This window comes from Microvirga arabica, from assembly GCF_016811235.1.
In the GTDB taxonomy this organism is placed as follows: Bacteria; Pseudomonadota; Alphaproteobacteria; order Rhizobiales; family Beijerinckiaceae; genus Microvirga; species Microvirga arabica.
Genome location: NZ_JAFBID010000015.1, coordinates 56,898 through 99,178 on the forward strand (window position 1 = coordinate 56,898; position 42,281 = coordinate 99,178).

The 42,281-nt window shown below is 62.2% G+C and carries 40 protein-coding genes, 1 tRNA gene and 1 pseudogene (1 of these 42 only partly in view); 34 read left to right on the forward strand and 8 right to left on the reverse strand.

Features of this window, described 5'->3' with window-relative positions; all coding sequences use genetic code 11:
- The 3 genes from thiL to JQC81_RS10365 all read left to right on the forward strand — a co-directional run.
- On the forward strand, positions 1 to 384 hold the end of the coding sequence (gene thiL / locus JQC81_RS10355; RefSeq protein WP_203271740.1) for a thiamine-phosphate kinase. Its footprint begins 606 nt before the window's first position; the window shows 384 of its 990 coding nt (coding positions 607-990); its start codon lies beyond the left edge, outside the window; it ends in the stop codon at positions 382 to 384.
- Entirely contained in the window at positions 359 to 1,597 is a 1,239-nt protein-coding gene (locus JQC81_RS10360; protein WP_203271741.1) for an MFS transporter, read from the forward strand. The genes thiL and JQC81_RS10360 overlap by 26 nt, the downstream gene beginning before the upstream one ends.
- Before the next feature lie 149 nt (positions 1,598 to 1,746).
- Positions 1,747 to 3,873: a sodium-translocating pyrophosphatase gene (locus tag JQC81_RS10365; protein WP_203271742.1), complete on the forward strand. Its 2,127-nt coding sequence runs from the start codon at positions 1,747 to 1,749 to the stop codon at positions 3,871 to 3,873.
- Positions 3,874 to 3,989: 116 nt separating this feature from the next.
- On the opposite strand, the gene JQC81_RS10370 is transcribed toward JQC81_RS10365, so the two are convergent.
- Entirely contained in the window at positions 3,990 to 4,445 is a 456-nt protein-coding gene (locus JQC81_RS10370; RefSeq protein ID WP_203271743.1) for an outer membrane protein assembly factor BamE, read from the reverse strand.
- A gap of 104 nt (positions 4,446 to 4,549) precedes the next feature.
- Here JQC81_RS10370 and JQC81_RS10375 point away from each other — a divergent pair, with 104 nt between their 5' ends.
- From JQC81_RS10375 to JQC81_RS10520, 30 genes and pseudogenes are all read left to right on the forward strand, one after another.
- Entirely contained in the window at positions 4,550 to 5,080 is a 531-nt protein-coding gene (locus JQC81_RS10375) for a ubiquinol-cytochrome C chaperone family protein (protein ID WP_203271744.1), read from the forward strand.
- Between the two features lie 12 nt (positions 5,081 to 5,092).
- Positions 5,093 to 5,608, forward strand: coding sequence for a YceD family protein (locus JQC81_RS10380; RefSeq protein WP_203271745.1), 516 nt, complete (start codon positions 5,093 to 5,095; stop codon positions 5,606 to 5,608).
- A 141-nt stretch (positions 5,609 to 5,749) separates the two neighbouring features.
- Positions 5,750 to 6,784: a phosphate acyltransferase PlsX gene (plsX, locus tag JQC81_RS10385; RefSeq protein WP_203271746.1), complete on the forward strand. Its 1,035-nt coding sequence runs from the start codon at positions 5,750 to 5,752 to the stop codon at positions 6,782 to 6,784.
- Between the two features lie 92 nt (positions 6,785 to 6,876).
- Positions 6,877 to 7,854, forward strand: coding sequence for a beta-ketoacyl-ACP synthase III (locus JQC81_RS10390; protein WP_203271747.1), 978 nt, complete (start codon positions 6,877 to 6,879; stop codon positions 7,852 to 7,854).
- Between the two features lie 126 nt (positions 7,855 to 7,980).
- Complete coding sequence (locus JQC81_RS10395) at positions 7,981 to 8,292, forward strand: integration host factor subunit alpha (protein ID WP_009491113.1); 312 nt, start codon at positions 7,981 to 7,983, stop codon at positions 8,290 to 8,292.
- A gap of 20 nt (positions 8,293 to 8,312) precedes the next feature.
- On the forward strand, positions 8,313 to 8,813 hold the full coding sequence (locus JQC81_RS10400) for a MerR family transcriptional regulator (protein WP_203271779.1): 501 nt from the start codon (positions 8,313 to 8,315) through the stop codon (positions 8,811 to 8,813).
- Between the two features lie 154 nt (positions 8,814 to 8,967).
- Positions 8,968 to 9,044 (forward strand) — tRNA-Asp (locus JQC81_RS10405).
- A 325-nt stretch (positions 9,045 to 9,369) separates the two neighbouring features.
- Positions 9,370 to 9,735 (forward strand): NADH-quinone oxidoreductase subunit A, encoded by a 366-nt coding sequence (locus JQC81_RS10410; protein WP_201860193.1) that lies wholly within the window; start codon positions 9,370 to 9,372, stop codon positions 9,733 to 9,735.
- Positions 9,726 to 10,310: a NuoB/complex I 20 kDa subunit family protein gene (locus JQC81_RS10415; protein ID WP_203271748.1), complete on the forward strand. Its 585-nt coding sequence runs from the start codon at positions 9,726 to 9,728 to the stop codon at positions 10,308 to 10,310. Before JQC81_RS10410 ends, JQC81_RS10415 begins: the two co-directional genes overlap by 10 nt.
- 14 nt (positions 10,311 to 10,324) lie before the next feature.
- Positions 10,325 to 10,927 (forward strand): NADH-quinone oxidoreductase subunit C, encoded by a 603-nt coding sequence (locus JQC81_RS10420; RefSeq protein ID WP_203271749.1) that lies wholly within the window; start codon positions 10,325 to 10,327, stop codon positions 10,925 to 10,927.
- Between the two features lie 20 nt (positions 10,928 to 10,947).
- Positions 10,948 to 12,138 (forward strand): NADH-quinone oxidoreductase subunit D, encoded by a 1,191-nt coding sequence (locus JQC81_RS10425; RefSeq protein ID WP_203271750.1) that lies wholly within the window; start codon positions 10,948 to 10,950, stop codon positions 12,136 to 12,138.
- 113 nt (positions 12,139 to 12,251) lie between these two features.
- Positions 12,252 to 13,310: an NADH-quinone oxidoreductase subunit NuoE gene (gene nuoE / locus JQC81_RS10430; protein WP_203271751.1), complete on the forward strand. Its 1,059-nt coding sequence runs from the start codon at positions 12,252 to 12,254 to the stop codon at positions 13,308 to 13,310.
- Between the two features lie 14 nt (positions 13,311 to 13,324).
- On the forward strand, positions 13,325 to 14,626 hold the full coding sequence (nuoF, locus tag JQC81_RS10435) for an NADH-quinone oxidoreductase subunit NuoF (RefSeq protein WP_203271752.1): 1,302 nt from the start codon (positions 13,325 to 13,327) through the stop codon (positions 14,624 to 14,626).
- Positions 14,627 to 14,634: 8 nt separating this feature from the next.
- A complete protein-coding gene (gene nuoG, locus JQC81_RS10440) occupies positions 14,635 to 16,713 on the forward strand; it encodes an NADH-quinone oxidoreductase subunit NuoG (RefSeq protein ID WP_203271753.1) in 2,079 nt (692 codons plus the stop codon).
- A 12-nt stretch (positions 16,714 to 16,725) separates the two neighbouring features.
- A complete protein-coding gene (nuoH, locus tag JQC81_RS10445; protein ID WP_203271754.1) occupies positions 16,726 to 17,751 on the forward strand; it encodes an NADH-quinone oxidoreductase subunit NuoH in 1,026 nt (341 codons plus the stop codon).
- A 12-nt stretch (positions 17,752 to 17,763) separates the two neighbouring features.
- Positions 17,764 to 18,252, forward strand: a complete 489-nt coding sequence (gene nuoI, locus JQC81_RS10450; RefSeq protein ID WP_203271755.1) for an NADH-quinone oxidoreductase subunit NuoI — start codon at positions 17,764 to 17,766, stop codon at positions 18,250 to 18,252.
- A gap of 138 nt (positions 18,253 to 18,390) precedes the next feature.
- The gene (locus JQC81_RS10455) at positions 18,391 to 19,005 is read left to right on the forward strand and encodes an NADH-quinone oxidoreductase subunit J (RefSeq protein ID WP_190846647.1); all 615 of its coding nucleotides are present in this window, start codon (positions 18,391 to 18,393) and stop codon (positions 19,003 to 19,005) included.
- Positions 19,006 to 19,016: 11 nt separating this feature from the next.
- Positions 19,017 to 19,325: an NADH-quinone oxidoreductase subunit NuoK gene (nuoK, locus tag JQC81_RS10460; RefSeq protein ID WP_036353841.1), complete on the forward strand. Its 309-nt coding sequence runs from the start codon at positions 19,017 to 19,019 to the stop codon at positions 19,323 to 19,325.
- A gap of 30 nt (positions 19,326 to 19,355) precedes the next feature.
- The gene (gene nuoL / locus JQC81_RS10465; RefSeq protein ID WP_203271756.1) at positions 19,356 to 21,398 is read left to right on the forward strand and encodes an NADH-quinone oxidoreductase subunit L; all 2,043 of its coding nucleotides are present in this window, start codon (positions 19,356 to 19,358) and stop codon (positions 21,396 to 21,398) included.
- Complete coding sequence (locus JQC81_RS10470; RefSeq protein ID WP_203271757.1) at positions 21,398 to 22,909, forward strand: NADH-quinone oxidoreductase subunit M; 1,512 nt, start codon at positions 21,398 to 21,400, stop codon at positions 22,907 to 22,909. Before nuoL ends, JQC81_RS10470 begins: the two co-directional genes overlap by 1 nt.
- 7 nt (positions 22,910 to 22,916) lie before the next feature.
- Positions 22,917 to 24,356 (forward strand): NADH-quinone oxidoreductase subunit NuoN, encoded by a 1,440-nt coding sequence (gene nuoN / locus JQC81_RS10475; protein ID WP_203271758.1) that lies wholly within the window; start codon positions 22,917 to 22,919, stop codon positions 24,354 to 24,356.
- Between the two features lie 2 nt (positions 24,357 to 24,358).
- Positions 24,359 to 25,189 carry a biotin--[acetyl-CoA-carboxylase] ligase gene (locus JQC81_RS10480; protein WP_312887499.1) on the forward strand — a complete coding sequence of 277 codons (831 nt, stop codon included), beginning with the start codon at positions 24,359 to 24,361 and terminating at the stop codon, positions 25,187 to 25,189.
- Entirely contained in the window at positions 25,189 to 26,862 is a 1,674-nt protein-coding gene (locus tag JQC81_RS10485) for a ribonuclease J (protein WP_203271759.1), read from the forward strand. Before JQC81_RS10480 ends, JQC81_RS10485 begins: the two co-directional genes overlap by 1 nt.
- A gap of 27 nt (positions 26,863 to 26,889) precedes the next feature.
- Positions 26,890 to 27,294, forward strand: a complete 405-nt coding sequence (mce, locus tag JQC81_RS10490; protein ID WP_203271760.1) for a methylmalonyl-CoA epimerase — start codon at positions 26,890 to 26,892, stop codon at positions 27,292 to 27,294.
- Between the two features lie 10 nt (positions 27,295 to 27,304).
- Positions 27,305 to 27,640: a DUF1467 family protein gene (locus tag JQC81_RS10495; protein WP_312887500.1), complete on the forward strand. Its 336-nt coding sequence runs from the start codon at positions 27,305 to 27,307 to the stop codon at positions 27,638 to 27,640.
- A 392-nt stretch (positions 27,641 to 28,032) separates the two neighbouring features.
- Complete coding sequence (gene proS / locus JQC81_RS10500; protein WP_203271762.1) at positions 28,033 to 29,361, forward strand: proline--tRNA ligase; 1,329 nt, start codon at positions 28,033 to 28,035, stop codon at positions 29,359 to 29,361.
- A 5-nt stretch (positions 29,362 to 29,366) separates the two neighbouring features.
- Complete coding sequence (locus JQC81_RS10505) at positions 29,367 to 30,656, forward strand: lipoprotein-releasing ABC transporter permease subunit (RefSeq protein ID WP_203271763.1); 1,290 nt, start codon at positions 29,367 to 29,369, stop codon at positions 30,654 to 30,656.
- A gap of 2 nt (positions 30,657 to 30,658) precedes the next feature.
- Positions 30,659 to 31,354 carry an ABC transporter ATP-binding protein gene (locus JQC81_RS10510; protein ID WP_203271764.1) on the forward strand — a complete coding sequence of 232 codons (696 nt, stop codon included), beginning with the start codon at positions 30,659 to 30,661 and terminating at the stop codon, positions 31,352 to 31,354.
- Between the two features lie 17 nt (positions 31,355 to 31,371).
- Positions 31,372 to 31,794: pseudogene (locus JQC81_RS10515) on the forward strand (ribonuclease D); the annotation flags it as partial.
- Positions 31,795 to 32,202: 408 nt separating this feature from the next.
- The gene (locus JQC81_RS10520) at positions 32,203 to 33,021 is read left to right on the forward strand and encodes a hypothetical protein (protein WP_203271765.1); all 819 of its coding nucleotides are present in this window, start codon (positions 32,203 to 32,205) and stop codon (positions 33,019 to 33,021) included.
- Here JQC81_RS10520 and JQC81_RS10525 read toward each other — a convergent pair whose 3' ends face one another.
- Together JQC81_RS10525 and JQC81_RS10530 are read right to left on the reverse strand one after the other, a co-directional pair.
- Complete coding sequence (locus JQC81_RS10525; protein WP_203271766.1) at positions 33,022 to 33,834, reverse strand: IS5 family transposase; 813 nt, start codon at positions 33,832 to 33,834, stop codon at positions 33,022 to 33,024. It lies immediately after the preceding gene.
- A 1,091-nt stretch (positions 33,835 to 34,925) separates the two neighbouring features.
- The gene (locus tag JQC81_RS10530) at positions 34,926 to 35,105 is read right to left on the reverse strand and encodes a hypothetical protein (protein ID WP_203271767.1); all 180 of its coding nucleotides are present in this window, start codon (positions 35,103 to 35,105) and stop codon (positions 34,926 to 34,928) included.
- 1,077 nt (positions 35,106 to 36,182) lie between these two features.
- Between JQC81_RS10530 and JQC81_RS10535 the strand changes: the two genes are divergently transcribed.
- Positions 36,183 to 36,398, forward strand: coding sequence for a hypothetical protein (locus tag JQC81_RS10535; RefSeq protein ID WP_203271768.1), 216 nt, complete (start codon positions 36,183 to 36,185; stop codon positions 36,396 to 36,398).
- A 2,470-nt stretch (positions 36,399 to 38,868) separates the two neighbouring features.
- Here the strand turns inward: JQC81_RS10535 and JQC81_RS10540 are convergent.
- The 5 genes from JQC81_RS10540 to JQC81_RS10560 all read right to left on the reverse strand — a co-directional run bounded on the left by JQC81_RS10540 (position 38,869) and on the right by JQC81_RS10560 (position 41,962).
- Entirely contained in the window at positions 38,869 to 39,258 is a 390-nt protein-coding gene (locus tag JQC81_RS10540) for a hypothetical protein (RefSeq protein WP_203271769.1), read from the reverse strand.
- Positions 39,259 to 39,755: 497 nt separating this feature from the next.
- Positions 39,756 to 40,073, reverse strand: coding sequence for a hypothetical protein (locus tag JQC81_RS10545; RefSeq protein ID WP_203271770.1), 318 nt, complete (start codon positions 40,071 to 40,073; stop codon positions 39,756 to 39,758).
- 170 nt (positions 40,074 to 40,243) lie between these two features.
- Positions 40,244 to 40,663 (reverse strand): hypothetical protein, encoded by a 420-nt coding sequence (locus JQC81_RS10550; RefSeq protein ID WP_203271771.1) that lies wholly within the window; start codon positions 40,661 to 40,663, stop codon positions 40,244 to 40,246.
- Positions 40,664 to 40,950: 287 nt separating this feature from the next.
- Positions 40,951 to 41,271: a hypothetical protein gene (locus tag JQC81_RS10555; protein WP_203271772.1), complete on the reverse strand. Its 321-nt coding sequence runs from the start codon at positions 41,269 to 41,271 to the stop codon at positions 40,951 to 40,953.
- 322 nt (positions 41,272 to 41,593) lie between these two features.
- A complete protein-coding gene (locus JQC81_RS10560; RefSeq protein ID WP_203271773.1) occupies positions 41,594 to 41,962 on the reverse strand; it encodes a hypothetical protein in 369 nt (122 codons plus the stop codon).
- Between the last annotated feature and the right edge of the window lie 319 nt (positions 41,963 to 42,281).

Sequence of the window (42,281 nt, forward strand, 5' to 3'; positions counted from 1 at the left end):
CACCAACTCGCCGCTGCCCTGCGTGATCACGCCAGCGCCGCCATGGACGTCTCGGACGGGCTCGCGGGCGACCTCGCCAAGATGATGCGGGCCAGCGGCGTCTCGGCCCTGGTCGAGGCGGATCGGGTGCCACTGTCACCGGCCGCCGCCAAAGCCGTCCAGTCGTCGCCGGACCTGCTGGACCTGGCCCTCACCGGGGGCGACGATTACGAGATTCTCTGCACTGTTCCACAAAAGTCTCTCGACAGCTTTCGCCAGGAGGCCGATAGCATCGGCATCCCCCTGTCCGTCATCGGCCGAGTCGTCCCAGGGTCCGATCGGCCGGTCTTTCGGATGAACGGTCGCGAAAGACACTATGATGTCGGCTCCTACCAGCATTTCTGATACCTCTTACAAAGCGCCTTCCAGTGATGCTGTTGCCAAGCACAATGCGCTGGTGCTGGCTGCCGCCATGGCGCTGGGCGGGTCGAGCCCGGCCGTCGTGGTCTCGCTTGGTGGCCTCGTGGGGCAGGCGCTTGCCTCGAACAAGGAACTGGCGACCCTCCCCGTGAGCCTGCTCAATCTCGGGCTGGCCCTCGGCACCATCCCGGCCGCCATGCTGATGCGCAAGGCGGGCCGCCGCATCGGCTATGTGGTCGGCGCTGGGATCGGCCTCGCCGGCGGCTGCCTCGCGGCCTTCGGCATCGCCTCCTACAGCTTCGTGCTCTTCTGCCTCGGCACCCTGATCATCGGCAGCTACGGCTCCTTCAACCAGAGCTACCGGTTCGCAGCGACCGATGCGGCCTCAGAGGCCTTCAAGCCGAGAGCGATCTCCTGGGTCATGACCGGAGGTCTGGTTGCCGGCGTGGTCGGGCCGCAGACCGTGATCTGGACCCGGGACGCCATGCCGGCCGCGCCCTTTGCCGGAGCTTTCCTGGGGCAGGCGGCCCTCGCTTTCCTGTCGATGATCGTCGTGTGGTTCCTGCGGCCGGCGCCGGTGAGCATCACCTCCACGACGGCAGGCGGCGGCAGGCCCTTGAGCGAGATCGTGCGCCAGCCCCGCTTTATTGTGGCGGCGGTCACGGGACTGGTGTCGTACAGCCTCATGACCTTCATGATGACGGCAGCCCCTTTGGCGATGATCGGCTGCGGCCACTCGGTCGGCGCCGCCGCGCTCGGCATCCAGTGGCATATCCTGGCCATGTTCGGCCCAAGCTTCTTCACCGGCCGCCTGATCTCCCGCTATGGCAAGGGGCCGGTGACGGCAGCAGGGCTCGTGCTGATCGCCGTCTCCGCTGTGATCGGGCTCTCGGGCATCACGGTCGCCCATTTCTGGATCACCTTGATCCTCCTCGGCCTTGGCTGGAACTTCGGCTTCATCGGAGCCACCGCCCTCGTGACCGACTGCTACCGTCCGGAAGAGCGAGCCAAGGTGCAGGCCGCTAATGACTTTCTGATCTTCGGCTCGGTGGCCCTGGCGTCGTTCTCGTCCGGCAAGCTCTTGAGCGCCGGCGGCTGGGAAAGCGTGAACTGGCTGGTCTTCCCGCCGGTCGCCATCGCCCTAGCTCTCCTGGCTTGGCAGCAGAAAGCCAAGCTGCTCGCACCCGCTAAAGTATAAAGGCTCTCCTGTGGGTTCTTTCCGCAGGATTGTTGCGAACTGCCTAGTTTTTTGCCACCAAATATAAAGTTCGCTGGGGGTAGGGGCCGCTCAAGGCCAGAAAACGAGCCTTGAGGAGCGGCTTTCTGCTTTCCCATAACAAGGATGGCATGATGGCACTCACCCTAATTATCTTGGGCGGGCTTCTCTCGATCGCGTATGGCTTCTGGGCCATCAGCGACGTGATGAAGCGGGACGCCGGTTCTCAGCGTATGCAGGAAATCGCCGGGGCGATTGCCGAGGGCGCGAAGGCTTACCTTCGCCGGCAATACGTCACCATCGCAATCGTCGGCGTCGTGCTGTTCGCCGTGATTGCCTATTTCCTCGGCATCCGGGTTGCCATCGGTTTCGCTATCGGCGCCATCCTGTCGGGTGCGGCCGGCTTCATCGGCATGAACGTCTCCGTCCGCGCCAACGTCCGCACCGCCCAAGCCGCGACTCAGTCCCTGGGCGGAGGCCTCGACGTGGCCTTCAAGGCGGGTGCCGTGACGGGCATGCTCGTCGCCGGACTCGCTCTTCTCGGTGTGGCTCTCTACTACGGCTATCTCACCCGGATCGACGGATTGGCTCCGTCCGACCGTGTGGTCATCGACAGCCTCGTGGCGCTGGGCTTCGGCGCCTCGCTGATCTCCATCTTCGCCCGTCTCGGCGGCGGCATCTTCACCAAGGGCGCCGACGTGGGCGGCGATCTCGTGGGCAAGGTCGAGGCCGGCATTCCGGAGGACGATCCGCGCAATCCCGCCACCATCGCCGACAACGTGGGCGACAATGTCGGCGACTGCGCCGGCATGGCCGCCGACCTGTTCGAGACCTATGCGGTCACCGTGGTGGCCACCATGGTTCTCGCGGCGATCTTCTTCGCCGGACAGGCGAATCTCGACACCATGCTGATGTATCCGCTCGGCATCGGCGCGGCCTGCATCGTCACCTCGATCCTCGGCACCTTCTTCGTTAAGCTTGGTCAGAACGAGTCCATCATGGGCGCGCTTTACAAGGGGCTGATCGTGACCGGTGTTCTGTCCGCCGTCGCCATTGGCCTCGTGACCTGGCAGATGATCGGCTTCGGCGCCATTGCGGGAGCGGAGTTTACCGGCCAGGACCTGTTCTGGTGCGCAGTCATCGGCCTTGCCGTGACGGCTCTCATCGTCGTCATCACCGAGTACTATACCGGCGTCGGCTTCCGCCCCGTACGGTCGATCGCTCAGTCCTCGGTCACCGGGCACGGCACGAACGTGATCCAGGGTCTTGCGGTCTCCCTCGAGTCCACCGCGCTGCCGACCATCGTCATCATCGCGGGCATCGTCGTGGCCTTCAAGCTGGCGGGCCTGTTCGGCATCGCCATCGCGGTGACGGCGATGTTGGGCGTCGCAGGCATGATCGTGGCTCTCGACGCCTTCGGTCCGGTGACGGACAACGCAGGCGGCATCGCCGAGATGGCCGGCCTGCCGAAGGAGGTCCGTAAGTCCACGGACGCTCTCGACGCCGTCGGCAACACCACGAAGGCGGTGACGAAGGGCTATGCCATCGGCTCCGCGGGCCTCGGTGCCCTGGTGTTGTTTGCGGCCTACACCTCGGACCTGAACTACTTCACCCAGAACGCGGCGCAGTATCCGTACTTCCAGGGTGTGGCTCCGAACTTCTCCCTGACCAATCCCTATGTGGTGGTGGGTCTTCTGTTCGGCGGTCTGATCCCGTTCCTCTTCGGCGGCATCGCCATGACGGCCGTGGGCCGGGCAGCCGGTGCGGTGGTTGAGGAAGTGCGCCGTCAGTTCCGGGAGAAGCCGGGCATCATGGCCGGCACCGACCGTCCCGATTACGGCCGCGCCGTCGACATGCTGACCCGGGCGGCGATCAAGGAGATGATCGTGCCGTCGCTCCTGCCGGTACTGGCACCCATCGTGACCTACTTTGTGGTCTATTGGGTGGCCGGCAAGTCCGAGGCCTTCTCGGCCGTGGGCGCCATGCTGCTGGGCGTGATCGTGACAGGCCTCTTCGTCGCCATCTCGATGACCTCGGGCGGCGGTGCCTGGGACAACGCCAAGAAGTCCTTCGAGGATGGGTTCACGGATGCCTCCGGCACCACCCACCACAAGGGCTCGGAAGCCCACAAGGCCTCCGTGACCGGCGACACCGTCGGCGACCCCTACAAGGACACGGCAGGCCCTGCCGTGAACCCGGCGATCAAGATCACCAACATCATCGCCCTGCTGCTCCTGGCCATCCTGGCCCACTCGTAGAAGCAGCAGCCTTGAATGTGAAAAACCCGCGGTGCGAGCCGCGGGTTTTTCATGACGCGTTCGACATGAAAATGGCCGGGACGAGCCCGGCCATCGAGGTTTCCGACCGTTCCGGCTTAGGTCCCGAACGGGTTGAAGCTGTTCACACCGCGGAAGATCTGTCCGAGGAAGCTCGACTCCTCGCCGCCGGCAGGGGTGGTGCGGCTGATGAAGTCGAAGACGCGGCCATCCTGCAAGCCGTAAAGCGCGATGCGCTCGACGCGGAGATTGTTGTCGAAATAGACGGCCGTCACCTGCTGGTCGACCACCTGCTCGCCCATGAACTGAAGATTGCGGCGTGACTTCTGGCTGATGTAGTACCAGTTCCGGTTGCCGACGGTGGAGACCGTGGAGGGGGTTCCAAGGGTCTGCAGAACCTGCTCGGCGCTCATTCCCTTCTTCACCTGGGAGATGGCGCGCTCATCCACGACGTAGCCGCGTTGAAATTCCTCGCCAATCGTGCAGGCGGCGACGGACGAGGCGAGAACGGTTGCAGCAGCCAGGCGCACCAAAAGAGGATGATATCGACGCATCGTACGGTTCTTCCAGAAAATGCGGCGCGGATAAGCTTGCGCCTATGGACCGTGATGGCGTAACCCGAGGCTACGATTTTGACAAGCTTTGGAAGGGCAGGGCTGTGATCTTCAGTCTCTTCCGCAAGGATCCCCGCCGCACGATCATCGCAACTCTCTACAAGAAGGTTGCGACGGCATCCCGTGAGCCAGGGCTCTACGCGTCACTCAGCATCCCGGACACCCTTGAGGGGCGGTTCGAGGCTCTGTCGCTCCACATGATCCTGGTGCTCCGGGCCCTGCGCGACATGCCTCCTCCGGCCGATGAGGTGGCCAAGGACCTGACCGACGCCTTCTTCAGGGACATGGACGCTTCCCTAAGAGAGATGGGGGTGGGCGATACGGTGGTCCCTAAGCGGATGAAGAAGATCGCCGAATCCTTTTATGGAAGGGCCCAGGCCTACGATGGGCCGCTCAACGCCTCGGACGAGGCGGGCCTTGCATCGGCTCTTGGCCGGAATGCCTATGGCACCGAGGCACCGGCGACCTCCCTTGCGCGTTATGCTCTCGCGGCCGATCAGCAGTTCAAGACGGCCAGCCTCGACGCGCTTCTGGAAACAGGGCCTGTCTTCCCCAGGCCCGAAGCTTTCGCATAAGGAGGGAACCCCATGACACCTGAAACCGTGGGTCCATTGTCGCGACTCGTCGACGTCATGAGGATCCCGCCCCGTGGGCAGGACGTGCATGTGGAGGCAACGGCTGAGGAATGCGCAGCGCTCGCCCGGGACTTCGGATTGCCCGGAATCCAGGCGCTCAGCGGCGACTATCACCTGAAAACCTCGGCCAAGGGGATCAATGTAACGGGGACCGTCAGGGCCTCGATCACCCAGATCTGCGTCACGACCCTCGAGCCCTTCGATTCCGCCGTCGAGGAGGAGGTTGAAGTGGATTTCGCCGAGTCCTCTGGCATGCCGGCCGAGCCGCCGACGGATATCAACGAGTATGAGCCTCCGGATGAGATCGTGAACGGCCAGATCGACCTGGGCGCCCTCACGGCAGAGTTCCTGGCCCTCGGGCTCGATCCCTATCCGCGCAAGCCCGGTGTCGACTTCGACTACCGGGATCCTTCCGACGAGAAGGATTCGCCGTTTGCAGCCTTGAACAAGCTCCGGGAAGGCAAGTAGCGGGCGGTTCGGAGGCCCTTGCATCGCGGATCTCGCCTGCCGCCGACCCTTTTGCGGGAAATCAGAATTCAGTTGCGGAGCCCCCGCAAACCGCTATTTTCCGCCCCCTGTTGAATGACTTAAAAGAAAGAAAAACCGTTCATGCCGAAGCCGGTGCGTATTTCGCTCGATGCGATGGGGGGCGATCACGGTCCATCCGTTGTGATCCCGGGCGCTGCCTTGGCCCTGGAGCGGCACCCTGACCTGCGCTTCCTGATGTTCGGCAACGAGACGGTGATCGCGCCTCTGCTGGATGCGCATCCCCGGCTGAAGGCCGCCACGGAGCTGCGTCATACCGACATGGCAATCTCCATGGACGAGAAGCCCAGCCAGGCCATCCGGATGGGACGTGGCAAATCCTCCATGTGGCGCGCCGTGCAGGCGGTCCGCGACGGGGAGGCGGACGCAATGGTGTCCGCGGGCAACACCGGAGCGCTCATGGCGACCGCCAAGGTCTGTCTGAAGACCATGGCCCACATCGAGCGCCCGGCGATCGCCGCCATGTGGCCGACCATGCGGGGCGAGAGCATCGTGCTCGATGTGGGAGCGACCATCGGTGCCGATGCAGGGCATCTGGTCGATATGGCCATCATGGGCGCAGCCATGGCCCGGATCGTCTTCGATCTTGAGCGTCCCACAGTTGGGCTTCTCAACGTCGGCACGGAGGAGATCAAGGGGATCGAGGCGGTCAAGGAGGCCGGCCGGATCCTCAAGGAGACGAACCTGCCGAACCTCGATTATCGCGGCTTCGTCGAAGGGGACGACATCGGCAAGGGCACCGTCGACGTGGTCGTGACCGAGGGCTTCACCGGCAACATTGCCCTAAAGACGGCCGAAGGCACCGCCAAGCAGATCGGCCAGTATCTCCGCTCGGCCATGAGCCGAACCCTGATGGCAAAGATCGGCTACCTTTTCGCGAAACAGGCTTTTAACGCTCTCCGGGACAAGATGGACCCCCGCAAGGTCAATGGCGGCGTGTTCCTGGGCCTCGAGGGGGTTGTGGTGAAAAGCCACGGCGGCACCGACGATCTCGGCTTCGCCAGCGCCATCGATGTCGCCTATGACATGGCGCACTTTGAACTGATGAACACGATCCGGAGCATGCTCGATCATGATCCGGTCGGACAGACTGCTTAGAGCGTGTATATGCTCTTAAACATTTGGAATAGCATGATCTTTTCGGGCAACCGGTTCCCACTTGCCCGGATCGTGCTGTAGGAAGGCGCATCTTGAAACGCACCCGTTCCATCGTACGCGGCGTCGGCTCCTATCTGCCGAGGCGCAAGCTGACGAACCAGGATATCGAGAAGCTGGTGGATACCTCTCACGATTGGATCGTGCAGCGGACCGGCATCGAAGAGCGGCACATCGCAGAGGATGACGAGACCACGTCGGTTCTCGGCATCAAGGCGGCGGAGGCCGCCCTGGCCGATGCCGGGCTGACCGCCAACGACATCGATCTCGTCATCTGCGCGACCTCGACGCCCGACTACACCTTCCCATCGACGGCCACCATGATCCAGACCGGCCTTGGCATGACCCACGGCATGGCCTTCGACCTGCAGGCTGTCTGCACGGGCTTCGTCTATGCCGTGGCCACCGCGGACAAATTTCTGCAATCCGGTTCGCACAAACGCGCGCTTGTGGTGGGGGCAGAGACCTTCTCGCGGATCCTCGACTGGAACGACCGGACCACCTGCGTGCTCTTCGGTGACGGCGCGGGCGCGCTCGTGCTTGAGGCCCAGGACGGGGAGGGCACCTCCGCGGATCGCGGCGTCCTGACATCCCATCTCCGCTCCGACGGGCGCTATCGGGACAAGCTCTACGTGGATGGGGGACCGGGTTCCACGAGGACCACGGGCGTGCTCAAGATGGAGGGCCGCGAGGTCTTCAAGTTCGCCGTCGGCATGGTGGCTGACGTGGTGCAGGACGCTTTCAAGGCAACTGGAACCACTGCTGACGACCTGAAATGGTTTGTGCCGCACCAGGCGAACAAGCGCATCATCACGGCCAGCGCCGACAAGCTCGGGATCGCGCCTGAGAAGGTGGTCATCACCGTCAACAAGCACGGCAACACCTCGGCGGCCTCGATCCCGCTGGCTCTGGACGCAGCCCGAAAGGACGGCCGGATCAAGGACGGCGACCTCGTGATGATCGAGGCGATCGGCGGCGGCTTCACCTGGGGAAGCGCCTTGATCCGGTGGTAGGATCGAGGCAATTGAACTCTGGTGGTATCGATGGATCACACCTTGGCGGTTGACCGTAGGGAGCCATCTGCATAGCGTCGTCACACGGCGACAGGACCAACGAACTCAAGTGCGCTGGGGAGCTCAATGGCTGGCAAAACGATAACGAGAGCGGATCTGAGCGAGGCGGTTTACCAGAAGGTAGGCCTGTCGCGGACAGAATCAGCGGAGCTGGTGGAGCGGGTTCTGGCTGAAATCTGCGACTCCCTGGCCGCCGGCGAGACGGTCAAGCTGTCCTCCTTCGGCTCGTTCATCGTGCGCAGCAAGGGCGAGCGCGTCGGCCGCAACCCAAAGACTGGCGTCGAGGTTCCGATCGACCCACGCCGGGTCATGGTTTTCAAGCCTTCGAACGTCTTGAAGGCGCACATCAACGGTGAGACCTTCGAAGGCGAGGATTGATCCGGATGGCAAGCGGCGTCATGGACAAGAGCCCCGACGCATTCCGCACGATCAGCGAGGTCGCGGATGATCTCGATGTTCCTCAACATGTGCTGCGCTTCTGGGAAACACGGTTCAATCATATCAAGCCGCTGAAGCGCGGTGGCGGGCGCCGCTACTACCGTCCGGACGACGTCGATCTGCTCAAAGGGATCCGCCATCTCCTCTATGGCGAAGGCTATACGATCAAGGGGGTTCAGCGGATTCTGAAGGCAGAGGGCGTTCGCTTCGTCCAGGGGATCGGCCGGGGTGAGCAAACACTTGCCGAGCTTGGTTCTCAGCGCGACGTGGCACATCCCGATGAGGACGCTCCGGTCTCAGAGGCTTTGCTGCCCGAAGAGGACGATCTCTCTCCTGTCCCCCAAGGCGAACTGTCCCGGGAGGCGCTCCGCGAGCTCCAAGGGGCTCTGGAAGAGCTCTATGAGTGCGACCGGGTGCTGACGTCTTTGCGGAGCCCCGGAGAGGCTCTGGTCACGGAATAGCCGCCCATCCGGCAGCTGCGATCCGGCTTCGGGCCGGATGCCTGCCCGCATTGTACCCGTTTCGGCAGGCCAATCGAAAATGAGTGCGTTGCACCCTTGACAGGGTGATGAGCGGCTCTTAAACCGCACCCACACCGCTTCGGCGGTCCGATGCGCGGGCGTAGCTCAGTCGGTTAGAGTGCCGGCCTGTCACGCCGGAGGTCGCGGGTTCGAGCCCCGTCGCCCGCGCCACTTCTCCCCTTTGAAAAATCAGAATCAAGGCGACCCTTGCGGGGTCGTGTGGATGTCCATGGTCCAGCGTCAGCTTCATGGGCTGCCGTCAGCCGCGCCGGGGCGCTGCCAATCGAAAGGCAGCTCAGACCGCCGAAGAGACAGCATCCCAGTTTGGAATGGTTCTTTTTGCGGCAGTGCAAACACTTGTCACGGAAGGGGATCTCGGCTAAGGCTCCGGCGCAATCAGCGTGATGTCGCAGGGGGGTGTTTTAGGCCTTTCTGAGGCTTAAATGCGTTGCAGATTGCCGGCCCCGGGCCGGATTCCTGTCCTTCTAGGTGTCGTATGACGAATCTCCTCGCCGACTACCTGCCTCTTGTCATCTTCATCGGCGTCTCGCTCCTGATCGGGGTGGCGCTGCTCGTGGCGCCGTTCATCGTCGCCTACAGCCGCCCAGACCAGGAGAAGCTGTCCGCCTATGAGTGCGGCTTCAACGCGTTCGACGACGCCCGCATGAAGTTCGACGTGCGGTTTTATCTGGTGGCCATTCTTTTCATCATCTTCGACCTCGAAGTGGCGTTCCTGTTCCCCTGGGCTATTACGTTCGGGAATCTCGGCTGGTTCGGCTTCTCCTCCATGATGATCTTCCTTGGAGTGCTGACGGTCGGCTTCATCTACGAGTGGAAGAAGGGAGCCCTCGAATGGGATTGATCTCCGACAACCAGTCGACCCTGGTCGCTCCCGCTCCCCGCGGCATCATCGACCCGAGCACCGGCAAGCCGGTCGGCTCGACGGATCCTTATTTCGTCTCCATCAACGAGGAATTGTCCGACAAGGGCTTTCTCGTTACCTCGACCGAGGACCTCATCACCTGGGCGCGCACCGGCTCGCTCATGTGGATGACCTTCGGTCTGGCCTGCTGCGCCGTCGAGATGATGCAGATGTCCATGCCGCGCTACGACGCCGAGCGCTTTGGGTTCGCGCCGCGCGCCTCACCGCGCCAGTCGGACGTGATGATTGTGGCCGGTACGCTCACCAACAAGATGGCTCCCGCGCTCCGCAAGGTCTACGACCAGATGCCGGAGCCGCGCTACGTCATCTCCATGGGCTCCTGCGCCAATGGCGGCGGCTATTATCACTTCTCCTATTCCGTGGTGCGTGGCTGCGACCGCATCGTGCCGGTCGACATCTACGTGCCGGGCTGCCCGCCCACGGCTGAGGCACTCCTCTATGGCGTGCTCCTTCTGCAGAAGAAGATCCGCCGCACCGGTACTATCGAGCGCTGAGCAAAGGTCATCGTATGAGTGCTGAGCTCCAAGCCCTGAGCGACCATATCGCCTCGTCCCTCGGCGAGGCCGTTGTGGATCGTGCGATTGCCTTCGACGAGCTGACCATCGTCGCCCGTCGCGAGGAAATCGTGCAGGTGGTGACATTCCTGCGAGATGATCCGCAGTGCCGCTTCGTCTGTTTCATCGACATCTGCGGCGCCGATTACCCGGCGCGCGAAGAGCGGTTCGACGTGGTGTACCACTTCCTGGCACCGCACCATAACCGCCGCATCCGCGTGAAGGTGATGACCGACGAGGCGACGCCGGTTCCCTCGCTCGTCGGCCTCTTCCCGGCTGCGAACTGGTACGAGCGCGAGGCTTACGACCTGTATGGCATCCTGTTCTCGGGCCACCCAGACCTTCGCCGCATCCTCACGGACTACGGCTTCGAAGGGCATCCGCTGCGCAAGGACTTCCCCATGACCGGCTATGTCGAGGTTCGCTACGACGATGGCCAAGGTCGCGTGGTCTACGAGCCGGTGAAGCTCAGCCAGGAGTTCCGCAACTTCGACTTCCTCTCTCCCTGGGAGGGCACGGATTACGTGCTGCCGGGTGACGAGAAGGCCAAGGCTTAAAGGAGCGGAAAGGGCGACCCATGGGCGAGCATAATATCCGCAACTTCACGATCAATTTCGGCCCGCAGCACCCGGCTGCACACGGCGTTCTGCGCCTCGTGCTGGAGCTGGACGGCGAGGTGGTCGAGCGTGTCGATCCCCATATCGGCCTGCTCCACCGCGGCACCGAGAAGCTGATCGAGTACAAGACCTACGTTCAGGCCAATCCCTATTTCGACCGGCTCGACTATGTCGCGCCCATGAGCCAGGAACACGCCTACTGCCTCGCCATCGAGAAGCTTCTCGGCATCCAGGTGCCCCGGCGGGCCCAGCTGATCCGCGTGCTGTTCCTCGAGATCAGCCGGCTTCTGTCGCATCTCCTCAACGTGACCACGCAGGCCATGGACGTGGGCGCGCTCACGCCGCCCCTCTGGGGCTTCGAGGAGCGCGAGAAGCTGATGATCTTCTACGAGCGCGTTTCGGGCTCGCGCATGCATGCCAACTACTTCCGCCCCGGCGGCGTGAGCATGGATATCCAGCCGGAGCTGATCGACGATATCGAAGCTTTCTGCGATCCGTTCCTGCAGGTTCTCGATGACCTCGACACCCTCGTGATCGGCAACCGCATCTTCAAGCAGCGCAACGTCGATATCGGCACCATCACCCTGGACGATTGTTTCCGCTGGGGCTTCTCCGGGCCGCTCGTGCGCAGCTGCGGCGTGGCCTGGGACCTGCGCAAGTCGCAGCCCTACGAGTGCTACGAGGAGATGGAGTTCGACATCCCCGTGGGCCGGAACGGCGACAACTACGACCGCCAAGTGATCCGCATGGAGGAGATGCGCCAGTCCGTGCGCATCATGCGCCAGTGCATCGCCAAGCTGCGCGCGCCGGACGGCCAGGGTCCCGTGACTACGCTCGACGGCAAGGTCGCCCCGCCCTCGCGCAAGGACATGAAGCGCTCGATGGAAGCGCTGATCCACCACTTCAAGCTTTTCACGGAAGGCTTCCACGTCCCCGCGGGCGAGGTTTATGCCGCCGTGGAGGCCCCGAAGGGCGAGTTCGGCGTCTATCTCGTGTCGGACGGCACCAACAAGGCCTACCGCTGCAGGATCCGCGCCCCGGGCTTCGCCCATATGCAGGGCATGGATTTCATGTGCCGCGGCCACATGCTGGCCGACGTCGCGGGCGTTCTGGGCTCCCTCGACATCGTGTTCGGCGAGGTCGACCGCTGAGGAATACCTGCCCCGTAGGCGGAGCAGGAAGCCACGCTCTTTGAAGCGTGCTGAATTGGTTCAAGTCGTGTGGCCGGGCTGATGCCCGGCCATGACGATGAGGAGAAGAGTGTATGGCCGTTCGTAAGCTCGCGCCTGAAGAATTGCAGCCCCAGAGCTTCGTTCTCTCCCCGGAGACCGAGGCTTTTGCGGACAAGGAAATCGCCAAGTATCCCCCGGGCCGTCAGGCCTCGGCTGTGATGGCGTTGCTGGGCAAGGCCCAGGAGCAGGCGGGCGGCTGGCTTCCGCGCAAGGCCATCGAGGCCGTGGCCGCGAAGCTCGACATGGCGGTCATCCGCGTGATGGAGGTGGCGACCTTCTACACGATGTTCAACCTCGAGCCGGTCGGCAAGCATTTCATCCAGTTCTGCGGCACGACGCCCTGCATGCTGCGCGGGGCCGGGGACATCCGGAAGGTCCTGGAAAGCCGCGTCGGCGAGCAGAACCATGTCAGCCCTGACGGCAACTTCTCGTGGCTCGAAGTCGAGTGCCTGGGTGCCTGCTCCAACGCCCCGATGGTACAGATCAACGACGACTACTACGAGGACCTGACGGCTGAGAATTTCGAGAAGCTTCTCGACGATCTTGCCGCCGGTCGTCCCGTGAAGAAGGGTTCGCAGATCGGCCGGAACCGGTCCGAGCCTTTCGAGGCCGTGAACACCCTGCAGGATCCGACGCTCTACGACGGCTCGCAAGTTGGCGCCTGGCGCAAGCGCTTCGACGAACAGGCGAAGGCTGCCGAGACGGGTGAAACCGCTGCAGCCATGGCGTCCATTCCAGAACAGGTGAAGGCTGCAAAGCCGACGGCCGGTCGCCCCATCGAGAGCCCCGTTGCGGACACCCCTGCGGAGCGTGCCAAGGAAGGCGAGACGCCGATCAATCCGGTCGACCAGAAGGAAGCCGCCGATCCGTCGACGGCCACCAAGGGCAAGTCGCATACGGAAGAGGGCGCAAGGCCTGCTCCGCAGAGCAGCAAGTCCTATGTGGCATCGCCGACGAAGGATGGTGAAGCGGTGCCCTCCAGCCCGACGACCCCGGAAGCCGGAACGCCGCCTGCCCAGGCCGAGACACGCCGCGACGGCAGCGAGAGCAAGCCGGCCGTGACCGTCGACAAAGACAACATGACGTCCTGATGGAGATGTCGGGAATGCTTCAGGACAGAGATCGTATCTTCACCAACCTCTACGGCTTCCATTCGCCGGACCTCAAGGCCGCGCAGATGCGCGGCGCATGGGACGGAACCAAGTTCCTCCTGGAGCAGGGCCGCGACTGGACCATCAACGAGATGAAGGCGTCCGGTCTGCGCGGCCGCGGCGGCGCAGGCTTCCCCACAGGCCTGAAATGGTCCTTCATGCCCAAGCAGTCGGATGGGCGTCCGCACTACCTGGTCGTGAACGCCGACGAGTCGGAGCCGGGCACCTGCAAGGACCGCGAGATCATGCGGAACGATCCGCATCTCCTGGTCGAGGGCTGCCTTCTCGCGTCCTTCGCCATGGGGGCTCACGCGGCCTACATCTACATCCGAGGCGAGTACGTGGCCGAGCGCTTTGCGCTCCAGCGGGCGGTGGACGAGGCTTATGAGGCCAAGCTCATCGGCAAGGACAACATCCACGGCTACCCCTTCGACCTCTACGTTCACCACGGCGCAGGCGCTTACATCTGCGGCGAGGAGACGGCTCTCATCGAGAGCATGGAGGGCAAGAAGGGCATGCCGCGCCTGAAGCCCCCGTTCCCGGCCAATATGGGCCTCTACGGCTGCCCCACGACCGTCAACAACGTTGAGTCCATCGCTGTCGCCGGCACGATCCTGCGCCGCGGCGCCTCCTGGTTCTCCGGCATCGGGCGCCCGAACAACGTGGGCACCAAGCTCTTCTGCGTGTCGGGCCACGTCAACAAGCCCTGCAACGTGGAAGAGGCCATGGGCCTCACCTTCCGGGAGCTGATCGACCGCCATTGCGGCGGCATCCGCGGCGGCTGGGACAACCTGCTGGGCGTGATCCCCGGCGGCTCGTCGGTTCCGATCGTTCCGGCTCATGAGATCGCCGACGCCCATATGGATTTCGACACGCTGCGGAACCTGAAGTCAGGCCTCGGCACCGCCGCCGTGATCGTGATGGACAAGTCCACCGACATTGTCCGCGCCATTGCCCGCCTCGCTTACTTCTACAAGCATGAGAGCTGCGGCCAGTGCACCCCGTGCCGCGAGGGCACGGGCTGGATGTGGCGCGTGCTCACCCGCATGGCCGAAGGCCGCGCCCAGAAGCGCGAGATCGACATGCTCCTCGAAGTCTCGACCCAGATCGAAGGCCACACCATCTGCGCGCTCGGCGACGCGGCGGCTTGGCCGGTCCAGGGTCTGATCCGCCACTTCCGTCATGAGATCGAGAAGCGGATCGACGATTACGCGGCGAACCCGCATTCCGAATCCGTCATGATCGCGGCGGAGTGAGATTGAAGATGGCGAAAATCATCGTTGATGGCGTCGAGGTCGACGTTCCTGCGGAATACACTCTGCTCCAGGCCGCCGAGGCGGCCGGGGCGGAAATTCCGCGCTTCTGCTACCACGAGCGGCTCTCGATCGCCGGCAACTGCCGCATGTGCCTGGTCGAGGTGAAGGGCGCGCCGAAGCCGGTGGCGTCCTGCGCCTGGGGCGTGCGCGACTGCCGTCCGGGCCCGAACGGCGAGCCGCCGGAGGTCTCCACGAAGTCGCCGACGGTGAAGAAGGCGCGGGAAGGGGTGATGGAGTTCCTCCTCATCAACCACCCGCTCGATTGCCCGATCTGCGACCAGGGCGGCCAGTGCGACCTGCAGGACCAGGCCATGGCCTATGGCGTCGACACCAGCCGCTTCCACGAGAACAAGCGCGCGGTGACCGACAAGTACCTCGGCCCGCTCGTGCGCACCTCCATGAACCGGTGCATCCACTGCACCCGCTGCGTGCGCTTCTCGGCCGAAGTGGCCGGCGTGCCGGATCTCGGCGCTCTCTGGCGCGGCGAGGACATGGAGATCACGAGCTATCTCGAGAAGGCCCTCGGCTCCGAGCTGCAGGCGAACATAGCGGATCTCTGCCCGGTCGGCGCTCTGACCCACAAGCCCGAAGCCTACCATTACCGTCCCTGGGAGCTCACCAAGACCGATTCCGTCGACGTGATGGATGCGGTCGGCTCGTCGATCCGCGTCGATTCCCGTGGCCGTGAGGTCATGCGCATCCTGCCGCGCGTGAACGAGGCGGTGAACGAGGAGTGGATCACCGACAAGACCCGCCAGATCGTGGACGGCCTGCGCCTCCAGCGCCTCGACCGCCCCTTCGTGCGCGAGAACGGCCGCCTGCGTCCTGCTTCCTGGCAGGAGGCTTTCGCCACCATCGCTGCCCGCGTGAAGGGTACGGACCCCAAGCGCGTCGGCGCGATCGTCGGCGACTTGGCTGCGGTGGAAGAGATGTACGCCCTGAAGCTCCTCATGGAGAGCCTCGGCGTCACCAACATCGACGCCCGCCAGGACGGCAGCGTGCTGACCCCGGTCTATGGCCGCGGCTCCTACCTGTTCAACACCACCATCTCAGGCATCGAGGATGCGGACGCGATCCTGATCGTGGGTTCGAACCCGCGCATCGAGGCCTCGCTCGTCAACGTGCGCATCCGCAAGCGCTGGCGCATGGCCCTGCCGCCGATTGCGCTGATCGGCGAACATGCGGACCTGACCTACCCTTATGAGTATCTCGGCGCAGGCCCCGAGACGCTCTCGGAGTTGGCCTCCGGCCGCCACAGCTTCATCGAGAAGCTGCGCGGCGCCGAGCGTCCGCTGATCATCGTGGGGCAGGGGGCTCTCTCCCGTCCGGACGGTCTGGCGGTTCTCTCCACTGTCGCTCAGCTCGCTCGTGATGTGGGCGCGGTCAAGGACGGCTGGAACGGCTTTTCGGTTCTGCACAATGCCGCCTCCCGCGTCGGCGCCCTCGATCTCGGCCTCGTGCCGGGCGAGTGGGGCCTGAACGCTCAGACAATGGCGCAGGGCGAAGTGGACGTGCTGTTCAATCTCGGTGTTGACGAGATCGACATCGCTCCCGGCGCTTTCGTGATCTACCAGGGTACCCATGGTGACCGCGGCGCGCACCGTGCCGACGTGATCCTGCCGGCGGCCACCTACACGGAGAAGTCCGGCACCTATGTGAACACGGAAGGCCGGGTGCAGCTCGCCAACCGCGCCGCCTTCGCCCCCGGCGAAGCCCGTGAGGATTGGGCGATCCTGCGCGCTCTGTCCGACGTGCTGGGCCATCGCCTGCCATTCGACTCGCTGAACGCCCTGCGGGCAAAGCTCTATACGGCCTATCCGCATTTCGCCGCGGTCGAGACGGTTCAGCCGGCTGACGGCTTCGCGGCTGTCCAGGCGCTCGCCAATATCGGCGGCACCATCGGGCGCGAGCCTTTCGTGAGCCCCGTGAAGGACTTCTACCTGACGAACCCCATTGCCCGCGCCTCCGGCGTCATGGCCGAGTGCTCCGCGCTCGCCCGTGAGCTGAAGCTCGAGGCGGCTGAGTAAGAGGAACGGATCATGGAATTTGGGGACATCCTCCTCGCCGTCGCGATCATGCTGGGCAAGAGCCTGCTCATGCTGGTCGCGCTGCTCATCTTCATTGCCTACGCGCTCTACGCCGACCGCAAGGTCTGGGCTGCCGTGCAGCTGCGCCGCGGCCCGAACGTGGTCGGCCCCTGGGGTCTGCTTCAGTCCTTCGCCGATCTGCTCAAGTTCGTGCTGAAGGAACCGATCATCCCGGCGCCTGCCAACAAGGGCATGTTCCTGCTGGCGCCGTTGCTGATGTGCACCCTGTCGCTCGCAGCCTGGGCGGTGATCCCGCTCAATGCCGGCTGGGCCATCGCCGACATCAACGTGGGCATCCTCTACATCTTCGCGATCTCGTCGCTCGGCGTCTATGGCGTCATCATGGGCGGCTGGGCCTCGAACTCGAAGTACCCGTTCCTGGGCGCGCTCCGCTCGGCGGCCCAGATGGTGTCCTACGAAGTCTCCATCGGCTTCGTGATCGTGACGGTGCTCATGTGCGCCGGCACCCTGAACCTGTCGGGCATCGTCGAATCCCAGAACACCAGCCTCGGCATTCTGGGCTGGTACTGGCTGCCGCTCTTCCCGATGTTCGTGGTGTTCTTCATCTCGGCCATGGCCGAGACGAACCGCCCGCCCTTCGACCTTCCGGAAGCCGAATCCGAACTCGTGGCCGGCTACATGGTGGAATATTCCTCCACCCCGTACCTGCTCTTCATGCTCGGCGAGTACGTGGCCATCATGACCATGTGCGCGCTCGGCACGATCCTGTTCCTGGGCGGCTGGCTCTCGCCGATCCCGTTCGCGCCCTTCACCTGGGTGCCGGGCGTGATCTGGTTCGTGCTGAAGGCAAGCTTCCTCTTCATCCTCATTGCCATGGTGAAAGCCCTGGTTCCCCGCTACCGCTACGATCAGCTCATGCGCCTCGGCTGGAAGGTTTTCCTGCCGCTGTCGCTCGCCATGGTCGTCATCGTGGCAGCTGTCCTGATGGTCACCGGCAATGCGCCGGGCGTCCGCTAAAGGAGATCGGCCATGCAGCTCGACCGCATTGCCCAATCCCTCCTGCTGAAGGAGTTCATCGCAGGCTTCGTCCTGACGGTGAAATACTTCTTCAAGCCGAAGGCGACCCTCAACTACCCGTTCGAGATGGGACATCGCGGGCCTCGCTTCCGGGGCGAGCATGCCCTGCGGCGTTACCCGAATGGGGAAGAGCGCTGCATCGCCTGCAAGCTCTGCGAAGCCATCTGCCCGGCTCAGGCCATCACCATCGAGGCCGGCCCGCGCCGGAACGACGGCACCCGCCGCACGACCCGCTACGACATCGACATGGTGAAGTGCATCTATTGCGGCATGTGCCAGGAGGCCTGCCCGGTAGACGCGATCGTGGAGGGGCCGAACTTCGAGTTCTCCGTGGAGACCCGCGAGGAGCTCTACTACGACAAGGCCAAGCTTCTCGAGAACGGGGAGCGCTGGGAGCGTGAGATCGCGAAGAACCTCGCGAAGAACGCCCCCTACCGGTAGGGGCGCCTCTGGTCCGTTGAGGGCAGGGGGCAAGCAGTTCCGGCGGGTTGTCCCCGCCGGATTCGGAATTTATAGACAGGCCGCCGGATTGTCCGGGGCCACGTCGGAAGGGGCCGCTCTCCAGCGGCTTGAATGAGCATGACGGTTACCGCCGCCTTCTTCTATCTGTTCGCGACGATCACGATCGCCTCCGGCTTCATGGTGATTGCCTCCCGCAATCCCGTGCAGTCGGTGCTGTTCCTCATCCTGGCCTTCGTGAACGCGGCGGGCCTGTTCCTTCTGATGGGGGCCGAGTTCCTGGCGATGATCCTGGTGATCGTCTATGTGGGCGCGGTCGCGGTGCTGTTCCTCTTCGTCGTCATGATGCTCGACGTGGATTTCGCGGCGCTCCGCCAGGGCTTCCTGCAATACCTGCCCATCGGCGGACTGATCGGGCTGATCCTGCTGCTGGAGCTGATCCTCGTGGTCGGTACCTACACCATCGATCCGGGTCTGGTCCGGTCCCCACAGGTGCCGATCCCGTCGGCCGACGTCATGACCAACACCGAGGCCATCGGCCAGGTGCTCTACACCCGTTACTTCTACTTCTTCCAGGCCGCCGGCCTGATCCTGCTGGTCGCCATGATCGGGGCCATCGTCCTGACCCTGCGCGAGCGGGTGGGCGTGCGGCGCCAGGACATCACCAAGCAGAACGCCCGGACGCAGGAAACGGCCGTCGAAGTGCGGAAGGTTCCCTTCCGCCAGGGCATCTAAGGAGGCGCGCCATGGTTATCGGACTGGGTCATTATCTCACCGTCGCGGCCGTCCTCTTCACGCTGGGCGTGTTCGGCATCTTCATCAACCGGAAGAACGTGATCGTCATCCTGATGTCCATCGAGCTGATCCTGCTCGCCGTGAACATCAACATGGTGGCCTTCTCGACGCACCTGAACGACATCGTCGGCCAGGTCTTCGCCATGCTGATCCTCACGGTCGCGGCGGCGGAGGCGGCCATCGGGTTGGCCATTCTCGTGGTCTTCTTCCGCAACCGCGGCTCCATCGCGGTTGAAGACGTCAACATGATGAGGGGCTAACGCCCGAACGGACCGGCGAAGTAAACGCACATGTATCACGCAATCGTCTTCCTGCCGCTCGTCGGCTTCCTCATCGCAGGCCTCTTCGGCCGTGTGCTCGGTCCCCGGCCGAGCGAGATCATCACGACGGCGCTGCTCTTCGTGGCGGCCGTCCTCTCCTGGGTGTCGTTCATCCAGGTCGGCTTCGGCGACGGCGCCACGCGGGTCCAGGTGGCCCAGTGGATGTCGGTCGGCGACCTGCAGGTCGACTGGGCGTTCCGGATCGATACGCTGACTGCCATGATGCTGGTGGTGGTGAACACCGTCTCGGCGCTCGTGCACCTCTACTCCATCGGCTACATGCACGAGGATCCGCACCGCTCGCGTTTCTTCGCCTACCTGTCGCTCTTCACCTTCACCATGCTCATGCTGGTGACCGCCGACAACCTCGTCCAGATGTTCTTCGGCTGGGAAGGCGTGGGCCTCGCGAGCTATCTGCTCATCGGCTTCTGGTATCAGAAGGACTCCGCCAACGCGGCGGCCATGAAGGCCTTCATCGTCAATCGCGTCGGCGATTTTGGCTTCCTGCTCGGCATCTTCACGGTCTTCGTCCTGTTCAACGGCGTGACCTTCGACGCGATCTTCCCGCGTGTGGCTGAACTGGCCAATGCCAACTTCACCTTCTTAGGGATCGAGTGGCATGCCCTGACGATCGCATGCCTGCTGCTCTTCATGGGCGCCATGGGCAAGTCGGCGCAGTTCCTGCTCCACACCTGGCTGCCGGACGCGATGGAGGGCCCGACCCCCGTCTCGGCCCTCATCCACGCCGCCACCATGGTGACCGCAGGCGTGTTCATGGTCGCGCGCCTGTCGCCGATCTTCGAATACGCTCCGGCGGCTCTGACGGTCGTTACGGTCATCGGCGGCATCACGGCCTTCTTCGCGGCCACCGTCGGCCTGGTGCAGAACGACATCAAGCGCGTCATTGCCTATTCGACCTGCTCGCAGCTCGGCTACATGTTCGTGGCGCTCGGCGTCGGAGCCTATAGCGCGGGCGTGTTCCACCTCTTCACGCACGCGTTCTTCAAGGCCCTGCTGTTCCTGGGCGCCGGCTCGGTGATCCACGCGATGCACCATGAGCAGGACATGCGCCACATGGGTGCCTTGCGCCGCTACATTCCCCTCACCACTGCCATGATGGCGATCGGAACGCTGGCGCTCACGGGCTTTCCGTTCACCGCTGGCTACTACTCGAAGGACGCGATTATCGAGGCGGCCTATGCGGCTCACTCAACCGCCGGCTCCTTTGCCTTCCTGGCAACGGTGGTCGCCGCCTTCATGACGTCGTTCTATTCCTGGCGTCTGTTCTTCCTCACCTTCGAGGGCACCGCGCGCTGGGGACATGGCCATCACGGCCATGCGGCTCATGCTCCGCATTCCCATGAGGGCGTGGAGCACGACGACCATAACCGTGACGTAGAGCCGGCAAGCCATGCCCAGCACGAGCATGGCCATCATGGAGACCATACGCCCCATGAGAGCCCATTGGTGATGCTGCTGCCGCTGATCGTGCTCGCCATCGGCGCAGTCGTGGCCGGCATCGTCTTCCACAACGCCTTCATCGGCGAGGGGTATCAGGAGTTCTGGAAGGGTGCCCTGTTCACCCGGCCCGAAAACCATATCCTCGAGGAGATGCACCATCTCCCGGCCTGGGTGCCGCTGCTCCCGACGGTCATGATGGCTCTGGGCTTCGTCCTGGCCTATTACATGTACATCGTCGATGCGAAGCAGCCGGCCAAGCTCGCGGCCGATCACCCGATCCTGTACCGCTTCCTGCTCAACAAGTGGTACTTCGACGAGCTCTACGATGCGATCTTCGTGCGTCCCGCCATGGCCATCGGCCGCTTCTTCTGGCGCACGGGCGATCAGCGGATCATCGACGGGCTCGGGCCTGACGGCATCTCCGCTCGTGTCATGGACGTGACGCGCGGCGTGGTGCGGGTACAGACCGGCTATGTCTACCACTATGCCTTCGCGATGCTGATCGGCGTTGCGGCTCTCGTGACCTTCTATCTCTTCAGGGGAGCCCGTTAATGCTCGGCTTCGGCATCCTCTCCGGCCTGCTCGTTCTCCCGCTCGTCGGGGCGGCCTTCATCCTGACCCTGCGCGGCGACAGCGAGGCTGCTCGCTCCAACGCCCGCTGGGCGGCGCTCGCCACGACAATCGCCACCTTCCTGCTGTCGCTGGTCGCCTGGGCGCGGTTCGACACGGCAACGGCGTCGTTCCAGCTCGTGGAAAGCCATGTGTGGCTGACCGAGACCATCCGGTTCAAGCTCGGTGTCGACGGCTTCTCCATGCCGCTGATCCTGCTCACCACGTTCCTGATGCCGTTCTGCATCCTGGCGTCGTGGGAATCCATCGGCCACCGGGTGAAGGAATACTTCGTCGCCTTCCTGGTTCTCGAGACCACGATGATCGGCGTGTTCTGCGCCCTCGACCTCGTGCTGTTCTACCTGTTCTTCGAGGCAGGCCTGATCCCGATGTTCCTCATCATCGGCATCTGGGGCGGCAAGCGGCGCATCTACGCGAGCTTCAAGTTCTTCCTCTATACGCTGCTCGGCTCGGTGCTGATGCTGCTCGCCATCATGGCCATGTACTGGCAGGCCGGCACCACGGACATCCCGACGCTTCTGGCGTTCAAGTTCGGGTCGAGCCTTCAGACTTGGCTGTGGCTCGCCTTCTTCGCCTCGTTCGCGGTGAAGATGCCCATGTGGCCGGTCCATACCTGGTTGCCGGATGCCCACGTGGAGGCGCCGACGGCAGGCTCCGTGATCCTGGCAGGTGTGCTCTTGAAGATGGGCGGCTACGGCTTCATCCGTGTGTCGCTGCCGATGTTCCCCGAGGCTTCGGAGTATTTCGCCCCGCTGGTCTTCGCCCTCTCGGTGATCGCCATCGTCTACACCTCGCTGGTCGCCCTCATGCAGGAGGACATCAAGAAGCTCATCGCCTATTCCTCGGTGGCGCATATGGGCTTCGTGACCATGGGCCTGTTCAGCATGAACGAGCAGGGCATCCAGGGTGCCATGTTCACCATGATCTCCCACGGCCTCATCTCCGGTGCGCTCTTCCTGTGCGTGGGCGTGATCTACGACCGGATGCACACCCGCGAGATCAAGGCCTATGGCGGCCTCGTGAACCGGATGCCCATGTATGCGGTGGTGTTCCTGATCCTCACCATGGCCAACGTGGCCCTGCCGGGCACCTCGGGCTTCATCGGCGAGTTCCTGACCCTGATGGGGGCCTTCCGGTCCAACACCTGGGTGGCCTTCTTCGCGACCACCGGCGTGATCCTGTCGGCTGCTTACGCGCTCTGGCTCTACCGTCGCGTGGTTTACGGAGAACTCGACAAGCCGGCGCTCCAGACGATCACCGATCTGAACCGTCGTGAAATCATCACCTTCGCGCCTCTGATCGTTCTCATCATCTATTACGGCGTGCAGCCCGGCCCGATCCTCGATGTCTTCGCGGCACCGACGGAGACGCTTCTCAACAACGTTCAGGCCGCGCTCGCTACCGTGAAAACGGCCGCTGTCGCCGCACACTGAGGTCACGATGAACCCCGCCCTCACCATTCCTGCTTTCGGTCCCGTGCTGCCTGAGATCCTCATGGCGGCCGGCGCCCTCATCATGGTTCTGTTCGGCGCCATCCGTGGCGAGCGTCCCGGCTATGCGATGAATATCATCGCCCTGGCGCTTCTCGCCGTCACCTTCGTGGCTGTGCTGATGCTGCCGGGCGAGCGTGTCGAGACCATGGGCGGCTCCTTCGTGGTTGACGGCTTCGCCAAGTTCATGAAGGCTCTGACGCTCATCGCCTCGGCGGGCGGTGTCATCCTCTCGCTGGACTACATGCGCCGCGAGGGCATCAGCCGCTTCGAATACCCGATCCTGATCGTGCTCTCGACCATCGGCATGATGATGGTGATCTCCGCCAACGATCTGATCGCCCTCTATATCGGTCTCGAACTGCTGAGCCTGTCCTCCTACGTCATCGCCGCCTTCGACCGCGACAACGTCCGCTCGACCGAGGCCGGCCTGAAGTATTTCGTGCTCGGCTCGCTCTCGTCCGGCATGCTGCTCTACGGCTCGTCCCTGGTCTACGGCTTCTCCGGCAGCATCTCCTTCCCGGCCATCGCCACGATCCTTCAGGGTAATGTGGGCATCGGAGCCATCGTCGGCCTCGTGTTCGTCGCAGCCGGCATCGCCTTCAAGATCTCCGCCGTGCCGTTCCACATGTGGACGCCGGATGTCTATGAGGGCTCGCCCACGCCGGTGACGGCCTTCTTCGCCGCCGCGCCCAAGATGGCCGGCATGGCGATGGCCACCCGCGTGTTCATCGATGCCTTCCCGGGCATCCTGATCCAGTGGCAGCAGATCATCGTCTTCATCTCGATTGCCTCCATGGCACTCGGCTCCTTCGCGGCGATCGGTCAGCGCAACATCAAGCGCCTGATGGCCTATTCCTCCATCGGCAACGTCGGCTATGCGCTGATCGGTCTTGCCGCCGGCACGGCCGAGGGCATCCAGGGCGTCATCGTCTACATGGCGATTTACTTGGCCATGACGCTCGGCACCTTCGCGGTGATCCTCGGCATGCGCCGCGGCAACGTGATGTACGAGACCGTGGACGACCTCTCCGGGATGGCGCGCACCCATCCGGTGCTCGCCTTCTGCCTCGGCATGATGATGTTCTCGCTTGCAGGCATTCCGCCGCTTGCCGGCTTCTTCGCCAAGTTCGCAGTGTTCAACGCCGCCATCGAGGCCGATCTGGTGGCTCTCGCCATCATCGGCGTGGTGACGAGCGTCATCGGCGCCTATTACTACCTGCGCATCGTGAAGGTGATGTACTTCGACGAGCCGGCCGAGCGTTACGATGCCATGCCGGCGGGCGTGAAGTTCGTCCTCGCCCTGTGCAGCATCTTCGTCGTCCTCTTCGGCATCGTTCCGGCGCCACTGATGGCGGCTGCGCGCGCTGCCGCGAGCTCCCTGTTCTGATCGTGCACCTGTCGCCCGAGACCGAGTCCGCCGGATACAGGCTGCTCTCCCTTGAGGCGACAGGCTCCACGAACGACGATGCCCTCCAGGCAGCCAAGTCCGGCGATCCGGGTCAGCTCTGGATCACCGCCGCCGAGCAACTGGCGGGCAGGGGACGGCACGGCCGGCAATGGTCGTCGCCTCAAGGCAACCTCTATGCCAGCCTTCTGCTGATCGATCCCTGTGACGTAGCCTCTGCGCCGCAGCTCGGTTTCGTGGCCGGGCTGGCCCTGCACGAGGCGGTCGAGGCCGTCACCGGCCTCGGTGCTCCCCGGCTCGCCCTCAAATGGCCGAACGATCTTCTGCTTGACGGGGCCAAGGTTTCGGGTCTTTTGCTCGAAGGGCACAGGCTTCGGCCCGAGGGGCCGCTCGCCATCGTGATCGGCTTCGGGGTGAACGTGTCATTCGCTCCCTCCGGTACGCCGTATCCGGCGGCAAGCCTGCAACAGGTAAAGCCCAACCTGAACCGGGATCAGGTGTTCCTTGCCCTGTCTTCCGCCTTCGCCAGTGCGTTCGCGGCGTGGCGGGCATCATTCCGCATGAACATGTCCGATCCGTTCGGCGCCATTCGCAAGCTCTGGCTCGAGCGGGCCGCCGGCGTCGGGCAGGAGGTCACCCTCCGGCTGCCCTCAGGCGAAAAGCGAGGCGTCTTCGAAGGCCTCGATCGCTTCGGGCGCCTGCAACTCAAGGGCGCCGCCGGCGTGGAACTCATCGACGCGGGCGACCTTTATTTTCCCAATTTGCTGCACGATATAGCTAAGCCGGGCGCCGGCACGAAAAGGTCTCAAGTTTAATGGCATCCCACCAGGACGAATTGGTTTTCCTCCCCCTTGGCGGTCTCGGCGAGATCGGCATGAACGCTGCCCTTTACGGTTTTGGGCCGGAGGACGACCGGCAGTGGATTCTTGTCGATTGCGGCATGGGGTTCGGCGGTGAGGAGAACCTGCCTGGCATCGACGTCGTCTATCCGGATCTGCGCTTCATCGAGGAGGAGCGCCACAACCTTCTGGGCATCTTCATCACCCACGCCCACGAGGACCATATCGGCGCCCTCGTCGAGATGTGGCCTCGCTTGAACGCGCCCGTCTATGCGACGAAGTTCGCCATCGGCCTTCTGGAAACACGCCGCCTGTCGGAAGCTAACGCCCCGAAGGTCGACCTCAACGAGATCGTGCCGGGTCAGCGCCTGAAGCTCGGGCCGTTCGACATCGAGTATGTGCCCGTTGCCCACTCGATCCCGGAGTCGAACGCGCTGGCGATCCGGACGCCGCACGGCCTCGTGGTGCATACCGGCGACTGGAAACTCGACGACACACCCTATCTCGGCAGCCTGACCTCGGAGGAGACCTTCCGCGCCCTCGGCGACGAGGGCGTGCTCGCCCTCGTGTGCGATTCCACCAACGTGGTGCGCGAAGGAACCAGCCCCAGCGAGGCCGATGTCTCGAAGAACCTGGCGGCCTTGATCAAGGATGCGCCGCACCGGGTTGCGGTCACGACCTTCGCGTCCAATGTCGCCCGCATCCGCTCCGTGGCCGAAGCCGCCCGCGAGTGCGGCCGCGAAGTGATCGTGGTCGGCCGAGCCATGGACCGGGTGGTCGATGTGGCGAAGGAGTGCGGCTACCTCGAAGACCTGCCCGAGTTCCGCTCGGCGGATAACTTCGGCTACATGCCGCGCGACAAGGTCGTGGCCATTCTCACAGGCTCTCAGGGCGAGCCGCGCGCGGCTCTTGCGCGTATTGCCCAGGACGAGCATCCGGACATAGCGCTCTCCGCCGGCGACCGGGTGATTTTCTCCTCCCGGGCTATCCCAGGCAACGAGAAGGCGGTCGGCTCCATCATCAACAGCCTGATCGAGCAGGGCATCGAGATCATCACGGACCGGACCGAACTCGTCCATGTCTCCGGCCATCCGCGCCGGGGCGAACTCGCCCAGATGTATCAATGGACTCGTCCCCGCATCGCCATCCCAGCCCATGGCGAGCCGCTCCACCTGAGCGAGCACGCGAAGTTCGCCCGCCAGCAGGGCGTGCAGGAAGTGGTTCGCGCGAAGAACGGGAGCCTGGTGCGCCTCGCGCCCGGTCCCGCCGAGATCGTCGACACCATTCCGGCCGGTCGCCTCTATCGCGATGGAAACATCGTGATCGGAGCCGGGGACCGTGCGCTCCCGGAGCGCCGCAAGCTCGCCTTCGCCGGCATCGTGACGGTTGCGATCGCCATCGACGACCGGGGCGAACTCGTGGGCGATCCGGTGATCGACGCCATGGGCCTTCCGGATAAGAACCGCCAGGGTCGCGACCTGACCGACATCATCGCCGATACGGTTGCGGATCTGCTCGATGGGCTGCCGAAAGCCAAGCGCCGGGACCCGGAGGCGGTCGAGAACGCCGTCCACCGGGCCGTCCGCGCGGCGGTCAACCAGGAATGGGGCAAGAAGCCCGCCTGCCATGTTCTCGTGATCGAGGCATAGGGCAGCAGAGCTTTCGAGGGGACCAGAATGATCGGACGTCTTAACCACGTTGCCATCGCGGTGCGCGATATCACGGCGGCTTCCGAGGTCTATCGCAATACCTTGGGGGCCCATGTCTCCGCGCCTGAGCCGCTCGAGGAGCATGGCGTGACCGTCGTCTTCATCACGCTGCCCAACACCAAGATCGAGCTGCTGGAGCCCTTGGGCGCTGATTCACCCATCGCCCGGTTCCTGGAGAAGAATCCGGACGGCGGCATGCACCACATCTGCTACGAGGTCGAGGATATTGCCGCCGCGCGGGACCAGCTTGTGAATTCTGGGGCCAGGGTGCTCGGAACCGGAGAACCGAAGATCGGAGCGCACGGGAAACCCGTGCTTTTCCTGCACCCGAAAGATTTCAATGGTACTCTCATCGAGCTTGAGCAAGCCTGAGGACAAGCTGTTGATAAATGTTGTAAAAGCCCTCTCCGGCTCGTTCTGGTCCACCCTGGCCGTGGTGGTGGTCGTCTCCGCGATTGCCGTAGCCGTCGCGGTCAATGGCTTCGACCTGAAGGTGAGCGGCGGCTTGGCCCTCTATTTCGTGATCTGGTGGATTCTGCTGTTTGCCGTTCTGCCCTTCGGCGTCCGCAGTCAGGCGGAGACCGGTGAGGTGATCCGGGGCAGCGAGCCGGGGGCGCCTGCGCTTCCCGCCCTGCGCGAGAAGGCGATCTGGACCACACTTGTCGCTTCGGTGGTGCTGGTGATCGTCGCGGCGGTCTTCCCTCTGGCAGGGCTCTAAAAAGCCTTCGCAGGGAGCCCAAAAGAAAAAGCAAGGCTTTCGCCTTGCCTGAACTGCCTTTTGGCAATTTTTACCCCTGGCTTTCTTAGGCCAGCGCCTGTCTGGCGCTTAAGGGTCTTGTTCCTCCCGAAACTCGGACCGCAGCCTCTGACCTTTAAAGGTCTAAAGACGTTAGGACTTTGTTTATAGTCACCTTCCCTTGGGGTGTCACCTTTCTTGGGCTGCCGATGGTGCAAAATTCGGCATTTCAGGTATTCATCTTTGGTCTAATTTATCGCGCCGTTGGCCCTGCGAACCGATGACAGCTTGTCTTTTGCCCAGGGCCTGTGTTGTGTGCGAGAAACGAGTCGTTACTCAGCTTCCGTTCAGATCGAGACCTTAAAAGGCGTCCCATGCGTTTGAGCCGCTACTTCCTCCCCATTCTCCGCGAGACGCCCAAGGAGGCGGAGATCGTCTCCCACCGCCTAATGCTGCGCGCGGGCATGATCCGCCAGGAATCGGCTGGTATCTATGCATGGTTGCCGCTGGGGTTGCGGGTTCTGAACAAGATCAACGCCATCGTCCGCGAGGAGCAGAACCGCTCCGGCGCCGTCGAGCTTCTCATGCCCACGATCCAGTCGGCGGATCTCTGGCGCGAGTCGGGGCGCTATGACGCCTACGGCAAGGAGATGCTGCGCATCCAGGACCGCCACGAGCGCGAGATGCTGTTCGGCCCCACCAACGAGGAGATGATCACGGAGATCTTCCGGGGCTATGTGCGCTCCTACAAGGATCTGCCGCTGAACCTTTATCACATCCAGTGGAAGTTCCGGGACGAGGTGCGACCGCGCTTCGGCGTCATGCGCTCGCGCGAGTTCCTGATGAAGGACGCCTACTCCTTCGATCTCGATCAGGCCGGCGCCGTCCATTCCTACAACAAGATGTTCGTGGCGTACCTGCGCACCTTCGCCCGGATGGGCCTGAAGGCCATCCCGATGCGGGCGGATACGGGGCCCATCGGCGGAAACCTGAGCCACGAGTTCATCATCCTCGCCTCGACCGGCGAGAGCGAGGTGTTCTGCCACGCGGATTACTTGAACTTCGACATCCCGGCCGAGAATACCGATTTCGACGACATATCCGGCCTTCAGAGCACCGTCGACAAGTGGACATCGCTCTATGCCGCGACCTCCGAGATGCATGATGCGGGCGCCTTCGATGCGGTGCCGGCCGACAAGAAGATGTCCGCGCGCGGCATCGAGGTCGGTCACATCTTCTATTTCGGCACCAAGTATTCCGAGCCTATGGGCGCTAAGGTCATGGGACCGGACGGGCAGGAGAGGCCGGTCCATATGGGCTCTTACGGCATCGGCCCGAGCCGGCTCATCGCCGCCATCATCGAGGCGAGCCATGACGAGAACGGCATCATCTGGCCGGAAGGCGTGGCGCCCTTCGACGTGGCGATCCTCAACCTGAAGGCGGGCGATTCTGCCACGGATAGTGCCTGCGAGCAGCTCTATCGCGAGCTCTCCGCCGCCGGCCGCGACGTTCTCTACGACGATCGCGACGAGCGTCCGGGCGGGAAATTCGCCACCGCCGACCTCATTGGCGTGCCGTGGCAGGTGGTGATCGGGCCGAAAGGCCTTGCCGAGGGCAAGGTTGAACTGAAGCGCCGCGCCACGGGCGAGCGCGAGACACTGTCCCTTGAGGACGTGGCCGCGCGGCTGAGCGGCCATAAATAAGCTCCATGGCCAAGGCACCGGACACCAAAGCGGCACCTGCAGGGACGAGACCTTTCTCTCTGTTCGAGTGGATGCTCGCCGGGCGCTATCTGCGCACGCGGCGGCGGGAAGGCTTCGTCTCGGTCATCGCCGGCTTCTCGTTTCTCGGGATCATGCTCGGTGTCGCCACGCTGATCGTGGTGCTCTCGGTCATGAACGGTTTCCGCAAGGAGCTGCTCGACAAGATCGTCGGCATCAACGGCCATATCTTCGTGGCGCCTATAGAGAGCCCGCTCACCGACTATCCGGAGGTGGCTGCGCGCATCGCCGCCGTTCCCGGCGTCAGACGCGCCATTCCGCTGGTGGAAGGTCAGGCCTTCGGCTCCTCGCAATATAACGGCAGCGGCGTTCTCGTGCGCGGCATCCGCCCCGAGGACCTGCAGAAGATCCAGCATATCTCCGGCAATATCCGCCAGGGCACGCTCGATGATTTCGATGAAGGCGAGGGAGTGGCGATCGGCCGACGCCTCGCCGATGCCCTGTCGCTCCAGGCCGGCGATACGTTTACGCTGATCACGCCCCGTGGCGCCTCCACGCCCTTCGGCACCGCGCCGCGGGTGAAGGGCTATCCGGTCAAGGCGATTTTTGAGATCGGCATGTCGGAGTTCGACTCCACCTTCGTGTTCATGCCGCTCACGGAAGCGCAGAACTACTTCAACCGTCAGGGCGACGTGCAGCTGATCGAGGTCTATCTCGACAATGCCGACCGGGTGGACGAGGCGCGCGCAGCCATCGACGAGGCAGCGGGGCGGCCGATCCTGATGACCGACTGGCGCCAGCGCAACCGCACCTTCTTCGGCGCCCTGGAGGTCGAGCGCAACGTGATGTTCCTCATCCTCACCCTCATTGTGCTGGTGGCGGCGCTCAACATCATCTCGGGCCTCATTATGCTCGTGAAGGACAAGTCGGAGGACATCGCGATCCTGCGCACCATGGGGGCGACACGCGGCGCCATCATGCGCGTGTTCCTCATCACAGGCGCATCCATCGGCATCGTCGGGACCATTGCGGGCTTCGGCCTCGGCCTTTTGCTCGCGCTCAATGTCGAGACCATCCGCGATGTCATCTCACGGCTCACGAGCACCAATCTCTTTCCGGCCGAACTCTACTTCCTGAGCCGCCTTCCGGCCGATGTGAATCCCACCGAGGTGGCGACCATTCTCATCATGGCGATGGTGCTCTCGCTGCTCGCGACCCTCTATCCCTCCTGGCGGGCCGCGAAGCTCGATCCCGTCGAGGCGTTGCGTTACGGATAAATATGTCGCCAGCCCAGTCCCAGCCCGCCCTGTACCTGTCGAAAGTCGAGCGTCGCTACCCGCAGGGCGACAGCTTCCTCGAAGTGCTGCGCGGGGCAGACCTTGCGATCTGGCCAGGCGAGATCGTGGCGCTGGTGGCGCCCTCCGGCACCGGCAAGTCGACCCTGCTTCATGTGGCCGGCCTGCTGGAAAAGCCGGACGGCGGCGAGGTCTTTGTCGGCTCGAAGCAGACAGCCGCCATGAACGACCAGGACCGCACCCGCGTCAGGCGTGAGGAACTCGGTTTCGTCTACCAGTTTCACCACCTCCTGCCGGAGTTCTCCGCCCTGGAGAACGTGGTGATCCCGCAGCTCATCCGCGGCCTGCCGAAGGCGGAGGCCGAAGATCGCGCAAAGCAGCTCCTGACCTTCCTGGGGTTAGGCAAGCGCCTCGATCACCGCCCTGGCGAGCTCTCCGGCGGCGAGCAGCAGCGCGTCGCCATCGCCCGCGCGGTGGCCAACGCGCCACGCCTGTTGCTGGCCGACGAACCTACCGGCAACCTCGATCCGCACACCGCCGACCGGGTCTTCCAGACCCTCGTCGCCATCGTCCGCGCCTCGAAGCTCGCGGCATTGATTGCTACTCACAACATGGATCTGGCTGCCCGCATGGACCGGCGGGTGACGATACGCGATGGGTTGATCGTGCAATTGCCCTGATTCAGGTCGCCAGCCAGATCGCGACTTCGGCGCCCCGCAGCGTCGAAGCTCTTGGGCGCCTGCGCACCATCCTCAACGGCTTCGAGCGCTGCCGCACCGGCGGCGAAATCCTCGAAGCCGTTGAGCGGGCCCTCGCCCGCGATCCCGCCACGATCCCCATGCCGGAGCGCAGCCGCGGCCGCAACAACACCGGCTCCGTGGTCGACCTCCTGAAGGTGCTGCTGAAAGCCGTGGCCGAGCAGGAGGGCGTGGCGCCCAAGATCATCGCCACCGTGGAAGAGCTGGAAGCTATCGCCGACAGCGACAACGCCGACGTCCCCTCGCTCCACGGCTGGCGCCGCAAGCTCTTCGGCGAGAAGGCGCTGGCGCTCAAGAACGGCCAGCTCGGGCTGGTGCTGGAGCGCGGACGGGTGAAGCTCAGGGAGATTGCGGGGGCTTAGGCTTGTTTCGGTAATGATTGAACGGACTTATATGAGCCATCATGGTTGAGCTGAAAGTTCACTCCTTATAGGTCGATTGCCCTATCCACTTGAGGATCAAATTCATCGCACGTGCTGCAATTGTTTCAAATACCTGCAGCTTAGATATGTCTTAGTCGTGCTTATGAGTTATTAGAATCGATTAGTGTAGCTTAGTTTGCCCTGAAAAACTTGTGGTTGTGATTTGCCTTAAGTAAACTCGACTATTGGTATAATATCGGCATGTGCTGATACGCACAGTACGATCCGAGAGATCCAACAAACCTTTCATATGACGGCTTCCCCTCCTCGTTCGGAGGGTGCGACTGCCTCCTCATGTCTCATACATCAATGAAACGGCCGAAGGCCTTGGACAGAGGAGATGCGCTCATGATGACGACGCTTGAACGGGAGATGGAAGACCTTGAGCGCCGCATGGCCAACGAAGGCTACCAAGCAGGGATAAGAGTAACCTATGGCGGTGCTGTACAAGGTACCGGCGCTGGAGGTGTCTATGGCGTAGGGCCGACCACGGTGCATGAGGACGGCCGGGTGACTACCGGCAATACCGGCCTTAACTGGATTGAGGATGATGGCACCATCATCAGCATCGCGAATGGAGTGAAATACATCACCACTCGCTCCGAATGGATGGACGAGAACGGCACCAAGGTCGTCAACCTTCACATCACCGATGGCATCTTCACGCAAATCACGGAAATCAGGATCGCTGCCAATGGTGCGAAGGAAGAAACATCTCTCTTCAATAATGGCCAGGGCTACACCACGCACTCCACGCGGACCTTCTACCCTCCGGAACCCGGACATGACCCAGCTGATGCTCGGCTGGCGCGAGTGACTTACCGTCAGCAACAAGTTGACGGAGATGGCAATGTGGCGAACCTTTATCTGCAAAGCAGAGAGTACAATCAAGCTGGGGTGCTCGTAAGAGATCTAATAAGCAATGAATATGGAACTCACGACACGCGGTTTCTTGGTGGTGGGGTCAGTGAAACCCGTGTGATAAGGCCAGATGGAGTCACTGAGTATATTTATCATGACAACGCTCCTGGCCAGGATGATGCATGGACGAGTTACTACCACTACAAACACATCATACGTCCCGATGGCTCCAGGGATACTTATCAGGAAACCGCCTCCAAACTTGAGAGCGGCGACGGGGTAAGAATCTTAGAGTCCGTCCCGTAATCATGAGTGTCGTCCCAAGCGGCGGACGAGGAGCATGACGGAAGCGGCGTAGAGGAACGCGCGGGCTGACGTGAGCGTCGCCTCCGGATCCTTCCAAAGCCGCCGGTTTCGGCTAATCCACGCGAAGAACCTTTCAACAACCCAGCGGCGTGGGTGCACCGCAAAGCCGACCTGATCGGGCGGCTTCCTGACGATCTCGATGCGGATCGAAGTGGCCTGGGCCGGGGTCTCGCCGGCATAGCCGCTGTCGGCAAACGCCGTGGCGATGAACGGGAATGCGCGCCGCGACAGGCGCAGGACCACACAGGCCCCATCCCGGTCCTGAACGTCCGCCGGCTGCGGCTCCAGGATCAGACCACGTCCGTCGGTGTCGACCAGCACCTGGCGCTTGCGGCCTTTGACCTTCTTGCCCGCATCATAGCCGCGCGGCCCGCCGCTCTCGGTGGTCTTCACACTTTGGCTGTCGAGCACGGCGGCGGTGGGGGAGGCCTCCCGCCCGACCCGCTCGCGATCAGCCATGACCAGCAGGTGGTTGATGGTCTCGAACACACCGGTGTCCCGCCACAGGCTGAACCAGCGCAAGACCGTGCTCTTGGGCGGCAGATCAGAGGGCAAAAGCCGCCAGGCAATGCCGCCGCGCAGGACATAGAAGATCGCGTTCAGGATCTCCCGGGTGGACCAGCGGCGCGGGCGTCCCCGGGCGTGCGGCTCGGGCAGGAGCGGCGCGATCAGCGCCCATTCGGCATCGGTCAAATCGGTTTCGTAACGCAAGCCGCCGCGGCTATACTGCCGCCGGGTGGTCGGGGTCCACATTGCGGTTCCAGGTCAGGCTTCAGCACCCTCCTGGAATCATAGCGGCCTCGGCCACTCAACCCTTTTCGGGACGGGCTCTCAGCCCGGCATTGGGTTGTCAACATGCGCCCGCGCTGGCTTGTTAATCAGGCTCAACCCCTCGCCCGCCCTCGTTCGGAAGCGTAAAGGGGAATCCGGCGCTGTCACGTACCGGCTTCCGGGAACTGTCGCCCTAATCTCAGTTAATAAAGGCAGTGGACGAAAGACGCCCTCCCCTCGACGCAGACCTACTGAGTGGTAGGTTGAAGATCTTGGATGAGGACAATAATGCTAAGAGCACTAACTGCATGCACACTCGCGCTCATGCTCGCTGGGTGCGTATCGCCTCAACAAATGGCCGCACAGCAGTCTGCTAGCGACGACGCAGATTGCCGCCAGATGGGCGCACGGCTTGGAACAGACATCTACGTCCAGTGCCGCATGTTCAAACAGCAGCAGAGAACCCAGAAGGAACAAGCTGACGCGGCAGCCTCTGATGCTCTTTTGGCCTATGGCTCTCAAATGATGGCTGGTCCTCAGACGACTACTCTTCAGGCCAATTGTACCTCAACGCGCATGGGCTTTCAGACAGTCACGAGCTGCTATTGAGCAGCAAGGCCAAGGACTGTTGACCTTGCAAAGAAAGAGCGCCCATTCTGCTGGCGCTCTAGGTGGGCCGCCTTCGCGACCATCAGGGAGAACGACCGTGCCAACGAGGCACAAGAACGAGGCTGCGCCCGAAAGGTAAACGCATCCCTAACGAAACCGCTAACGGTGTGCTTATCCGTTGGTCCCGCCTGCCCCATGAGCCCTGGCGTACAGCTCAGCCACATTGACCATTATCCTGACCTGTCTGCTACCACACTGTGAGCATCGCAACTTCAAGGCCATGTCGGGCACCGGCAGGTCAGCAGACCACCCCTTCAGCGGCACTTCAGCACCGTGGCCGCAGTTATGCGCCTCACAGTAGGCCATGACGGTTCTGTACCCATCGGCAAGGCTCTGCCCGACCGTAACCGGCAGGATCTCATTGCCGTCCACATCATAGGCGCGGCGGGGATTGCGGCCAGTCCTCACCTGCGCCTCTTGGGTGGCATGGGCAGGTACTTGAAGCTTAAGCCTTCTGCTGCAGCGCGGACAGCTTCGCGGCTCACGCCGAACTCACGAGCCAGTTTGCTGTATTCCCGCTCGCCAGCCGCATAGCGCAGCCGCGCCTCCAGCACCTGCTCTACTGTCAGTTTGGTTCTGCCCATCCTCGTGCCACGCCCGAAAGAACATAAAGCGAACATCTACTCAGATAAGCAGACGTGTCGAGGGAGGTTCCTCCCCTGCAAGCAAGCCTGTGGAGAATGGGGATAGCTGGTTATAGGGTGAACGGCCACCGAAGTGGTGAGAGCGTGGCTAGCTGGGGCGTGGCTTAAGCTCCCCCCTCTGGATCTGCCCCCGAATTCGGTTCGCCTCCGCTCGCGGCAAGCCTCGTGCGATGCAGGCTTCATCGACATAAACCGCCCAAGTGTGCTTGGACCGGTCCTCAAGTCTAACCGAGACATCCATAGGCGCGTCCCTCCGCAAGTGAGAGTGCTCAAAGACAACGCAACAAGGCAGCTCTAGTTGTCAGCGTGGAAACTAAAACGGAAGGCTTGAACCGCGGGCGGCAACGAAGAGAGCCGCTGATTTCTTAATCGAAATCTCTTGGCTGAAGCCGCCTTATCAAGCTGTCTTAACTTCTCAAAAACATCGGCCAGCATACTCTGAACTACTGACTAACCGCGGAGGTCCAATATGAAGAGGCAGGACCACCCACCGGCCTACGTGCTACGGATGAAGAGACAGTGGCGGGTCGTCGTTCCCCTTCGTGGGAAACTCACACCGAAGATTTGCGCTAAAGAGTTTCCATCCCGCTCGACGGCAGAGGCATGGCTACGCAGCGATGAGGCCGCGTGCGAGATTGAGGCCTATCGAAGCCGCTTAGCTCGTGCTTGTTAAGCATCTTAGCCATGAACCAGCAGACCGCATTCTGATTGCCTGACTGTCAGAGTCCAAGTCCGGCTCGTGCGGCAACATCTCGGCTTTCTGGCGATTGCTCTTGCGCAAACGGCGAACCCAATCTCTGGCACTGTAGCATTCCGGGCACAGCCAGAACCCAGCAAATCAGCCATATTAACCATGCCCATGGACAGAAGGCTTGTCCCTTCAGCGTGCGCCGGTCCTCTTTGTTGCGTCGGTCATTTACTTCAGCGGGCAAGCCCTTTGCTGGCCAGCTTCCGAAATATGCGATTTTGAAAACACTGTTCAACCAGAACAGGTTCAGTTCTCATCATGGGGCCAAGATGGATTACACAACCGAGTTAGTGGCTCAGGCCATTCACAAAGCCGACCACCAAGAACTCCCGTGGCATGGCCAGCCTGTGGCCCATAAGGAGCGCTACCGGGAGTATGCCCGCAATGCCATCAACCTGCTGGGCGAAGACATCGGGGTGCTTCTTCTCGCCTTGGAGGGTGCTACAGCAGGAACGCGGATGGGGCGTCCCAGAGCGGCAGCCTAAAGCTCTAGAAGTCTTGAACTCTCAACGACTCTGCCCTTGGTGGTTTCGGTAGCCTGAAGCTTCGCCTCCACCAAGCTCGTGACCTGAGAGGTCAGTCTGATTTTGCGCAGCGTGGTCGTGCCACGGCCGGTGCCGTTTGTGTCTTGGCTCTTTGGGCATTCGCGCCTTCAATTGACCCTCCAGCCAGTGCAGGTCCTCCTGGAGCATTTCAAGACGCCTCAGCAACTCGGCATCCGACAAGCTGTGGGCGGCCACGGGGCTGACTTCCTGCCCTCGCACAGCATTGGTGATGTTGCGTATTGTCTCCAGATAGGCTGGACCAATGCCTGGGGTTGCCAACCAATGCTTGTCCGAGACCTGGTCAATTTCTCTGAGATTAGGACGGCGCCCCTTAAACTCACGGAGAACCGCGTGCCTCACTTGGGGGGGGAGGGCTTCAAGAGGAAAGGGCTCATCTAAGTGCATGTGCCATCCTGCAAACTTGACCATGTGATTGGCTGATGCAGCGAGCAGAACAGGGCTAATCCAAGGCGGTTCATAAGCGTCTTTGTGTTTCCACCAAGTATGAACCCTCGGGATACCTATAATCCTTGGAAACGGCTGTGCCTCCCTCACCAACACTCGGGACAGATTGTTTTCCTCTGAAATCAAGAAGAATCCGCTAGAGTGTCGTTTGGTTCTTCAAGTCTCACGATAGATAGCCAAGGAAGCGATACGTTGCTCTGGTGTGTCCAGGCACACATCTTTCCTACGAGATAGGTGGATAGTCTTGGCTTACCTTCAGGGGGCTGAGCGATGAAAACGGTCCTTTCTTACTGCTCGGCAAGAATGTTCTGGAGGCGATTGCTGCCGATGGTCGCCATGAGCCCTCGTCCATCCCGAGGCGCAGTGAACGACAACGACCCTCAGCGCCGCATTGGGCTTAACGTCCAGCCCTCGAAACAAGAGGGAAGGACTCGCTCTCCCCATTTTAAGAGGATTGCTATTGGGCTGACCAAGGGCGCCGTTGCCGCGATAGTTCTAATTGCTGGCATCCTATCACTGCCGCTCGTTCGGAGCCTTGAGGTGCCGCCCACCACAAGCAGAGAGGCGTGGCCAGACGTTATCCGGGGCAGCCCAATCGCACCTGCCCTTCTAGAGTCACAAGAGGACGGGTGAGTTAGTCCACATCTGAGCTGCCCCTCCCGTTGCTAGTGAGATAGTGGTGGTTGGCTGGTTGAATGTCCCCGTGTTTACCCTCAGGATTTACAGCCGCTTCATCAACCGCGCCGCTGCCATGACGAGCTGTGTATCAAGCATCTCTTCAGCGGCATCGTACTTTGCTACCCACCGCTCATAAGTCGTCCAGCGCATCCCCTTGGGCTTAGGTGGAAGATCCCGCCCGTCTGAGGTCCTCGTCCTGAGCAATGCCGCTTCGACTCACGTTTCGTCTACTAAGCCGTTCAGTTGGTCAGCGTTCAGTCGGGAGCGGCCAAGGATCTCTAATAAAGCTTGGGAACCTCCTTTCCGGGCCGGTTCCGGAAGTCCCCGACAGCAGGCTATACGGAAGGGAGAAGGTTTCGGTGACATCCCGCCAATCGGATTGTGGGCGCAACGACAAGTTTTCGGTCAATTCCGAGAACGGAATCGTGACCGAGTTCTCTCCAGCTACATCTACTTGTTCGGGCAGGGATGGTTCGGCCGGCTCTGGAGGCGGCGGCATCACGGCGTCAGGAGACGCCGCGGAAACGGAAGGAGTCACAGGTTCTGGTGTCGGAGCTACTTCCATAGCGGGCGGAGCCGCAGGCAACCTTAGCGCAGTTGGTTCCAGAGGCGCCGAGACAGAGATCTCTACCGACTCAGACGCAAGTGGATGAGGTGGCGGCGGAAAAGCTGGTTCAGCCGGTTCCGAAGGTGGAGGCAGTGATGCTACTGTTGGGACGCTGGGCTCGGCAGGCTCGGATGGCGGCGGAAGCGCTGCAACTGAAGGCAGGTTGTGCCATGGCTCTCGTGGAGCCTGAGATGATTGGGACTGCGAGGCCTGAGCCTCTGGGTGCCGTGCCGCTGTGGCCCTAGAGCCCACCTGACGGGTACGAGCAGCCAAATGTTTCTTTGCATCTTCCGTAACGACTGCATTCCGCCCGCTCTCTCCGGTCATATTCAGGCGCCGGTCGGGCGCGGCTTCCGGCGCGGGGGATGGCGAAGCGATGTGAGCAGAGGGCACCACCCTCTGGGCGCAGGATGCTGTCATCCCGCTCAGTATGAGGGCCGCAAATACCCCGGGATTGCGCATATACCCGCAGCCTCCCCCAAATCTGCTCTAGGAGACTCATGCGGCCTCAAGAGTGTGCAGGGCTTTCAATGACGACCGATGTCATGCCTCAAAGGGAAGCCCTCGCGGAAGCCTACACGGCAACCGAGAGGGCATCACCTTATCGAACCTCAGGATTATATAGGAGAAGTAAAGCACCGCCGAAGCAAGACCTTCCCGTTACTGATCCCCACCATTCAAGTGTCCGTTTGAGTTGCCATTCGGCTTGGTCACAGAGGCGACAGTGGCGCGCAACCCAGCCTCAAGCTCTTTTGCTGCATCCGCGCCGCTCGTCTGCAAAGCGGGCCTGAAGGTAATTGGAGCGCGCGAGGCTTGAGAACCTACGACTCTGTCGGATCGCATGAAGCTTAAGGTCCCGTTGACTTTCAAGTGACGCCGTTCGATGACCTCACCGGTTTGGGTGTCGAGAATATGCCACCATTCAGAAGGCGTCTGGTTATCAACCAGAGAAACATAAGCCTCGAGAGCTGTTTCGTAATCTCCAGCAAGTCCATTTGCCCCCACGTTTTTTGACGTTTCTGTTCCTGCGAAAAGTAGAAACCTTTTCATGGTACATTCCCCTTGTGAGCCCCGCGGCAGGCAAATCGTTAACCATCGCATATAGGATAGACAAGCGCGTTTCTGTCGCTAACTCGAAGTGGGTAGTTGTTTTACTTGGCTCCATACCCAGCTATATTGTCAGGCTTTGGAGGTGTGAAGGTTGCAAATTTGCGATTTGCTAAAGCAAATCCTAAGGAATCCCTTCAGCCCCAGCAGTACTCCATTTGCTCGTAGGGCGAGAGGCCTCTCGAACCTCGCCCTAAGACCATCCTTGGCTCCTTATGCCTGTAGGGCACATACACCGCTCACGTGGAGGAGAGCGCTGAAGACCACTCAAGGTGGTACTCTCCCAATCCTGCCGTTCAAATTCGTTTCATCAACCGCGCCGTTGCCATGACGATTTGCGCATCGAGCATCTCCTCAGCCGCATCATATCGAGCCACCCACCGCTCGTAGGTCCCCACCACATACACTTTGGCTTGCGCGGCAGAGCTTGAGATCCAGTATCAACTTTCGCCCTTGTGCTTGAGCGCTCGGATTGCAGCAGCAAGCTCCCTTGATAGGAGACTTCTCGTCACCAGATAATCCGGGCCGAGAAGCATACTGTACCGCGTCCGGCTCTCCAGGTGCACCGCCTCGCACAACTCGGCGGCTCGCTCCAATGCATCGTTTTCAGCCTCACGAATGACAGAGGCAATCCTGGCGAAGCCCCTATCTGTTAACCTCCAAGAGGGCCCAGCCTCCTCGCCTTCAGCCAAGTCAATATACATGTGGATTGCGTCTCGGAGGCTCTCAGCGCGCTCTTGTGGTGTCATGTATGCCATACCCGAACTCCCAAGGCCTGCTGCCATCACGCCTGTGCTTCAGCACCGGCATGACGCTGCTCCCGATGTGGTTCTCGCAAGCCCTAACAGCTAGAGACAAGATCCTAGCGGCCTCTCTCAAAGCCGAGACATTTCATAGCACTGTCGGCACCATTGGGACGCACCAGACTTCAAGGGATTGGATTGGAAGGACCTTGAGCAATTACCATAAAAACCGTGGAGATGATGCCGCCGAGCAATAGGCTGCCGAACAGGGCTAAGCGAACTGGAACCCGATAGCTCATCCAGGCGAGACGAACGGCCTCCTTGTGCTCCTGTCGAGCAAACACCTCATCAGCATGGATGAAGCGCAGGAGCGTCTCGATGTCATCCAGCAGATTGAGCGTCTCCGGGGACGTTGCCTGCTTACGCCATTCTTGGCGCTCCGCTTTGCTGGTCTTGAGTCTGACCGATTTGGCCTCGATGCGCAGGGCTTCCCGGATCTCGGTGCGGATCGTATAGACGCCAAAGACCATAAGAAGCGGCACAAGGATGACAGCAATGACAATTGCCCAGTCTGCTGATGTCAGCTGAGGGAGGAGACCGTCCATGGAATCTCTTCCTCCAATGGGCCAGGACCTCAGAGTGGAGCACCGCTCGAAGGCTTTCTTGCGGCAGGTGACAGGATGAAGTTCCTTGCTCAGGCGCACGGCACCCTATTGATGACCCAGTGCCAAGTTACAGGGGCATGGGTCAGTTCAGGTCACTGATGCGGGTCTAAGTGACTGGTGAGCACAGCCAACCTTAGCGCCTTGATGCGCCGCAGTTCAGACTGCACTCACCTCGCCTTCGGAGACAGCATTCCTGTTGCGTTCGCCCTAGTCGGGCGTGGCTGTCATCAATCTGTCAATCGAATGGTCCTGTCCTTGCATACATCGAGCTCGGAAGGCTCTGACGTTGCTTCATCCTCAAAGACAGCTGCCACAACCACCATGCAGCCCGCCATCTTCGGCAACCTCAGAGTGGCTTGTGCTTTCGCGCCAAGCGGCTTTGCCAGCCGAACTGTTTGACCATTGGCCCCAATGGCAACATCAGTCGCGGGCACATCGCGTGAGTTTGTGATGACCACAGCCGAGACCGGTTTCGGCTTCGTAGGTGCAGCAATGGCGGCGGGAGCAGCGAGAAGAAGGCTTGTGGCAGTGAGAATGCGAACAATCATGACTATTCCTCTCTATTACTACAGGGATACGTCACTCGTGCCGAGGGGCATTCAATGCTCCTCTGTAAAATCGTAGCCTTATTGGTAGCTGACGGCGTCCCCAGCTTGGCCAAGGCACGCCGCCTTGTTGACAGAGCAGTCGCCAAAGAAAGAGCGCCAATTGCGTTTCACGCGCAAGGGAGGCCGCCTTTCACGGCCGGTTTTTAAGAGGAAACAACAACCGTGCCGTCTCGGCACATGAACAGGCTGCGCCTGAGGTATTAACAATTGCTTGCCGAGCGCCGAACCTATCGCACCCGAACACATCGAACAGGCCTTCCAGCTACAGCCGCTTCATCAGCCGCGCCGCCGCCAGGATGAGCTGTGTATCGAGCATCTCCTCCGCAGCATCGTACTTGGCCACCCACCGCTCGTAGGTCGCCCAGCGCATCCCCTTCGGCTTGGGCGGCAGGTCCCACTCATCCGGATCCTCACTTCCGAGGAGCGCCGCCTTCACTTTGGCCTTCGTTCGCCATGCCCGCCCAATCGGGTCAAGGAACTGCGAGGCATAAGCAGCCCTGCGGCCCCAAGCATGCCGGCTGGCAAAGAAGGCGGCTCCCAGCGGCCTGAAGAGCACCCGAACCAGCCGTCCTGTCCTTGGGCAGACGGCGTACCATTGCACGCCACCAAAGTGCTTCGGCTCCGAAACCAAGGAGAATGTCTGCTGCCGTCCCTGAAATGACAGCTCCAGCAGACCACCGTAATCCGACAGTTTCAGAACAGCCGTGATGCAATCGCCCGAGCCATAGGTGAGGACGCATTGAATGTGGCTTCCGGGCTTTCCTGCAGAAGACCGGTCTGCAACGAATCAATTTGATCCGCGTAAGACAACTTCGCACGCTTCTTATCTAAGGAGGCCCAAACCAGAACGCTGAGGAACGTGTTCCTGTGAACTAAGGCTTGTGGGGATTCATCGTGAATTGATGACGGCGGCGGCGAGATAGATCATTGCGGAGAAGCTTTGGTCGGTC

Bases quoted from the DNA above. Each gene is read 5' to 3' on its own strand.
- JQC81_RS10510 (WP_203271764.1), top strand. From the start codon at position 30,659: ATGTCGCCAGCCCAGTCCCAGCCCGCCCTGTACCTGTCGAAAGTCGAG.
- JQC81_RS10540 (WP_203271769.1), bottom strand. From the start codon at position 39,258: ATGAAAAGGTTTCTACTTTTCGCAGGAACAGAAACGTCAAAAAACGTG.
- JQC81_RS10410 (WP_201860193.1), top strand. From the start codon at position 9,370: ATGACGAATCTCCTCGCCGACTACCTGCCTCTTGTCATCTTCATCGGC.
- JQC81_RS10380 (WP_203271745.1), top strand. From the start codon at position 5,093: ATGACACCTGAAACCGTGGGTCCATTGTCGCGACTCGTCGACGTCATG.
- plsX (WP_203271746.1), top strand. From the start codon at position 5,750: ATGCCGAAGCCGGTGCGTATTTCGCTCGATGCGATGGGGGGCGATCAC.
- JQC81_RS10360 (WP_203271741.1), top strand. From the start codon at position 359: ATGTCGGCTCCTACCAGCATTTCTGATACCTCTTACAAAGCGCCTTCC.
- JQC81_RS10470 (WP_203271757.1), top strand. From the start codon at position 21,398: ATGCTCGGCTTCGGCATCCTCTCCGGCCTGCTCGTTCTCCCGCTCGTC.
- JQC81_RS10535 (WP_203271768.1), top strand. From the start codon at position 36,183: ATGGATTACACAACCGAGTTAGTGGCTCAGGCCATTCACAAAGCCGAC.
- JQC81_RS10525 (WP_203271766.1), bottom strand. From the start codon at position 33,834: ATGTGGACCCCGACCACCCGGCGGCAGTATAGCCGCGGCGGCTTGCGT.
- nuoN (WP_203271758.1), top strand. From the start codon at position 22,917: ATGAACCCCGCCCTCACCATTCCTGCTTTCGGTCCCGTGCTGCCTGAG.
- JQC81_RS10400 (WP_203271779.1), top strand. From the start codon at position 8,313: ATGGACAAGAGCCCCGACGCATTCCGCACGATCAGCGAGGTCGCGGAT.
- nuoG (WP_203271753.1), top strand. From the start codon at position 14,635: ATGGCGAAAATCATCGTTGATGGCGTCGAGGTCGACGTTCCTGCGGAA.
- nuoF (WP_203271752.1), top strand. From the start codon at position 13,325: ATGCTTCAGGACAGAGATCGTATCTTCACCAACCTCTACGGCTTCCAT.
- JQC81_RS10365 (WP_203271742.1), top strand. From the start codon at position 1,747: ATGATGGCACTCACCCTAATTATCTTGGGCGGGCTTCTCTCGATCGCG.
- JQC81_RS10530 (WP_203271767.1), bottom strand. From the start codon at position 35,105: ATGGGCAGAACCAAACTGACAGTAGAGCAGGTGCTGGAGGCGCGGCTG.
- JQC81_RS10555 (WP_203271772.1), bottom strand. From the start codon at position 41,271: ATGATTGTTCGCATTCTCACTGCCACAAGCCTTCTTCTCGCTGCTCCC.
- nuoL (WP_203271756.1), top strand. From the start codon at position 19,356: ATGTATCACGCAATCGTCTTCCTGCCGCTCGTCGGCTTCCTCATCGCA.
- JQC81_RS10545 (WP_203271770.1), bottom strand. From the start codon at position 40,073: ATGGCATACATGACACCACAAGAGCGCGCTGAGAGCCTCCGAGACGCA.
- JQC81_RS10415 (WP_203271748.1), top strand. From the start codon at position 9,726: ATGGGATTGATCTCCGACAACCAGTCGACCCTGGTCGCTCCCGCTCCC.
- JQC81_RS10425 (WP_203271750.1), top strand. From the start codon at position 10,948: ATGGGCGAGCATAATATCCGCAACTTCACGATCAATTTCGGCCCGCAG.
- JQC81_RS10455 (WP_190846647.1), top strand. From the start codon at position 18,391: ATGACGGTTACCGCCGCCTTCTTCTATCTGTTCGCGACGATCACGATC.
- mce (WP_203271760.1), top strand. From the start codon at position 26,890: ATGATCGGACGTCTTAACCACGTTGCCATCGCGGTGCGCGATATCACG.
- JQC81_RS10370 (WP_203271743.1), bottom strand. From the start codon at position 4,445: ATGCGTCGATATCATCCTCTTTTGGTGCGCCTGGCTGCTGCAACCGTT.
- nuoE (WP_203271751.1), top strand. From the start codon at position 12,252: ATGGCCGTTCGTAAGCTCGCGCCTGAAGAATTGCAGCCCCAGAGCTTC.
- JQC81_RS10520 (WP_203271765.1), top strand. From the start codon at position 32,203: ATGATGACGACGCTTGAACGGGAGATGGAAGACCTTGAGCGCCGCATG.
- nuoI (WP_203271755.1), top strand. From the start codon at position 17,764: ATGCAGCTCGACCGCATTGCCCAATCCCTCCTGCTGAAGGAGTTCATC.
- JQC81_RS10420 (WP_203271749.1), top strand. From the start codon at position 10,325: ATGAGTGCTGAGCTCCAAGCCCTGAGCGACCATATCGCCTCGTCCCTC.
- JQC81_RS10485 (WP_203271759.1), top strand. From the start codon at position 25,189: ATGGCATCCCACCAGGACGAATTGGTTTTCCTCCCCCTTGGCGGTCTC.
- JQC81_RS10395 (WP_009491113.1), top strand. From the start codon at position 7,981: ATGGCTGGCAAAACGATAACGAGAGCGGATCTGAGCGAGGCGGTTTAC.
- JQC81_RS10550 (WP_203271771.1), bottom strand. From the start codon at position 40,663: ATGGACGGTCTCCTCCCTCAGCTGACATCAGCAGACTGGGCAATTGTC.
- JQC81_RS10505 (WP_203271763.1), top strand. From the start codon at position 29,367: ATGGCCAAGGCACCGGACACCAAAGCGGCACCTGCAGGGACGAGACCT.
- proS (WP_203271762.1), top strand. From the start codon at position 28,033: ATGCGTTTGAGCCGCTACTTCCTCCCCATTCTCCGCGAGACGCCCAAG.
- nuoK (WP_036353841.1), top strand. From the start codon at position 19,017: ATGGTTATCGGACTGGGTCATTATCTCACCGTCGCGGCCGTCCTCTTC.
- nuoH (WP_203271754.1), top strand. From the start codon at position 16,726: ATGGAATTTGGGGACATCCTCCTCGCCGTCGCGATCATGCTGGGCAAG.